General features: G+C 69.4%; 48 protein-coding genes and 2 pseudogenes (2 of these 50 running past the window's edge). 25 read left to right on the top strand and 25 right to left on the bottom strand.

Features of this window, described 5'->3' with window-relative positions; translation table 11 throughout:
* From ACNNMR_RS33000 to ACNNMR_RS32990, 3 genes are all read right to left on the bottom strand, one after another.
* A protein-coding gene (locus ACNNMR_RS33000; RefSeq protein ID WP_419998354.1) for a putative T7SS-secreted protein crosses the window boundary here: on the bottom strand, window positions 1-2,557 show its 5' portion. Its footprint begins 2,192 nt before the window's first position; 2,557 of the gene's 4,749 nt are visible here — the first part of the coding sequence; the start codon lies at window positions 2,555-2,557; the stop codon falls past the left edge of the window.
* Window positions 2,557-3,243 carry a hypothetical protein gene (locus tag ACNNMR_RS32995; RefSeq protein WP_419998353.1) on the bottom strand — a complete coding sequence of 229 codons (687 nt, stop codon included), beginning with the start codon at window positions 3,241-3,243 and terminating at the stop codon, window positions 2,557-2,559. The genes ACNNMR_RS33000 and ACNNMR_RS32995 overlap by 1 nt, the downstream gene beginning before the upstream one ends.
* Window positions 3,244-4,113: 870 nt before the next feature.
* On the bottom strand, window positions 4,114-4,632 hold the full coding sequence (locus ACNNMR_RS32990; RefSeq protein ID WP_419998352.1) for a hypothetical protein: 519 nt from the start codon (window positions 4,630-4,632) through the stop codon (window positions 4,114-4,116).
* 11 nt (window positions 4,633-4,643) lie between these two features.
* Here ACNNMR_RS32990 and ACNNMR_RS32985 point away from each other — a divergent pair, with 11 nt between their 5' ends.
* The 7 genes from ACNNMR_RS32985 to ACNNMR_RS32955 all read left to right on the top strand — a co-directional run bounded on the left by ACNNMR_RS32985 (window position 4,644) and on the right by ACNNMR_RS32955 (window position 9,842).
* Complete coding sequence (locus ACNNMR_RS32985) at window positions 4,644-4,808, top strand: hypothetical protein (protein WP_419998351.1); 165 nt, start codon at window positions 4,644-4,646, stop codon at window positions 4,806-4,808.
* Between the two features lie 269 nt (window positions 4,809-5,077).
* Window positions 5,078-5,593, top strand: coding sequence for a hypothetical protein (locus tag ACNNMR_RS32980; RefSeq protein WP_419998350.1), 516 nt, complete (start codon window positions 5,078-5,080; stop codon window positions 5,591-5,593).
* 60 nt (window positions 5,594-5,653) lie between these two features.
* Window positions 5,654-7,711: a DUF6571 family protein gene (locus ACNNMR_RS32975; RefSeq protein ID WP_419998349.1), complete on the top strand. Its 2,058-nt coding sequence runs from the start codon at window positions 5,654-5,656 to the stop codon at window positions 7,709-7,711.
* Window positions 7,712-7,727: 16 nt separating this feature from the next.
* Window positions 7,728-8,249 carry a hypothetical protein gene (locus ACNNMR_RS32970; protein ID WP_419998348.1) on the top strand — a complete coding sequence of 174 codons (522 nt, stop codon included), beginning with the start codon at window positions 7,728-7,730 and terminating at the stop codon, window positions 8,247-8,249.
* Window positions 8,250-8,422: 173 nt separating this feature from the next.
* Entirely contained in the window at window positions 8,423-8,998 is a 576-nt protein-coding gene (locus ACNNMR_RS32965; RefSeq protein ID WP_420000667.1) for a hypothetical protein, read from the top strand.
* A gap of 81 nt (window positions 8,999-9,079) precedes the next feature.
* Entirely contained in the window at window positions 9,080-9,424 is a 345-nt protein-coding gene (locus ACNNMR_RS32960; RefSeq protein ID WP_419998347.1) for a hypothetical protein, read from the top strand.
* A gap of 88 nt (window positions 9,425-9,512) precedes the next feature.
* A complete protein-coding gene (locus ACNNMR_RS32955) occupies window positions 9,513-9,842 on the top strand; it encodes a WXG100 family type VII secretion target (protein ID WP_419998346.1) in 330 nt (109 codons plus the stop codon).
* 185 nt (window positions 9,843-10,027) lie between these two features.
* On the opposite strand, the gene ACNNMR_RS32950 is transcribed toward ACNNMR_RS32955, so the two are convergent.
* The 4 genes and pseudogenes from ACNNMR_RS32950 to ACNNMR_RS32935 all read right to left on the bottom strand — a co-directional run bounded on the left by ACNNMR_RS32950 (window position 10,028) and on the right by ACNNMR_RS32935 (window position 14,624).
* Window positions 10,028-10,570, bottom strand: a complete 543-nt coding sequence (locus ACNNMR_RS32950) for a hypothetical protein (protein WP_419998345.1) — start codon at window positions 10,568-10,570, stop codon at window positions 10,028-10,030.
* Between the two features lies 1 nt (window position 10,571).
* Window positions 10,572-12,629: a DUF6571 family protein gene (locus tag ACNNMR_RS32945; protein WP_419998344.1), complete on the bottom strand. Its 2,058-nt coding sequence runs from the start codon at window positions 12,627-12,629 to the stop codon at window positions 10,572-10,574.
* Between the two features lie 68 nt (window positions 12,630-12,697).
* A complete protein-coding gene (locus ACNNMR_RS32940) occupies window positions 12,698-13,207 on the bottom strand; it encodes a hypothetical protein (protein WP_419998343.1) in 510 nt (169 codons plus the stop codon).
* A gap of 678 nt (window positions 13,208-13,885) precedes the next feature.
* A pseudogene (locus tag ACNNMR_RS32935) lies at window positions 13,886-14,624 on the bottom strand (transposase family protein).
* 273 nt (window positions 14,625-14,897) lie between these two features.
* Here ACNNMR_RS32935 and ACNNMR_RS32930 point away from each other — a divergent pair.
* From ACNNMR_RS32930 to ACNNMR_RS32920, 3 genes are read left to right on the top strand one after another with little or no spacing between them, the layout of a single operon-like run.
* Window positions 14,898-15,368 carry a WXG100 family type VII secretion target gene (locus tag ACNNMR_RS32930; protein ID WP_419998342.1) on the top strand — a complete coding sequence of 157 codons (471 nt, stop codon included), beginning with the start codon at window positions 14,898-14,900 and terminating at the stop codon, window positions 15,366-15,368.
* A 20-nt stretch (window positions 15,369-15,388) separates the two neighbouring features.
* Complete coding sequence (locus ACNNMR_RS32925) at window positions 15,389-16,549, top strand: toxin glutamine deamidase domain-containing protein (RefSeq protein ID WP_419998341.1); 1,161 nt, start codon at window positions 15,389-15,391, stop codon at window positions 16,547-16,549.
* The gene (locus tag ACNNMR_RS32920) at window positions 16,549-16,821 is read left to right on the top strand and encodes a hypothetical protein (RefSeq protein WP_419998340.1); all 273 of its coding nucleotides are present in this window, start codon (window positions 16,549-16,551) and stop codon (window positions 16,819-16,821) included. Before ACNNMR_RS32925 ends, ACNNMR_RS32920 begins: the two co-directional genes overlap by 1 nt.
* Window positions 16,822-16,853: 32 nt before the next feature.
* Here the strand turns inward: ACNNMR_RS32920 and ACNNMR_RS32915 are convergent.
* Together ACNNMR_RS32915 and ACNNMR_RS32910 are read right to left on the bottom strand one after the other, a co-directional pair.
* Window positions 16,854-17,642, bottom strand: a pseudogene (locus tag ACNNMR_RS32915) (transposase family protein).
* Between the two features lie 146 nt (window positions 17,643-17,788).
* On the bottom strand, window positions 17,789-18,613 hold the full coding sequence (locus tag ACNNMR_RS32910) for an MBL fold metallo-hydrolase (protein ID WP_419998339.1): 825 nt from the start codon (window positions 18,611-18,613) through the stop codon (window positions 17,789-17,791).
* 352 nt (window positions 18,614-18,965) lie between these two features.
* Between ACNNMR_RS32910 and ACNNMR_RS32905 the strand changes: the two genes are divergently transcribed.
* Window positions 18,966-19,283 carry a helix-turn-helix domain-containing protein gene (locus ACNNMR_RS32905; protein ID WP_419998338.1) on the top strand — a complete coding sequence of 106 codons (318 nt, stop codon included), beginning with the start codon at window positions 18,966-18,968 and terminating at the stop codon, window positions 19,281-19,283.
* The gene (locus tag ACNNMR_RS32900; RefSeq protein WP_419998337.1) at window positions 19,235-19,762 is read left to right on the top strand and encodes a transposase family protein; all 528 of its coding nucleotides are present in this window, start codon (window positions 19,235-19,237) and stop codon (window positions 19,760-19,762) included. Before ACNNMR_RS32905 ends, ACNNMR_RS32900 begins: the two co-directional genes overlap by 49 nt.
* Before the next feature lie 178 nt (window positions 19,763-19,940).
* On the opposite strand, the gene ACNNMR_RS32895 is transcribed toward ACNNMR_RS32900, so the two are convergent.
* The 6 genes from ACNNMR_RS32895 to eccB form a co-directional block, all read right to left on the bottom strand.
* Window positions 19,941-20,270 (bottom strand): WXG100 family type VII secretion target, encoded by a 330-nt coding sequence (locus tag ACNNMR_RS32895; protein ID WP_419998336.1) that lies wholly within the window; start codon window positions 20,268-20,270, stop codon window positions 19,941-19,943.
* Window positions 20,271-20,358: 88 nt separating this feature from the next.
* A complete protein-coding gene (locus tag ACNNMR_RS32890) occupies window positions 20,359-20,703 on the bottom strand; it encodes a hypothetical protein (RefSeq protein WP_419998335.1) in 345 nt (114 codons plus the stop codon).
* Window positions 20,704-20,777: 74 nt separating this feature from the next.
* Complete coding sequence (locus tag ACNNMR_RS32885) at window positions 20,778-22,070, bottom strand: S8 family serine peptidase (protein WP_419998334.1); 1,293 nt, start codon at window positions 22,068-22,070, stop codon at window positions 20,778-20,780.
* Window positions 22,071-24,162: 2,092 nt separating this feature from the next.
* The gene (locus ACNNMR_RS32880; protein ID WP_419998333.1) at window positions 24,163-24,576 is read right to left on the bottom strand and encodes a hypothetical protein; all 414 of its coding nucleotides are present in this window, start codon (window positions 24,574-24,576) and stop codon (window positions 24,163-24,165) included.
* 375 nt (window positions 24,577-24,951) lie between these two features.
* Complete coding sequence (gene mycP / locus ACNNMR_RS32875; protein WP_419998332.1) at window positions 24,952-26,262, bottom strand: type VII secretion-associated serine protease mycosin; 1,311 nt, start codon at window positions 26,260-26,262, stop codon at window positions 24,952-24,954.
* A gap of 2 nt (window positions 26,263-26,264) precedes the next feature.
* Entirely contained in the window at window positions 26,265-27,791 is a 1,527-nt protein-coding gene (gene eccB / locus ACNNMR_RS32870) for a type VII secretion protein EccB (RefSeq protein ID WP_419998331.1), read from the bottom strand.
* A gap of 194 nt (window positions 27,792-27,985) precedes the next feature.
* Here eccB and eccE point away from each other — a divergent pair, with 194 nt between their 5' ends.
* The 9 genes from eccE (at window position 27,986) to ACNNMR_RS32825 (ending at window position 41,006) form a co-directional block, all read left to right on the top strand.
* The gene (gene eccE / locus ACNNMR_RS32865) at window positions 27,986-29,326 is read left to right on the top strand and encodes a type VII secretion protein EccE (protein ID WP_419998330.1); all 1,341 of its coding nucleotides are present in this window, start codon (window positions 27,986-27,988) and stop codon (window positions 29,324-29,326) included.
* Between the two features lie 23 nt (window positions 29,327-29,349).
* Window positions 29,350-30,048 (top strand): hypothetical protein, encoded by a 699-nt coding sequence (locus tag ACNNMR_RS32860; protein ID WP_419998329.1) that lies wholly within the window; start codon window positions 29,350-29,352, stop codon window positions 30,046-30,048.
* 267 nt (window positions 30,049-30,315) lie between these two features.
* A complete protein-coding gene (locus tag ACNNMR_RS32855) occupies window positions 30,316-34,563 on the top strand; it encodes an SCO5717 family growth-regulating ATPase (RefSeq protein WP_419998328.1) in 4,248 nt (1,415 codons plus the stop codon).
* Window positions 34,564-34,752: 189 nt separating this feature from the next.
* Window positions 34,753-36,621: an ABC transporter substrate-binding protein gene (locus ACNNMR_RS32850; RefSeq protein ID WP_419998327.1), complete on the top strand. Its 1,869-nt coding sequence runs from the start codon at window positions 34,753-34,755 to the stop codon at window positions 36,619-36,621.
* A 12-nt stretch (window positions 36,622-36,633) separates the two neighbouring features.
* Entirely contained in the window at window positions 36,634-37,680 is a 1,047-nt protein-coding gene (locus ACNNMR_RS32845; RefSeq protein ID WP_419998326.1) for an ABC transporter permease, read from the top strand.
* Window positions 37,677-38,600 (top strand): ABC transporter permease, encoded by a 924-nt coding sequence (locus tag ACNNMR_RS32840; RefSeq protein WP_419998325.1) that lies wholly within the window; start codon window positions 37,677-37,679, stop codon window positions 38,598-38,600. Before ACNNMR_RS32845 ends, ACNNMR_RS32840 begins: the two co-directional genes overlap by 4 nt.
* Window positions 38,597-39,613, top strand: a complete 1,017-nt coding sequence (locus ACNNMR_RS32835) for an ABC transporter ATP-binding protein (protein ID WP_419998324.1) — start codon at window positions 38,597-38,599, stop codon at window positions 39,611-39,613. The genes ACNNMR_RS32840 and ACNNMR_RS32835 overlap by 4 nt, the downstream gene beginning before the upstream one ends.
* Window positions 39,610-40,611: an ABC transporter ATP-binding protein gene (locus ACNNMR_RS32830; RefSeq protein ID WP_419998323.1), complete on the top strand. Its 1,002-nt coding sequence runs from the start codon at window positions 39,610-39,612 to the stop codon at window positions 40,609-40,611. The genes ACNNMR_RS32835 and ACNNMR_RS32830 overlap by 4 nt, the downstream gene beginning before the upstream one ends.
* Complete coding sequence (locus ACNNMR_RS32825; protein ID WP_419998322.1) at window positions 40,608-41,006, top strand: YybH family protein; 399 nt, start codon at window positions 40,608-40,610, stop codon at window positions 41,004-41,006. The genes ACNNMR_RS32830 and ACNNMR_RS32825 overlap by 4 nt, the downstream gene beginning before the upstream one ends.
* 13 nt (window positions 41,007-41,019) lie before the next feature.
* Here the strand turns inward: ACNNMR_RS32825 and ACNNMR_RS32820 are convergent, their stop codons facing one another.
* The 9 genes from ACNNMR_RS32820 to rimP all read right to left on the bottom strand — a co-directional run bounded on the left by ACNNMR_RS32820 (window position 41,020) and on the right by rimP (window position 53,137).
* Window positions 41,020-41,973 (bottom strand): bifunctional riboflavin kinase/FAD synthetase, encoded by a 954-nt coding sequence (locus ACNNMR_RS32820; protein ID WP_419998321.1) that lies wholly within the window; start codon window positions 41,971-41,973, stop codon window positions 41,020-41,022.
* 156 nt (window positions 41,974-42,129) lie between these two features.
* Window positions 42,130-45,687 carry a serine protease gene (locus ACNNMR_RS32815; RefSeq protein ID WP_419998320.1) on the bottom strand — a complete coding sequence of 1,186 codons (3,558 nt, stop codon included), beginning with the start codon at window positions 45,685-45,687 and terminating at the stop codon, window positions 42,130-42,132.
* Between the two features lie 136 nt (window positions 45,688-45,823).
* Window positions 45,824-46,744, bottom strand: coding sequence for a tRNA pseudouridine(55) synthase TruB (gene truB, locus ACNNMR_RS32810; protein WP_419998319.1), 921 nt, complete (start codon window positions 46,742-46,744; stop codon window positions 45,824-45,826).
* Window positions 46,744-47,181: a 30S ribosome-binding factor RbfA gene (rbfA, locus tag ACNNMR_RS32805; protein ID WP_419998318.1), complete on the bottom strand. Its 438-nt coding sequence runs from the start codon at window positions 47,179-47,181 to the stop codon at window positions 46,744-46,746. Before rbfA ends, truB begins: the two co-directional genes overlap by 1 nt.
* Window positions 47,182-47,214: 33 nt before the next feature.
* Window positions 47,215-47,511, bottom strand: a complete 297-nt coding sequence (locus ACNNMR_RS32800; RefSeq protein ID WP_419998317.1) for a DUF503 domain-containing protein — start codon at window positions 47,509-47,511, stop codon at window positions 47,215-47,217.
* Between the two features lie 106 nt (window positions 47,512-47,617).
* On the bottom strand, window positions 47,618-50,713 hold the full coding sequence (infB, locus tag ACNNMR_RS32795) for a translation initiation factor IF-2 (protein WP_419998316.1): 3,096 nt from the start codon (window positions 50,711-50,713) through the stop codon (window positions 47,618-47,620).
* Window positions 50,714-50,860: 147 nt separating this feature from the next.
* A complete protein-coding gene (locus ACNNMR_RS32790) occupies window positions 50,861-51,154 on the bottom strand; it encodes a YlxR family protein (protein ID WP_419998315.1) in 294 nt (97 codons plus the stop codon).
* Between the two features lie 487 nt (window positions 51,155-51,641).
* Entirely contained in the window at window positions 51,642-52,628 is a 987-nt protein-coding gene (gene nusA / locus ACNNMR_RS32785; RefSeq protein ID WP_419998314.1) for a transcription termination factor NusA, read from the bottom strand.
* A gap of 2 nt (window positions 52,629-52,630) precedes the next feature.
* The gene (gene rimP, locus ACNNMR_RS32780) at window positions 52,631-53,137 is read right to left on the bottom strand and encodes a ribosome maturation factor RimP (protein ID WP_419998313.1); all 507 of its coding nucleotides are present in this window, start codon (window positions 53,135-53,137) and stop codon (window positions 52,631-52,633) included.
* Between the two features lie 128 nt (window positions 53,138-53,265).
* On the opposite strand from rimP, the gene ACNNMR_RS32775 reads away from it, so the two are divergent.
* Genes ACNNMR_RS32775 through ACNNMR_RS32760 form a run of 4 tightly spaced genes read left to right on the top strand, consistent with a single transcriptional unit; the run spans window position 53,266 to window position 57,265 of the window.
* Complete coding sequence (locus ACNNMR_RS32775) at window positions 53,266-53,790, top strand: hypothetical protein (RefSeq protein ID WP_419998312.1); 525 nt, start codon at window positions 53,266-53,268, stop codon at window positions 53,788-53,790.
* An 11-nt stretch (window positions 53,791-53,801) separates the two neighbouring features.
* A complete protein-coding gene (locus tag ACNNMR_RS32770; protein ID WP_420000561.1) occupies window positions 53,802-54,377 on the top strand; it encodes a ferritin-like domain-containing protein in 576 nt (191 codons plus the stop codon).
* Window positions 54,378-54,435: 58 nt separating this feature from the next.
* Window positions 54,436-55,395 (top strand): aminoglycoside phosphotransferase family protein, encoded by a 960-nt coding sequence (locus ACNNMR_RS32765; protein WP_419998311.1) that lies wholly within the window; start codon window positions 54,436-54,438, stop codon window positions 55,393-55,395.
* A 25-nt stretch (window positions 55,396-55,420) separates the two neighbouring features.
* Window positions 55,421-57,265 carry a penicillin-binding transpeptidase domain-containing protein gene (locus ACNNMR_RS32760; protein ID WP_419998310.1) on the top strand — a complete coding sequence of 615 codons (1,845 nt, stop codon included), beginning with the start codon at window positions 55,421-55,423 and terminating at the stop codon, window positions 57,263-57,265.
* A 4-nt stretch (window positions 57,266-57,269) separates the two neighbouring features.
* Here the strand turns inward: ACNNMR_RS32760 and ACNNMR_RS32755 are convergent, their stop codons facing one another.
* Window positions 57,270-57,671, bottom strand: partial view of an ATP-dependent Clp protease ATP-binding subunit gene (locus ACNNMR_RS32755; protein ID WP_419998309.1) — the 3' end only. Its footprint extends 2,121 nt past the window's final position; the window shows 402 of its 2,523 coding nt (coding positions 2,122-2,523); its start codon lies beyond the right edge, outside the window — the gene reads right to left on this strand; the stop codon is at window positions 57,270-57,272.

Below are 57,671 nucleotides of genomic sequence, written 5' to 3'. Positions count from 1 at the left end.
GGTCGGTTGCCCTCACCACCCGGCCGAAGGCGTCGCGCTCGTAGCGCGTCGTCGCGCCGAGCGGGTCGGTCACCTCCACCGGGAGCCCTGCGCAGTTGCTGCGCACCGTGGTCGTATGGCCCAGCGCATTCGTCACCGACGCCAGGTGGCCACGGGTGTCGTAGGAGTACTGGGTTATCGCGCCCGCGGGATTGGTCGCCGTGAGCCGGTTTCCGCTGTCGTCGTATTCCTGGCGCCAGACGGCGCCGTCCGCGCCCTGGACCTCCAGCGGTCCGCCCGGCGTGTCCGGATACGTCGCCGCCATGTGTGAGCCGTCGGGCCGGGTTACCGACGTGAGACGGCCCCGCTCGTCGTAGGACAGCCGTGTCGTGCGGCCGAGCTCGTCCGTGCGGGCTGTTGCCGCGCCGGTGGCGTCGTACTCGGTGCGCACCACGTTGCCCAGCGGATCGGTGATGGCGACGATCTGGGCACGTTCGTTGACCTGGTGGCGGGTGATGTGGCCTTCGGGGGTGGTGAGTTTGGTGATCTGGTGGCCTGTGGTCGGGTCGGTTTCGTCGTAGGACAGGCGGAGCTGGAAGTGGCCGCCGGCGCCGCCCTCGGCGATGACCCGGTCTTCGTCGTCGTAGACGTAGTCGTAGCGGCTGTCGTTGGAGTCGATCCAGGCGGTGACGCGGCGGGCATCGTCGTACTCAAAACTCAGGGTGCCGCCTGAGGCCTGGGTAACCGTCGTCAGATCGCCGCGGGTGTAGCCGTACGTCACCAGGGTCAGGTCGCTGCCGTCAGCCGCCGCGCCGGCCAGGACCAGCTCCGTGACCCGGTCGCCGGCCACGTCGAAGCGCAGCCGGTAGCCGCCGGAGTGGGCGATCTCGACCGGGGCGCCGGATGCGTCATCCCAGGTGAAGGTGATCGAATGTCCGGCCCGGTCGTTGATCTCCTCGATGCGTGCGGTGCCGTCGCCGCCCGGCTCAGCCCCGCCGGGGGCGGTGAAGAAGCGCGTGTGGCCGGTGATCGGGTCGTGTACGGCGTACGCGCCGTCGGGATTGCGGGCCAGGAGCTTGCGGGGGCCGGAGACCGGCGTCACCGGCTGGCCCGGGGCTGGGTGGGGGAAGGCCAAGGTGGCGCCGTCGGCGCCGACGAAGCACACGCCTTCCGGGTCGATTTCCAGGCGTTCGTCGAGGGTGGACGTCCATGAAGGGCCGAACCACTGACCCAGGTTCCAGCCGGATTCCACCCGCCGGGTGAACGCCAGCCCCAGGCCGGCCGCCGGAAGGTTCACGTCCGTCTGCGGCAGGAACATTCGTCCCGTGGCCAGGTCGACGGGGTCGGTTCCCTGGTGCGGGCGTTGGCCGTCGGTGCGCGACGGGCCGTCGGGGCCGTGGCGTTTGAGCCCGCCGCGGGCCTTATTGGCCATTTCCGACAGGCGTTTGGCGGTATTGGCGGCCTTGGCGCCGGCTCCGGCGCCGCCGGTGCCGACCGCCAGCAGGCCGTCGCCGATCAGGCGGCCCTTGCCTTCCTCCGGGTCCCGCATGTAGTCGGTGACCATCTGTTTGCCGATGCCGACCGGATCGTTGGCCGCCAGCACCAGACCCGCCGCAGTATCGCTCAGGCCGGTGAGGTACTGCGCCGGATGCGTCGCGTTGTACGGGTCGATCGGGTTGATGCCACGAATGAACTTCACGGCGTCCGCGCCGCTCTTGAGGACGCCTCCCAGGCGGTGCTCGCCCTCGACCATGCCTTGCAGCTGGCCGGCCGCGAGCTGCTGACGGTACGAGGGCATGGGTGGCGCCTCATCGGCCGCCGTCCGAACCTGCGCAGCCACCCGTTCCTGCGCCTCATTACGCTGGCGCCGGGCCTCCGCAAGCATCTGCTCGGCCGCCTCGCGCTGCTCCTTCCCCGGGTCCGTGAAGTCCCCGGGCTGCGCCGGCAGCGGATTCGCGGCCTGCTCTTTGGCGCTCATGCCGTTGAACTTCAACACCGCGAAGTTGTACGCCAGCCGCGAGCTCTCCCAGCCGTCGAAGGCTGAGCTGGTCGCCTTCTGCGCGGCCTTGTACTTCTCGATCGCCTCCCGGGCCTGCCCCTGCGCCCACTTCACCGTGCCGGCAAAGTCGTCCAGCGCCTTCGCAGCCGTCTCACACGCTCCGCCGGCCTTGAACCACCGCGGGGGCTGCAAATTCTTCTTGGTCCGAAATGCCTCCGCCGCCTCCCCCTTCAGCTCTTGCGCGTCCAGCCCTTTGAGCCCGTTACCGACCTGGGAAAGCGCCTTGTCGAACGCGCGCAGCTGCTTGGCTGCCGTGGTCAGTTTCGACGGACTGCCGTAGATCAGCTTCGTCGGGTCGTCGGTCTCGCCCAGCTGCAGCTCGGCCACGTCCGCACCGAGCCGATTCGCCACCGCACCGGACTTCTCCCGGGTCCACTTCGCCCCGGAATCCCAGCCGACGTAATCCATGCCGTCGGCGACCTTGCCGCCGCCCCACTCAATCCCCTCGCCGACGGCCTCCTTGCCTTTGTCGACAGCATCCTCGACCGGATCCGGCACGAAGTCCGACCAGCTGGGCATCAGCCCTCCCCCCGCTCAACAACCTCCACCTGCCGGCCACCAGGCTGTTGTTGCTCCGGGTCAGGCCCGAAACGCTCGTCCACCTCGCGCTCGAACGCCTCCTGATCCACCCCCATGGCGTCGTTCATCTGCTCGGCCTGCCAGCCCCCAAGCCCTTCCGTCAGCCTCTGATGCGCAGCGTCCTTCCAGGTGTCCTTCGCTTCCTGCCCCGCCTTGTCGAACGACTCCCCGGAATAGTCCGGCGCATCCGGCGTGAAGATGTCGCTCCAGGACTGCTTGCCGGCCTCCGCCTCCGTCATGTTCGGATCGGCACCCCACAGCGGCGCGCTCACCACGTACTTGAACGTCGTGGACCGGTACCGGTCCTCTTCCCACACCAGCCCAGCCGCCAGCCCCAGGTCATTCGCCAGATTGTTGGCGGCCATGACCAGCGCGCGTACGCCCCACTCCCAGCGCTCGCAGAAGTCCTCAAAGGCGCCCGCCACACCCGGGTCACCGGCCTCCATGTTCGTCAGCGCCATGTCGGAGAATCCGGCGCCGACCAACGACTCGGTCTCCGTACCGCCGGCGTCCTTCAACTCCTGCATCACCTTTCGCAGGCCCTTGGTCAGCCGGTCGATGGGGTCCTTGCCGACCGCCAGATCATGATTCCCGGCACCACCGGCTCCCCCGCTCTGCTCGACCACCACCTACACCCCCCGTGGCTTCCCGCCCGACACTGCCGCACCGTCCGGCCGATCCACCGCCACCCCGTCCGGAACGATCCCGACCACCGGCGGAAACAACATCGCAGCGTCCTCATCGCCTACATTCACGGCCACACCACAAGGCCCACCCAGCGCCGGAACCACCACATCCACCAGCCGCGCCCCCAACACCGCCTCGAACCGCCACTCCTCGGCACCGGCCCCACGCGCACGAGCGAACCGCGCCAAGAAACCTTCATCACTGAACGCGTAAATCCATCGAACGCCCCCCGCCCAACCGCTCATCCAGCCACCGTCCGTCACCGACACTGGCACCAGCACCACGGACCGCCGAAGCTCCCCCACCAACGCCCCGGGATCACCTACACCAGACCGCGTCGCGACAATCTCCTCAACCAGCGTCACCACAGTCACCCCCACCACGCAATTGCCCCCGCAGCACTGTACGGGAACGGATATTGCCGAGAAAGGTTGTTCGGGCGGAGGCCTGGATTCCCCGGCGCCCGGAGTGTCCTGGCTATCCACGCCGATACCGTATTGGTCTCCGAAGCAACCGGCCCGCCGTGCACGAGCGCTGCCAAGCCGACTCCCACCTCGGCGGAGTGGCCGTTGAAGTGCGTACGGGAAGCGGGGAACCTCGGGTACGCCCAGGTGTGGCAAGGACGACTCGCCTGCAATGATCGTAGACGCCGGGGTGCTCGGGGCGGAGACTGGCGAGGAGTCCGAGCCGCATATTGACCGCGAACTCCTCGGCGGTGCGAGCGCAGCTCCAGGTGCGCAGCGGTGATCGCTCACGCCGCAGGACCCACGCCGACTCGTTGTCCATGGCTATGCCCCCCCCCCAACCCGTCAGAAGTTCTTGGTCAGCAGGCTGCGCCATGCCCATCCGGCGTCCAAGACCGTCTGCTGGATCGGGCCTTTCATGTGGTTGCTGTCGTAGACGAAAGTCTGCCGAAAGCGGCGCCGGCCGTCGTCTCCGCGCTCCAGAACCCACTGCTTGGAAATCGTCCACGCCGGCCCCCTGCCCCACTTGCTGCCGGCCCAGATTCTGGGCGGGTTGCCGACATAGGACACTTCCCGGTGCTCCTCGATGGCCTCGACCTCATGGGCCTGCGGCACCAGGCGCATCCGGATCCTGAGCGTGCGCTTGAGCTGGTGCTGGGTGAAGAAGTTGCGCCCCACCGGCTCCGACAGCCGCCATTCGGCCACGAAGTGGGCTCCCTCCACGGCGCCGTCGCGCACCACCCACGGCACTTCAGGGCCGTTGAGCGCGACCAGCGCGGCCCGGACCTCCACCACGTTACGTGGCTCAATCCCCGGCGGCGGGTGCGTTACGTATCTCCGGCTCAACAGTCGCATCAGACCCATCTGTACAACATATGGTCTACGCACCCCGGGAAGCCACGGACGCTCGATGTACTGCGTCCGAGGCCGAGTTCTACCGTCCTCGCCTCGCCGACATCATGAGCAACATCGAACCGGCCGAGTTGATCGACATGCACTTCACGAGCCGACCAGCGCTGATGCTCGGTCAGCTCTACTAGTGAGGGCGGCGACGGACGGGGGACGCTTCCCGCGTCAGCACCGCGGAACGGCCAGCCACTCGGCCAACCGGACGGACGGTTGGGACCAGCCCGGGCATGCGCGATCAGGTTGGGCCCGGGCACCTCGACGCATACCGCCTGCCACAGCCCGGCCATTCCACAGGGACCGAGGATGATATGGACTGCTGATCGCAGGAGCCTGCTAGATTTGACCCGGCAAATTCGGCTGCGATGACCACCAAAAGACTGTCGAACGGGGAGGACGTCGCGTGGGATTCGACGAGGATTGGGGGCAGGCGCTCTCGGCGGCAAAGAGCGAAGCGGCGACGCGGATGCACCTCGCCCAGACGGACTCTCCCGCCCCCGCATCGGGCGGACACGATCGGCTGGCCACTTCCGCGAGTGACAAGAAGCGCGCTGCCCGGTACATGGAGGAAGAGCTGCTCCCCGACACTCAAGCGGCCGGCCGGATGGCCGACGGCGGAGGCGCGGCGGCCGTCAGGCCTCCGCTGCTCGGGCCACCGCCCACGACGTCGAGCGTAATGAAGCCCGATACCGGACTGACAGGGCTCTCCGACTGGGCTGTCGACAAGGGCCTCGCGGAAGCGATGTCGACCTGGCAGGGCCAGGTGCAACGCCTGATAGGCACCCTTGGGGCGGAGCTCGGCGCGTTGCGCGGCACGAACACTGTCTTCCAGAGCAACGAACTGGCGACCGGTTCGCGCTTCCGCGCGCTGGAGTCCGGGGCGCCGCTCCCTGGCAGCAGTCGCATCGACGGCCTGTAGCCCCAAGGCCCGTAGAAGCCAGCAGCGAACGAAAGCGAAAGCCGAAGGAGCACCGGTTCGATGACGCTCACCTATCAGGACGTCGTCACGGCCGACCTGTATTCGCTGACGGATGCGGCCAAGGCCTGGAAGGGCATGGGTGAACGCTTCGGCGAGCTCAAGCAGAATTACCGCAAGCACATCCCTAATGCCCTCGCCAACGGAAGTTGGCAGGGCCAGGCTTTCGACGCCCACCAGGGCTCAGCTCAGCGCACTTTCTACGAATACGCGGCGGCGAAGAAGGAAGCGCAGGCTGTGGCGACCATCCTCACCGACGCCCACACCGAGCTCACCCGTTTGCAGAAGGCGGTGAAGGATCTGGTCGCCGATGCAGAGTCGAAGGATTACCGCGTCGACTCGCACGGCAAGGCGACCTATGTCGGCTACGACAAGCTCTCCGCGCAGGAGCAGAACGCGGCCCGTCATGACCCGGACTACTGGCCGACGGTACGCAAGCATGAGGCGGAGTTCACTGAGGAGATCGCGAAGGCCGTGCGGGCGGTGGACGATGCCGATCAGGGTGTGAAGCTCGCGCTGACGACGGCCGTCCGGGACACGTCAGGGGACGGCAGCGGCTTCGGTGGCTTCAACGCTCACGCGGAGAGTGATACGGAGAAAGCCGAGGGCCGGCGGGCGGCTGAACTCGGCATGAAGCTCAACTCGGGCGAGGACCTGTCTACCCGGGAAGCCGCGGAGCTGCGCCGGCTGCTGAGGGACAACGAGCACGACCAGACCTTCTCCCGGACCATGCTGACGGAGCTGGGCGGCCCGAGTGGCCTGATCAAGCTGACGAACAAGCTCAACCACGAGATGGAGTACGGCGACTCGGCCGGGCAGCGGAAGGCATACGGGGCGATCGAGGAGGGGCTGGCTACCGCCCTGGACACGGCGACCTCCGGCCCCAAGGACACGTTCTACACCGAGTACGTGGACGGCCTGAAGGAAGCCGGCCGGCGCAACTTCGGCAGCAACGCCGACCCGCACTACGGCTACCAGACCCTGACGGGGCTGATGAGACAGGGCGGCAAGTACGACACGGACCTGCTGACGACGCTGGGCAGCGACATCGTGGCGTACGAGAAGGAGAAGGGCACCGGCATGTGGACCGCCTACAACGGCGGTCACCCGGGCAGCGAGCATGACCCGTTGGACGGGATGCTGGGGGTGATGGGGAAGAACCCGGAGGCGGCGACGGAGTTCCTGGACCCGCGGCGCGGCGACAATCTTGAGTATCTGATGAAGGAACGCGAGTGGCCGGGGTCTGTTATGAATGGGCCCGGCATGGTCAAGGAACTGGACGATCCGTCGCAGTATGCCGGATTCGGGGAAGCGATGGATGCGGCCACGCAGGACATCCCTGGCTCGGACTTCGAGGCGCACGATCGCATCATTAACGAGGCCGTCGGGCATGTCGCCGATCAGGGTGATGACTTCCCGCCGGGGATGCGCGAGCCGATGGCTCAGGCGCTCGCGAATCAGCGGGATGATGTGTATCAGACGTTCGGCACCATCGGGCGGGACGGCGACCCGCTCAGCGAGGACGAGCTATTCGAGACCGCAAAGCAGATCCAGCGGGATCCGGAGGCCGGCAAGGTACTGAACCTGGGCTTGGTGCCGGAGATGGTCGAGGACGTCAACGCAAACCATCCTGATGAGAAAGACAGCAATGCGCTGCTGCGGTCCGGCCGGACCGTGGGGGTGTTGGAGCAAGCGCAGAGCCAGGCCATCAAGCTGGAGAACCCTGCGGCGGAGATCGGGGAGTGGAAGACGGCGCTTGATGTCGGGATCGGGCACATTCCGGTGGTTGGTGGCGAGGTTCAGGCGGGGGTGGATTATGTTGCTGACGGATGGCTGGAAGGAGAAAATCAGCGCATTGCAGAAATGGAACGGGGTAAGCATGAAGACCGGTACACCTACAGGAGTAAGCAGATTGAGGCCGTCGCAAATCAATGGTCTCTTGCGCATAACGGCAAAACTGTCGCTGCGGAGAATATCGTTGAAATCGCTAATAGCGCCGCATCGTCCGGATATATAGACTACGGCTCGCGAACCGGAGCGAGTACGAACCCGGGAGGGTAGCATCAAACGCCGCATCGTGGTGGGCTCGCTGGCAGGTATTCTTGTCTGTACGATCTCGGCATGCACGGACACCGAGCAGTACTCCATCCCTGAGAAATTCTGTAATGTTGCGTTGGATCCCGCGAAGGCGCGCAGTGTCCTACCTACTGGAAGACGACTAACGCAGCGCGACGACTCCACCCAGGCGCGCCTTTTCTGCTACGTAGATGTGGACGAGCGTAAGAACGTACTGAAGATCTACGTCTCCCGGCATCCGGACAAGCTCAATGACCCGATCTGGAAAGATCTGGTGCCGCCGGGTTTCGCCATGAACGACCCGCGCCCGGCGAAGGCTGGTGACAGGGCTGCGGTAGGGCGCGACGGCGCAGTCGCCGATGTTCAATGCCTGGGCGGGCGGAAGGCGCTCGGCAAGTACCTCACGGTGCGACTGTCGCTGCCTTGGCTGGAGGGTGAGAAGCCAGGCGAGATCAGCCGTCCCGAGATCGAGAAGTTTCTCGACGCCTACCTCAAGGGTCAGAGGCGCAATCACTCCTGTTGATGAGCGAGTTGCCCCTGTTCCAGCTCTGGCTTCAGAGATGCGGCCGCGCCGACGGACCCTGGCGACGGCCGCGAGCACAGAGATGCCGCATCCCGCAACTCCCGATCGCTCGCGCGAATAAACCCTGCGCTGCAGGTCGGGACGTCGGCGGTTGATCGCCCAGGATCATCCGTATGGTCAGCGCGTCACATGACGCCCTGCACCGGATCTTCCAAGAGGACACCGGGCTGCTGCTGCGCGTCACCGAGCGGCTGTTGGATGTCGGGATCTCGCCCCTACGCCTCCCCGTCCCACCCCACTTGCACCAGCGGATTCCCCCGTCGACGCGATACGAAGAAGCCCCGCCCCGGCGGCAGCGGCCGTGGGCGGACGTTGCCCAGGATGTCGCCCTCCGAATCGAAACCGCCGGGCGCGAGTCGAAGAGCGATGAGCCGAGCAAGTACATCGGTCACGGTGCTGTCCGCCCGCGCATCAATCTCCTTGAGGGGAAGGGATCCCCGGGGGCGGCCAACGACAATCCGCTAACCAAGAAAAACGAGGACCCCAAGGCCGGCGCCCAGCCCTCCGACAAACCCAGCGAGCGCAACGGCAAGGGCAAAAGCGACGATGATGCGGAACGAACCCAGCCGGCGGGAGCGGCCGAGAAGGATGACGGTGGCGTCGGCTGGCCCATGGCAGCAGTAGCGGCAGGCATCGTCGTTGTTATCGCGGGAGCGGCGTTCGCCATCGTGCGCACGCGCCGCAGCTGATGTCGGCACTCCCGTCGGAGCGAAGGGTGCGGATACATCGCCCCCACGTAATAGCACTACCGCGAGAACGAAAGGGAGAAAATGGCAGACAGGCAGCGGCTAAGTGACAGCGAGATCATGCACCATGAGCAGGTCATCGAGCACAACATCGAGACGCTCAACGGCCGTGCTCGTAAGCTCAACGAGATCATTGAGTTCATCGAGGGAGGCCCCTGGAGGGGTATCGGCGCCTCCGCGTTCAACTCGAAGCAGAACGAGATCAACATCGAGCTCGTCAAGTTGACCAATATCCTCGCCCGGCTGCGTGAGGCCATCAAGGAGACCAGGACGCTCGGCTACGGGAACGAAGACGAGATTCGTGGTGCGCTGGGCGGTGTCGACGTCTCTGGTGCCACCGCGACAAGCTCGTCGCTCGGCTCTCTCTGAGCAGTAGTTCGACCACGACGCAGAGGCCCCCGCGCCCTGCGTCCCCTGGACCGCAGGGCAACCGTCAGCAGGCTACCGAGGAGGCAACATGCCACAGCCGGGATTCAACCTCATGGGATACACCGGGGACAACGACACGTCAGTGCACTACACCAGCCTTACCGAGGCTTCGGAGAAGATCCGACTCGAGGGCAACGGACTGCTGCAGGACCTGCAGGACATCAAGAATGCCGTGAACAAGGTCGCCGCAGGCTGGGAAGGCGAAGCTCATACCGCCTACCAAGCGGTCAGCGTCAAGTGGGACCAGGGTGTTACGGCCATCAAGGACGCGCTAATCAGGATCGCAAACGAGGTCGAGAACGCCAACGGCAACTACAAGACCACCGACAAGAAGGCGGCCGGCCTGTTCGGCGCCTGAAGAGCGCGGCAGGAGAGGATGGGCGCCGGTGTGTGCCCATCCTCTTGTGCTGTAACTGTGGGCTTTTCAAGGCATCTTGAAGCCCGAGCAGCTGCGTCCCGCGGAATGTTCCGGATCGTTTCCCGCTTGACTTGACACTCACCGGGTCCCGGGCACTCGCTGCCGGGACGGGCGCAATGCGCCCATCAGCACGAATGATTGCGCATTTGGCCCTTGAGATAGGCGTCGAGGAACTTCTCGATCTCGGGCCTGCTGACCTTGCCATCGTTCTCATCACGCAGCAGCCAAGGCAGCGACATGCGCACCGTCAGGTACTTGTCTTCCTTCACGCGCCCGCCCATGCAACGTACGTCAGCAATCGCGCTTTCAGATCCAATTGCTGCTCGGTCGCCGAGGTCGGATGGACGCATATCACGGAAGGTGAACTCCGGCGGCACGTTGTCTTCCCAGATCGGATTGCTGAGCCTGTCCGGGTGCCTGGAGACGAGGATCTGCAGATCTTCCTTCTGGTGATTGTTGGTGGTTACATCACAGAAAAAGCGCTTCTGGGGCGGAAACTCGTGCTGAGTGAGGTTGCTTCCTTGCGGGAGAACGGATCGCACGATCGTTGCGTCCATTTCAATACCGCACAGTTTCCCAGGAACCGAGTACTGTTCTTCGTCGGCGCATGCTGACGCAGACCAGCCGAAAGCCGTGAGCGCGACTGCCGCCAAGACGGTGCGGTTCATCTTAGTCCGTGGAGTCTGCACTTGCTCCGCTCCATACGTGAGAATCGGTGTATCCATCCGATGCGGCCCGATTCGCAATTTCCCAGATATCTTCTGTGGCATCCGGATCGCCACGATGCGCGATGGACCATTGGTCCGCAAGGGCGTTGAGCTGTTCATTTCTGTAGGTGTAGCCGTCCTTGAGCTCACCCTTCTCGATATCTGTCACGCGAGCGTTCTCGCCTTGCAGCCACTTATCTGCTACGAGATCCACCCCTGCCTGAACTTCCCCGCCCACTACCGGAATGTGTCCGATTCCGACATCAAGAGCTGTCTTCCACTCCCCGAGCTGCGCCTCGGGATTCTCCAGCTTCATGGCCTGGCTCTGCGCTTGCTCCAACACCCCCACGGTCCGGCCGGACCGCAGCAGCGCATTGCTGTCCTTCTCGTCCGAATGGTTTGCGTTGACGTCTTCGATCATCTCTGGCACCAAGCCGAGGTTCAGCACCTTCCCGGCCTCCGGATCCCGCTGGATCTGCTTTGCGGTCTCGAATAGCTCGTCCTCGCTGAGCGGGTCGCCGTCCCGCCCGATGGTGCCGAGCGTCTGATACACATCATCCCGCTGATTCGCGAGCGCCTGAGCCATCGGCTCGCGCATCCCCGGCGGGAAGTCATCACCCTGATCGGCGACATGCCCGACGGCCTCGTTAATGATGCGATCGTGCGCCTCGAAGTCCGAGCCAGGGATGTCCTGCGTGGCCGCATCCATCGCTTCCCCGAATCCGGCATACTGCGACGGATCGTCCAGTTCCTTGACCATGCCGGGCCCATTCATAACGGACCCCGGCCACTCGCGTTCCTTCATCAGATACTCAAGATTGTCGCCGCGCCGCGGGTCCAGGAACTCCGTCGCCGCCTCCGGGTTCTTCCCCATCACCCCCAGCATCCCGTCCAACGGGTCATGCTCGCTGCCCGGGTGACCGCCGTTGTAGGCGGTCCACATGCCGGTGCCCTTCTCCTTCTCGTACGCCACGATGTCGCTGCCCAGCGTCGTCAGCAGGTCCGTGTCGTACTTGCCGCCCTGTCTCATCAGCCCCGTCAGGGTCTGGTAGCCGTAGTGCGGGTCGGCGTTGCTGCCGAAGTTGCGCCGGCCGGCTTCCTTCAGGCCGTCCACGTACTCGGTGTAGAACGTGTCCTTGGGGCCGGAGGTCGCCGTGTCCAGGGCGGTAGCCAGCCCCTCCTCGATCGCCCCGTATGCCTTCCGCTGCCCGGCCGAGTCGCCGTACTCCATCTCGTGGTTGAGCTTGTTCGTCAGCTTGATCAGGCCACTCGGGCCGCCCAGCTCCGTCAGCATGGTCCGGGAGAAGGTCTGGTCGTGCTCGTTGTCCCTCAGCAGCCGGCGCAGCTCCGCGGCTTCCCGGGTAGACAGGTCCTCGCCCGAGTTGAGCTTCATGCCGAGTTCAGCCGCCCGCCGGCCCTCGGCTTTCTCCGTATCACTCTCCGCGTGAGCGTTGAAGCCACCGAAGCCGCTGCCGTCCCCTGACGTGTCCCGGACGGCCGTCGTCAGCGCGAGCTTCACACCCTGATCGGCATCGTCCACCGCCCGCACGGCCTTCGCGATCTCCTCAGTGAACTCCGCCTCATGCTTGCGTACCGTCGGCCAGTAGTCCGGGTCATGACGGGCCGCGTTCTGCTCCTGCGCGGAGAGCTTGTCGTAGCCGACATAGGTCGCCTTGCCGTGCGAGTCGACGCGGTAATCCTTCGACTCTGCATCGGCGACCAGATCCTTCACCGCCTTCTGCAAACGGGTGAGCTCGGTGTGGGCGTCGGTGAGGATGGTCGCCACAGCCTGCGCTTCCTTCTTCGCCGCCGCGTATTCGTAGATAGTGCGCTGAGCTGAGCCCTGGTGGGCGTCGAAAGCCTGGCCCTGCCAACTTCCGTTGGCGAGGGCATTAGGGATGTGCTTGCGGTAATTCTGCTTGAGCTCGCCGAAGCGTTCACCCATGCCCTTCCAGGCCTTGGCCGCATCCGTCAGCGAATACAGGTCGGCGGTGACGATGTCCTGGTGGGTGAGCGTCATCGATCCGGTGCTCCTTCGCGTGTCGCTTCCGGTACGCCGCTGGTTCTTCGGGCCTCCAGCACTCGGAGCTACAGCCCTTCAATGCGGCTGCTGCCAGGCCGCCTTACCCCGGACTCCAGCGCACCGAAGCGCGAACCCGTAGTCAGCTCGTTGCCCTGAAAGGCCGTATTCGTACCGCGCAACGCGCCAAGCTCCGCCCCCAGCGTGCCCATCAAGCGCTGCACCTGCCCCTGCCAGGTCGACATCGCCTCTGACAGCCCCTTGTCGACAGCCCAGTCGGAGAGCCCCGCCAGGCCCGTGTCGGGCTTCATCACACTCGACGTCGTGGGCGGTGGCCCGAGCAGCGGAGGCCTGACAGCCGCCGCGCCTCCGCCGTCGGCCATCCGGCCGGCCGCTTGAGTGTCGGGGAGCAGCTCTTCCTCCATGTACCGGGCAGCGCGCTTCTTGTCGCTCGCCGAGGTAGCCAGCCGATCGTGACCGCCGGGAGCGGGAGATCCCGTCTGAGCGAGGTTCATCCCCGTCGCCGCATCACTCTTCGCCGACGACAACGCCTGCACCCATTCCTCATCGAACCCCACGCGACACCCCCATTTGGCAGGCTTCCCGCTGTAAATCGCAGCTGAATTGGCCTCGCCGAATCTAGCACGCTCCCGCGACCACAGTCCATATCAGCTGCTGCCAGCTCGAATTGGACACATTTCGACGCGACCGGGCGGCTCACCACATCAGGCGGCGCGAAGGAACTGTTCGACGAACCCGCCGAGCAGGCCGCGGGCCCGCGTCGGGGCCCGGGACGGAGATGGCCGCCGACATCAACCTGACTTAGCTGGAGCTGCACCGGGTCGTCGCTCACCGCCAGCGCTGGCCCCACTGGCGAGACGCCACCATCAAGCCCGCGCCCGCGACAGCCACCATCACCGACAAGCAGGTCAACCAGCATGGAGATCAAGATTTACAGCTGGAGCATTAAGCGCTGCCGGATTTCATCCCACCCACCCCACCTCCCTCTTATACGCAGCAAACCCTAGTTCCGTGGTTGCGAACCACACAGTCACCTCTTCCTCCTCCGGGAACTGTCCAGGAGTGGAAATCGTTAAGGATTGTTTGCAAATCCCCCTGCGAGATAGCCTCCGCATGGGGGCAGGGGCCAGGCCAAGGAGGTCGGTCGTGGCATACCGCCCATGGGCCTCGTCTGTTACGCGCCCCGGCCCGTCACCCGATCAGTGGTCAGGCTGAAGAAGCTCAGTGAACCTCTTTCATCCTGAATAGGTGCAGGTCAGCAAGGTGTGGATGGCGGCGATACGGTGCTGATGCGACGGGTGCTGCAGCGGGCTCGGCGCAGGATGCGCCACTGCGTGAGCAGTGCGAAGGCACGTTCCCCGGGGGTGCGGAGGCGGGCATGGTCGCGGTCGTACTGCTGGTAGCGGGGCGGCTGGTCGCGGCGGCCTTTGTAGGGGGTGCGGACGGTGGCGCCGGCACCCTAGTAGGCCCGGTCGGCGAGGATGAGGATCTGACGGGTCAGGCAGGCGTCGATGTTCCCGTGAGCGCGGCTGCGGTCAGGTCGTGAGTACGGCCCGGGGTAGCCCGCGAGAACCACCGCGGGGTGCCGTCCGCGGTGATCCGGTCGATCGAGATCAGGCTGCCGTCGACGATGACAAAGTCGCCCTCGCCGAGGCCCACCAGGGCTTCGCGCAGGCCCGGCGCCCAGGCGGCCAGCACCTGCAGAGTTTCGTCGACGTAGCGCCAGGCGGTCGCCTCCGAGACCCCGAATCCCGCTCCCACTTGGGCGAACGTCTCGTTCTTGCGCAGGTGGGCCAGGGTGAGCGGGGCCTGCTTGAAGCAGCCCAACTTCCGCCAGGGCGAGCCGATGTCACGCCTTCGGGCGTGGGTGAGCCAGGACACGTGCTCAACGAGCTCGTCCGGGACGTCGACCGAGGCACGATACGCAACCAACAGGGCCCCTCGGGTCGCCGGTGTACTGAGTGGAATCACCACGCCAACGAGGGCCCTGCCTCGTCACCACCCCACCTGACCAGGCCATTTCACCCTTCAGACACAGGACAAAAGAGCTTCAGTGAGCGTTTTCCAACCTCAGTCTCGGCTGTTCGACGAGTGCGCGGGATCGACAGAAGACTTGCCTGGGCCCTGCCCGGCACCCCTCGGAGATTATTTCGCAGAGAAAGCCTCACTCTCGCGAATTCGGGGGTGGGGGGCGATACCGTCGTTGCAGCAGTGACTGGAGACGGGCGAGCGGGAGGGGTCTTTCTGATGGGCGGGGACTCGGACGAGGTTCTCGGGATATCGGTCACTGACGTCAAGGCGGCGGCGCCGGCGTTCAGTGAGCAGTCGCGGGCGCTGTACGAGGCGGCATCGAGACTGCAGACCAAGCTGGCCGGCCTGGGCAAGCCCTGGGGTGGCGATGACAAGGGGCAGGAGTTCGAGCGGGCGCTTGAGCCGCAGGCATTGGAGGTGGATCGGGCGGTGGGGATCCTTATCGAGGGGTTGGCTTCGGTCCATGCCGCGATGAAGGACATGTCCGATGGGCATGTGGACAACGAGGCTGCCATCAAGGGCATGTTCACCATGGTCAAGGCCGATGCGGGGATGAACGACCAGGGCGGGGTGGGCAACGTCCCCTACGGTCCGTACACCCCGGGGCAGGAGCCAGGCGGCGACGGTCAGCCGTCGACCGGTGGGCATCCGTCCACGGGCGGCTATCCGGGGGCCGCGGGGCGCTGAGGGGGAGGGGATCTGCCGCTATGGGGGCGTTCGAGGAGGCCAAGGAGTGGCTGATCGAGGTCCAGGGGATGTGGTGGCCGGACGCGGATGCGCCGGATCTGCGGCTGGCAGCCAAGGCGTGGCGGGAGTTCGGCAACGACGTCTACGACATTCTGCCGAAGGTCAGCAAGCCGGCCGAGTCGATCATTTTGAACAACACCGGCAAGGCCATCGATGCGTTCGAGGTCTTCTGGTATCGCTATGAGGCGTACGGCAAGGGCTGGCTGCGTGACCTGGGTGATGCAGCGGATGCGATAGCGGACGCGCTCGATGAATTCGCCGACGCGATCGACGACTACAAGACGAAGCTGGACAACGTCCTGCTGACCGAGGCGGTGACCATCGCCGCCGGGATCGGCCTGGCCTTCGTGACCGCCGGAGCAGCCTCCGCGGCTGCTAGCGCGGCGACCGCGGAGATCCTGGCATTGGCCAGCACGCTGGGCGTAGGGGTCTCCACGACTGTGGCCACGATCGGCGGAGTGACCCTGGCGGGGGTGGCGTTCGCCAGTCTGGAGTCGATCGCGGTCAACCTGGCCGTCGCCCAGCCGATGAAGATCGCTACCGGCCTGCAGCCCGGTTTCGACCTGGACGAGGCCGGCAAGGCGGGCCGCGACGGCGCCCTGTGGGGCGCCGCGTTCGGGGCCGGCGGTGGGCTGGCGACGGGACTGGCCAGCGGCACTAAGTCGATGGCACGCATCGGCAACGTTAGATGGGGCGAGGGCGGCGGAGGCACAACGCTGAATGGGACCCCCTACAAGACCCCTATCACCAACGACCTCAAGAAGCTGGTCAACCCCGGGGGCGGGCAGGTCAACTGCCGGGCATGCGTGGTCTCCGTTGATCGAACGCTCGCCGGAACCCCAGCATCAGCTATGCCACACATACCTCGTGGCCCTCTCAGTAAGGTCGAAGAGTACTTTCCGGGTCGACACTTTCGGAAGAGGTCTTTCTCAGCGCTGACAAGAGACATGGAAGCGGCGGGCGACGGCGCACGAGGTATCGTGTATGGGGGTGACAAACATGGCGGCCATGTCTTCAACGTCATCAATCGCGACGGGGACGTGATCTTTTTGGACGGCCAGAACGGCCATGCGGCCCATGCAAAGAACTGGAAGAACTACCACTTCATGAGGACTAACTGATGCTCAGCAGGCCAGAGGCGCTCGAAATCGCCGAGCAATCTTTCAGGAGTGAGTTGCGGCCGGACGACCCGGAATTGGTGATCGACGAGCAATGGATTGAGGAGCGTCACGGCTATCTCGTCGTTCCTTACAACTCGCCGGAGTTCATTTCGAGCCGGGATGACATGGACAGAGTGCTGGACTGTTGGCCAATCCTTGTCAACCTGTCTACCGGTGAGGTGAGGGCAACAAGTATCGCCGATAAGGAGTTTCTCGATTCCCTTGATCAGTAGCAGCTGTTCAGCGAGGGTGACGGCTGCATTGGTCAATCATGTGCATACAATGAGCGCTTTCCAACCTCACGCTGATGCGTGGTGAAGACGACTACTGCCTTCACGACGTTGGTGTTGCGGTTGGTGCTGCATCGGAGTTTCCGCAGGAGTCGCCAGCCCTTGAGGGTGGCTATGGCCTGCTCACCAAGGAAACGGATCTTGGCGTGGGTGGTGTTGTGGCGGCGCTTCCACTGCTTGAGGCGACGGCCCCGAAACGGGACCAGGACGTGCCCACCGGCTCCTTGGTACGCCTTGTCCGCCCAGCACCTGAGACCCGCCGCGGCGAGGGCAGCGATGATCCCGTGCTGCCGGGCGGCGGTCAGATCGTGGGTCGAGCCGGGCAGAGCCGGCGAGGCCCACAGCAGCCGTCCGAATGGACCGGTGAGGACTTGTACGTTCATGCCGTGGCGTTTGTGTTTCCCGGAGTAGTACGGGGTGTTGACGGCGATGCGGTCGATGGGCAGCAGGGTGCCGTCGAGGATGACGAACGCCTTGGTCTGGATGGTCTTCATCGCCTCGGTCAAGGTCGGGGCGAGGGTGGCCAGAACCTCGATGGATTCACGTATTTAGCGGTAGACAGTGGCGATCCCGATGCCGAACCCCACTGCGAGCTGGGCGTAGGTGTCACCGCACCGCAGGTGGGCCAGGGCGAGCAGGGCCTGACGTGCCACGGGAAGCCGCCGCCACCGCGTCCCGATGTCCCGGCGCCTGGCCGTCAGTTCTCCGGCCAAGAACCGCAAGGTGCGGGTGGACAAGTCGATAGAGGACGGATAGACAAGCACGCGAAGCTCCTGGCGGACACGGGTGATCTTGGTCGAGAACCCGTCTACCAGGAGCTTCGTAGTTGCGCAGGACAGTCCAACGCGTTCAGCGCTGCCAGCTCTGAAGAGGCTCACTGGCAGGGGAGTCTTGTGACGGAAGCAGTTTGCTAGCCAGGCGTCCCGTCGCGCTTGCTTCGTCGGGCGAGGTTTCGGGCCTGCCCTTCGTGGAAGTTGCTTGCCCACTCCCAGCCGAGTTTGGGCGATACGACCCGTGGGTCGCTGGACACCCGGGCGTCACGTAGGTCCTCCACGTACGCTCGATCCAGTTTGATCCTTGCGCGTACCTCCTCATCCCTGACGAGGGACCCATGTCCGGGGATGAGGACATCCACGTCGTCCGCTACGCCCTCGAGCAGCCTAAGCCCGACCAGGTAGTCCTCAATCGGGTCAACGGTGTCGTCGAGCATGGGAACGAAGACGTCGGAGAGCATGTCGCCGGCGATGAGAACTCGGCGTTCTTCCATCAACAGGGCCGCATGGCCCGGGGCATGCGCTGGATGCTCGATGATCCGCACCTTGGGGCCCTCCCAAGGAAGCTGCGCGGTTTCAGCAGGCAGACCAGTGATCAGGCCGTACAGGTCGAGCGGTGTGTCCTCGGCGATTTCCGGCGGCAGCCCCTCGGCGACGTCGGCCTTCCAGTCCGCGTTCGACAACACATCCTGCATGAAGTCCGCGCAGCGGGCTGTGCCGTAACGAGGCGCTTCGCCGAGTTCGGCGTGCCAGAGCACGTGATCCCAATCAGGATGCGTCGAGAACCCTGCCACCACGGGCCAGCCTAGCTCTCGAAGGTCGTTCGCCAGGCAGGTCATTTCGACACCGGTAATCCCAGCGTCTACGAGTAGCACGCCGTCCCTACCCTGCACGACAACGGTGTTGTTCTCGAGCAACTCACTCTGGTGGATCAGCACACCCTCGGCGACTTGCTTCAGCATGGGTCCCTCCCCGTTTGATGTCCGCACCCTTCCAGAGGGTCTGGCGAACATCAACACAACCGGGCGGGGACGTGTGTGGCGAGTCGGCGGCAAGACCGTCCACGGAGGCTTCTTCAGAGGCCAGCCCGCGTCAGCTGAGGACCCGGAGATGGCACTTCAGGTTGGAAGAGGCTCAATTCCTGAGTCGTTCTTCTGGGTCCCGCATAACGGGCTGGTCTCGCGATGAGTGAGCGGATCTGATCGCGGCCGGTGGGGGTGAACGGGGCGGCAACTGGTCGCCCCGTGCCCGTGACGCGGCGAAGCTCCTCGCGGTTACTGGGAGTGCCAACTTCCAGCCAACGCAGGGAGCGTCGTGGTCACTTATCGTGCCACCCTCGACGTCCCCTCCGACCTGGTTTCCTGGCTGGAGAACCAGATCGCCACCCGACAGGATGACGCAAGGGGCACCTGGCGGGCCCTGACCTCCTGGGACCAGGCCGTCATGTTCCTGGTCTTCCTCGCCAAGGGCGACACATTCGCCCAGCTCGGCGCCCAATTCGGCGTCGCCACCGACACCGCCTGGCGGTACGTCAACGAAGCCATCGACGCCCTGACCGGGCTGGCCCCACCCTGGCCGAGGCGATGGATGCCGCGGGCGAAGACCGCCGGCTCCTGCTGGACGGAACCTTGATCCCCACCTGGCGCTGCGCCGCCCTGGCCACCGAGGACAACGACGATCCGCTGTACAACGCCAAGCACCGCGACCACGGCATGAACCTCCACGGCATCACCACCACCGCAGGTGAGCTGGTATTCCTCGGCGAGGCACGGCCCGGCTCCACCGCCGACATCACCGCCGCCCGCCACGACGGCATCATGGAGACGGTGACCGACGCCGACGTCGAAACCACTGCCGACTCCGGCTACCAGGGTGCCGGCGGTACCGTGCGCACCCCGATCAAGCGGCCTGCCGGGAAAGGCCACAACGGCTGGGAAAAACAGGCCAACACCGCCCTGGCCCGCCTGCGGGCGCCGGTCGAACGCGCCTTCGCCGAGCTCAAACGCTGGCGGGTACTGCAGCGAATTCGGATCAGCCCGAACCGGATCACCGGTCTCGCCCACGCGATCTTCGTCATCCACCACGAACAACGGTCACTCGCCCGAGCGTAGATCGGAAATGCTCACTGGTGAATAGTCTGACCCGCATCTTGAGCGTGAACTACTCGGCGGTGCGGTGCGGGGAGGCGAGAGCTCGCGCGGGTTCTCGGGCTTCAAGCTGCCCTGACAATCCTGCAGTTGCGCAAAGGGGGATGGACGCAGATCGGCGCCCATCCCCTGTTGCACGCCTTCAGGCCCCGAACAGGCCGGCCGCTTTCTTGTCGGTGGTTTTGTAGTTGCCGTTGGCGTTCTCGACCTCGTTTGCGATCCTGATGAGCGCGTCCTTGATGGCCGAAACACCCTGGTCCCACTTGACGCTGACCGCTTGGTAGGCGGTATGAGCTTCGCCTTCCCAGCCTGCGGCGACCTTGTTCACGGCATTCTTGATGTCCTGCAGGTCCTGCAGCAGTCCGTTGCCCTCGAGTCGGATCTTCTCCGAAGCCTCGGTAAGGCTGGTGTAGTGCACTGACGTGTCGTTGTCCCCGGTGTATCCCATGGGGTTGAATCCCGGCTGTGGCATGTTGCCTCCTCGGTAGCCTGCTGACGGTTGCCCTGCGGTCCAGGGGACGCAGGGCGCGGGGGCCTCTGCGTCGTGGTCGAACTACTGCTCAGAGAGAGCCGAGCGACGAGCTTGTCGCGGTGGCGCCAGAGACGTCGACGCCGCCCAGCGCGCCACGAATCTCGTCTTCGTTCCCGTAGCCGAGCGTCCTGGTCTCCTTGATGGCCTCACGCAGCCGGGCGAGGATATTGGTCAACTTGACGAGCTCGATGTTGATTTCGTTCTGCTTCGAGTTGAACGCGGAGGCGCCGATACCCCTCCAGGGGCCTCCCTCGATGAACTCAATGATCTCGTTGAGCTTACGAGCACGGCCGTTGAGGGTCTCGATGTTGTGCTCGATGATCTGCTCATGGTGCATGATCTCGGCGTCACTTAGCCGCTGCCTGTCTGCCATTTTCTCCCTCTCGTTCTCGCGGTAGTGCTCTTACGTGCGGGGGATGCTCCCTTGCTCCCACGGGAGTGCCGACATCAACTGCGGCGCGTGCGCACGATGGCGAACGCCCCTCCCGCGATAACAACGACGATGGCTGCGGCTACGCCTGCCAAGGGCCAGTTGACCCCACCGTCGTCCTTCTCGGTTGCTCCGGCCGGCTCGGTTCGCTCCGTCGCCTCGTCGTCCTTGCCCTTGCTGTTGCCCTCGCTGGGTTTGTCGGAGGGCTTGGCGCTGGCCTTGAGATCTTCGTTCTTCTTGGTCAGCGGATTGTCGTTCGCCGACCCTGGGGAACCCTTCCCCTCAAGGAGATTGATGCGCGGACGGACAGCACCGTGACCGATGTACTTACTCGGCACGTCGCTCTTTGCCTCCCGTCCCGCAGTTTCGATCAGTACCCGCAGGACCTGATCAGCCGTCCAGTCCGGGTGCTTGGACCAGATCAGAGCTGCGGAAGCTGAGGCAAGGGCTGTTGCGCTGCTGGTGCCGCCCGGCCCGGTACAATACCGAGACAGAGTCTTGTCGCAGTACGTGGGAAGGTCGCCAGCTGGGCTGACAAGGTCGACGTGAAAGCCTCCATTTGAGTACTTCTCGACAACGCCTTCGCGGTCGATGGCACCGACCCCCACAACTTCCGGAAACGCCGCTGGATAGTTGACTGCCCCATCGTTTCCGTCGTTGCCTGTGGCGGCGAACAGCAACTTCCCTTCACTGCGCGCATACTCGATCGCCGACTTCCCTTCAGGGCTGTACCCTAGCCCGCCAAAGGACATACTGATGATCTGGGCATCCGAATCCGCTGCGGCCCGGACAGCACGTGAAAGCCTCTTTGGGTCCATTGCATCCCGTTTGGAAGCTGCCCCCTTCAGCGCAAACCGCACAGGGATGATCTTTGCACCGGGAGCGAGGCCCTGCACAGCGCCACCACGGCCAGTGCCAGCGATTAGCTCCGCCATCGATGTCCCGTGACCAGACCGGTCATCATTTTCGTCGCCGCGAGTATGCCTCGTGGAATCTGCGCCGGGCAACACCTGACCGCGCAATGCCGGCGTGGTGCCACGAACACCGCTATCGATCACGGCAACCTTAATTCCCTTACCAGTACTGACCTTCCACATCTCGTCAGCCTGCATGTCATCGAGATACCACTGGTAATCCCGGGCATCAGCACCGGTAGCCGTCGGCGCTACACCAAGAAGGACCGCAGACATGCTGACGACAAGGACACCGAGCACGGTTCCAAATCGACGGATTTGCGGCAGGTCAGTTGGGAGATCCATCGTCTCCGTAATCATCCGTTCCATATCGAGGGATTTACTCTTCCACGACACGCGGCGCAGCCTCACGCTGTCCCGAGTGCCACGTCACTTCCTCCTCGACCAAATAGTTCGGACGGTCTCGATCGTCGCGCTTGCTTTCGCTGCCCGCCGAAGGACGACCGCCTACGAGCCCTGTACCACCCTCGGTGAAGGTGCGGGGCAGCCCCATACGTCCGCTGTCATTGGGATTGCGGGAACCGACCACGCCACCCCTGTCGCCGACAGCACGCCGGGCCGAGGCTCCATTTGGTTCCCCACCGCGTGGCACAACTCCGTGCGGGGAATTCGCCTCAGTTCCACGGCCGATGACTGCTCCGCGCGGCGCTGCCGTGGCCTTGCCGGGAGTGCCTGGCGGATTGTTGGCGCTGCCTACCCCGGCTCCCGGACGGCTGCTGATGCCCCTTGCGTTGGCGTTGCCGCGCCCCGTTCCACCCGTCTCAGTGCCTACGACGCCCGGCCTTGTCGTGCCTCGTGTTCCCTCTGGCGGGGCCACGCGGCCTCCTGGCTGACTGCCGCGCACTCCGGAGCGAGGGGCTGTTGTTCCCGCATCGCCCCCGATCACTCCTGGCCGATTCGTCGTCATCGGGCGGCGAGGCGCATCTGCCCTGCCTGCGGGCGGAACCTGACGTCCGATGCCGCGTCCCTGCGACCGACCGTTACCCCCTGCGGGGTCACCGATGGGTCGGGCTCCGGGGCCCGCGGTTCGGGGCGTGCCAATAGTCTCTCCCGGTCCGGTGGCCGGTCGTCCAGTTGGTCCACGGACGCCGGAACGCTGGGGGTTCGCGGGCCCGTCGACGCCGGGTGCTCGTCCGGTGCCGCGTGGCCCGTATGCCTCACCCATACCCGGCCCCGGGCGGCCGGGAAGGCCGCGGCCAGTGGAACGCGGGGGTGTCCCGGCTCCCTCACGCAGCGTCCCAGGACGACCGATGGCCGTGGGGCCACGTCCGATGGGCGGCCGGCTTGCGCCGGGCACCTGGGGGTTTCCGAAACCACGCGGACCAACCGGGCGCCCCTGGCCAGGACGTGCCGGCGGCTCGGTGATGCCACGGCCGGGCGTGGGAGGGACGCCTGGAACCTTGCCCGTTCCGGGACCGACGGGCATTGGCCCCGGCATAGCCGGAGGGTTGGCCGGTGTTACTGGCGGGGCGTTTCCTGGCTGGGGCCCTGCCGGAGGTGCAACGGGCTGCGGAGGAGCTACCGGCGGAGCGCTATCGATGTCTGTCCCAACCCGATGATCGGGCATCGGCGTGATCGTCGCGGCATTGCCTGGCGACGCCGAACCGGCCTCGCCAGCAGCGCCAATATCAGCCGACACTCCCGCATTGGCCGCATCGCCCGCGCGGCCAGGTGCAACACCGCCCGGTGTAGCACCGCCTGCGCCCTCATCCATCGCGCCTCCGCGGGGAGGCCTCTTTCCATGCTCCAGGGGCGGCGGCACATCCGCCTCCAACGGCTTCATAGGCGGCGGCGGCTCGCCCATCCCCTCTGATGCCACCTGATAGTGGGAAGCCAGCTTGTTCATCTGGATGACGGCTTCCTGGCGCTTCTGCCGTTCCTTCTCGAGGGCCTCCTCGGCCACCTTGGTGCCTTGCTGGCGGTCGGAGCGGTGGAGGTTCTGGACCCCGTAATCCTTCTCGGGCATGGCGTTCTTCACGGAAGCCAAGCCCTCACCCGCCGCCTTGAGTTGGGTGCCAGCGGCGGAGGCGAAGTTGGCGATCTTCTCGGTGTGTGCGATGAGCTTTTCGGTGTACGTTCGCGCCGACTCCGCGCCCAGCCCGGCCCAAGTCGCCTCGCCGCCAATGGGCTTCTTGCTCCGGTAGAGCTCGATCGCGGCGTCCTGGATCTTCCGGGCCGCCTGATAGAGCCTCTCCCCCGCGGCCTCCAGATCAGCAGGGTTGGCGTTCTCGACCATTTCGACCATCTCGTTGAGCCCGTATTGCTCAAAGTCAGTCTGCCCGCCCCGCTGCGGCGTGCCGAACCAGGGGATACCGAACGGCACGTCCCGCAGCGCCACGGAGGCGTGCGGGAGGGCCGTGGGAGCTTCTTTCTGAAGCGGCTCGGGCGGCTGCGGGTCGTTGCTCTTGGCCATGCTCCGAATCCTCCGTTAGAGATTGGCCCGCTTGTCGGACTGCCGCTTGGCCTGGGCCTCATCCCACAGGTTCTGCTGCTTGGCATGAATGGCCCAGAAGCGCTGCCGGGTCTCCTCGTCAATCGCGTCATAGTTGCCGTCAGCGGCCAGGATCGCGATGCTCAGCATCGCGATCTGGTCGGACAGCCCTTGAGACAGGTTCGCCAGCGCCGAATGCACTTCTCGGTACGTGCTGAACAGCGCGTCCGCCTCGGCAAACGTCGCGTTCTGCGCGCTCAGGGAGGCGCGGGCAATATCCTGGCTCTCGATCTTGGACTTGGACGCCGCCGAGCCCTCAAGGTCCGTAACGATGTCCATGATCGCGCCCCGAAAGGTCTCGAGCGCCTTCTTCGATCGCGCGAGGTCCGCCGCCGAAGCCGCCACGGTCACCCCCTCCCACTCCGCGTCTCAACTATCCCCCTGCAGCACACTAGTTGCGTGCGGTGACACTGTAGCCACAGCGTGTCGAATTTCCAACTGCGAATTCGAGACAGGTGCGTTGGCATCATGTCACCGAACTGCAACAGCCCTGGCCGTGCCGCGGTCAAGTCGCTAGGGGAGATCTTCGAACCTTAACCGGAGCCAACTCTTCCAGCCCGATCGCCTTCGCTTGCCCTGCTCTACCTTGGTGTTGCTCGCGTGCCAAAACCTATAAGGGGTGACGGTGTTGGCCACTGAGCAAAAGTACTCAGATTGACGGTTCCCTCTCAGGCGATGCCGGAGCACGGCCATATCGATCTCGGGAAGGTACGGGAAGGGCTCACCTCAGTTCCCCGCTCCCTGCCTCCGCCTCCGGTCCCGCTGGACCACCGCCGCGCCCGCGATCACTGCCACCAATACGCCGCCGCCTACGACCGCGTACGTGCCCAGCCGCTCATTGCGCTCCTGTGTCGTCTCGCCGAAGCGAAGGGTGGCCGCTCGTGGGCGTTCGGCCTGTTCCAGCCCGCCGCGCTCCGAGGGAGCCTGCGGGCGTTCGTCGTCTTCCGTCAGGGCTCGTATCGGGTCCACCACGCCCCACCCGACCCGCTCGTCATGGCCGGCGATGGTGCGTTCCGCCGTCTGTTGCAGTTGGGCGATGACCTCATGGGGTTTCCAGTCCGGGTGCTTGGCGCGGAGCAGAGCCGCGACGCCTGCCACGTACGGGGCCGAGAAGCTGGTGCCGTTGTCGGCGCAGTGGCCCTTGCGGGGGACCGTGGAGATCATGTCGACGCCGGGGGCCGCTATGCCCACGAAGTCGCCGGACTGCGAGAAGGGTGCACGCTCGTTGTTGCGGTCCGATGCGGCTACTGCCAGTACGCCCTCGTACGAGGCCGGGTAGGTGATCTTTTCGTTGCCTGCCACGCCGTCGTTTCCGGCCGAGGCGACGATGACCACGTTCCGGCGGATCGCGTTCGATACGGCCTGCTGCAGCGCCGAGTTGGGACCCAGGGCCTGTGCCGTGTCCTGGGAGATGTTGATGACCTTCGCACCCTTTGCCACCGCACTGGTGATCGCTTCGGCGAGTGTCAGAGCCGTGCCGCTGCCGTTGGAGTCGTTCTGTTTGATCGGGATGATCGTGGCGCGAGGGGCCAGACCCACAAAACCCGTGCCCTTCAGCGGGCGGGCCGCGATGATGCCGGCGACCTTGGTGCCGTGGCCGACGGTGTCCGTCGTGCCGCGGGCGTTGCCGCGCGGGTCGGCGCCGCCGTTCTCGTTCTTCTCCGGCTTCTTCGGGATGAGATTTTCGCCCAGCTTCGCCTCCACCGCGTCCGTCAGCTGGGGGTTCTGGGTGTTCACGCCGGTGTCGATGACCGCGACTTTGATGCCGGCGCCCTCACGGGTCCCCGTCTTCGGGTTCTCCGAGGCGTCCCAGAGTTCGTCGAGCAGGACGCGCTGCAGCGACCAGGGGCGGCCCTCGTAGGGCTTAGACGGGAAGCTGCAGTTGCCGGTGCCCGGGTCCTGGTCCGGAGACTGGGCGTGGGCTGGTGGCGGTCCTGGCACCGGTCCGGATAGCGGCCCTGATACCGGTCCCGGTACCACCAGGACCGCCAGTGCCGCGGTCGCGACGGCCGCCCGTGAAAACACCCTCGCCGCCATCGTCACGACCCCTGCGGCTGCCGGGCGTCGGATGTCGACAGACGTGGGCCCGTCGGGAGGAACTCCGACCACGCGAGCGGGACGATGGCCGGCTTCACGTCTCCGTAGCCGAGGCGGGTCTGGGCGTCCCTCGTCTCCCGCATGGCCTGCTCCTGCTCCTTCTCGCTGGTGCCCGCACCGGGGTCGGCGCCGGTGCTGTCGCCGTTGGACTGCAGGGCGTAGCGCAGGCCGGTGTCCGTGACCAGGAAGGTCGCTCCCGCCTTGGCGGAGGTGCCGGTGACCTGGCGATAGAGGAGGCCGGTGCCGGGGGTGACGTAGGCGCTCGTGGAGCCGGCCGGGAGGCTGATCGGGTAGCGCTCGCCCACCCAGGTGCTGAGGGTCGTACGGCGGGGGTCCGACTCGTCCACATTGCGCAGGACATTGCAGACGGTGTTGCGGCTGCCCGCGGCCACCTCGGCGGAGTTCGCGCCCTCGGTGATGGCCTTCGGCCAGTCGAAGCCCGCGTCGAAGTCGGACCCGGTCGGGGTGAAAGCGCCCGGTGTGACCTTCTCCGGCTCGCCGCTGGGCTGGACTTCGTCGTCGGCGCTCAGGATGAGGTTCGAGGCGAAGTCGGAGATGGGGGCGACTCGGTCGCGCAGGACGATGTAGCGCTCGTTGTGGCCACCCGCCCGGGCCTCCAGGATGGTACCGATGGTGTTCAGGGACAGGTCCAGGTCGTCGATCCTGGCCGGCCTGCCGAGGCCCGGCACCTCCGGGAAGCCGATCTCGTCGCCGGTGTGGAGGGTGTTCAGCCACTGCGCGGAGACCCGCTGCGGCTTTGCGCCCGCGTTGACGACGCTGCGGATGAGCAGTTCGTGGGAGCCGTCGACGGGGTACTTCGTGCCGCGGTGGTCGACCACATAGTCCTTGTCGTCCGGGCCCTGGACGTAGAGGACATCCTTGGCACGGAGCCTGCCCTTGCCGTCCACCTCGGCGCGGTCGCGTTCGGCGAGGACGAATGCGGCCTTCTGTACGGAGCGATTGCCCTGGGCCGGACGTTCACACACTGCCCAGCGCTTCGCCTCGCCCGCGTCGTCCGCCTCCGGAAGCCGGTCGGGGGCATACGGGATGCCGATCGTCGCGCCGTGGGGCAGGTCGCTCCCGTCGATGACGGATTCCTTGACCTTCACCACCTCGCCCTTGTCAGGAGTGAGGAGGAGTTTGGCGGAGGCGAGGTTGAGGACGGGGTGCAGCACGGGTTTGCCGCCCTTGCGCTCCGGCTTCAGGACGACATAGCGAGTCGTCGACTTGTCGGCGACGATCACTTTCTCCTCGGCCGTGTCCCAGTCCTTGGGCGCCGTCGGCTTGAACATTCCCCACGCGCCGAAGGCCGCGAGGATTACGATGGCCATCACCGCGCCCGGCCAGACGGCCCGCAGCGGCTGGGGCGCGCCTTCCTCGGTGCCCGTCGAAGTCGGCTGCAGGAACTGGCTGATGAGCCGACGCTTGGCGAACGTATAGGCGTTGAGCTCGTCCCGCCGAGATGCCATGACTGCGAAAAGCCCTTCCCCGTACTGACCATGTGCGTGCGTGAGATTGACGGTTCCCGCGGCGCGATTGTCGGACCGGCCCCCTACTATGCCTGTTGCCGGTCGACTTCGTCGCTCGGCTAGGGTTATCGATCCGGTCAACGCCGTTGCCCGCAGGCATTATTACGGGCCGGCCCAAGGGGGGCAGCCACGCGATGAATGCCGTGAATACGGGGGTCACCGCCGCACCCGGCCGTGCAGGCCGCGGAGCGCGAGGGCCTGTGGCCGCGCCTCGCCCGGCTTCGACCCCCGCGCCCGCTTCCACCACGCTCCGCGTGGTATCGCGTGGGAATCGGCTCGGGCCGCTGCGGTTGCCGCAGTTGGTGCTTATTGAGCTTGCGCTGGCCGTGCTGGTGCTGGCGGCTTCCGTTGATGAGTTGTGGCTGGTGCCAGCGGCCGTTGTGGCCATCGGGCTCGGGTTGCTGGCCCTGCTGCGGAGGCGGCAGCGGTCGATACTCGACTGGGTTTCGACCGTTCTGGCCTTTCGGGCGCGGCGGCGGGTGGCGGCGGCGCCGTTGACGCGGCCCGTCGATCCGCGGCTGGCGCCGGTGGCGGAGAGCGCTCCGGGCGTTGTGTCGTACGCCTATGTGGACAAGAAGCGGCGGACCGTCGGGATGGTCGGGGATGGGTCCTTCCTCACCGCCGTGGTGCGGGTAGAGGCCGGCGCGGATGCGTTGCGGCCGGCCTATGGGGCGCGGGCGCTACCGCTCGACGCGCTGGCCGACGCACTGGACGTGGACGGGATAGTGCTTGAGTCGGTGCAGGTTGTGCAGCATGTGCAGGCTGCGCCCGCGTCCTATCTGCCCGAGCACTCCGCGGCGCGGAACAGCTATGGCCCGTTGCAGGCCCAGGCCGGGTCTGCGCCGGGGCTGCGGGTGACCTGGGTGGCGCTGAAGCTCGATCCCGAGCTGTGCCGGGAGGCTGTGAAGGCGCGGGGTGGTGGGCTTGAAGGGGCGCAGAAGTGTCTGGTGCGGGCGGCTGATCATGTCGCCAGTCGGGTGACCGGGGCCGGGTTCAGGGCGACGGTGCTCGATGAGGAAGAGTTGCTCAATTCATTGTCCGCGTCGGCCGGTGCGCATCCGGAGGCTGCGGCCACGCCCGTGCGGCCGGGGCCGCAGGGGCAGTTGCCACCGCGGCGTACGCAGGAGCGGGCGCGGGCCTGGCTGTGTGACGACCGGTGGCATGCCTCGTATGCGGTGGGGCGGTGGCCTGCGCTGGGGCGCGGGGCGGCGCCGCTGCCGCGGGTGGTGTCCCAGCTGACCGCCATCCCGACGCTCACGACGACGGTGAGCCTGACCATGGGACGGACACGGCATCACCGGTCCGTATCCATACATGGGCATCTGCGGGTGACGGCGCTGGGCGAGCGGGAGCTCAGCGGGGCGCGGCAGCTGCTGGAGCGGGCTGCGCGCGGCGCCAAGGTTTCCTTGGTGCGGCTGGACCGTGAGCAGCTCATGGGTGTGCTCGCCACGCTTCCCATGGGAGGTACGCGCTGATGGCCGGTGGAGGGAGCGGCGGCATGGGCGTCATGCAGGGACTGCGTGGGCCGCGGCGCGCGGGACATTCGCTGCCTGTGGAGCACCTGTCCGCGTTGTCGCTGCCCATGGGCGATGACGGCGTGGTCGTCGGGAGCGACGCGGAAGGGCGCCCGCAGTTGGTATCCCTGTGTCATCCGTCGCCCTATGAGGTGCTGCTGATCGGCAGTCTGTGGACGGCGGAGGTGCTGGCGCTGCGCGCGGCTGCGACGGGGATGCGGGTGGCCGTGGAGACCGGGCGTGCCGATCAGTGGACGAATCTCATCCGGGCGGCCGGCGTCGGGCAGCAGGGCATGACGCTGCATGAGGTCGGCCGGGTGCCCGCGCTGGGGCCCACGGCCGTCAGTCCGGTGCTTGTCGTACGGGACTGTGGCACGCGCCCGCCGCGTGGCCAGGTTGCCGCGGGCAGCTGGCAGTCGTTGCTCACGCTCGTGCCCTATCTGAGTCCGGCGGCGGCGCGGCTGCTGCGCCGGGCCTCGCTGGTGGGGGTGCAGCGGGTGGCGCCCGAGGAGGCTCAGGAGCTCGGCCGGACCATGCAGCTGGCCCCGCGGGATGTGGAGGCGCTGCCCACGCTGGGCGATGGCGTGACACTGTGGTGCACGCGGCGGGGCGGGCGGTATGCGGCCACGTATCCGACGGATGCGGAGTCCGGGCTGCTGGGGAACCCGCGGCGGCTGGACTGAGGCGGTGCCGCCGCCACGAGGTGTACGACTGACCTCGATAGGGCTGAGATCGAACCGCGGAGCGGTGATCCCGCGTCCATGAGGAGAGATGCGCGGCGCGGGGTGCGATGGGTGCAGGGGGTGGCCGCCCTGTCGGTGCCCACGTTCGGCCGTTTAGGGTGAGTACGCGCGTGGCACCGCAGCATGCCCGATGCCTTGGTGCGGAAGCGCCGCGGGGGCGCGACGGGGCGCGGTATCGGGCTGACGGTACGTAACACGGGAGGCACAGTGAACAGCGATCGGGACCAAATCGGCGCGGGCCGGACCAGCCCCGACGAGGAGGAGTCGGAGCGGAACGCCCCTTCGGGCGAGTTCAGCACCGACTACGCGCCTGCCGCCTGGTACACACGCGACGACGCGGCCGCCGTCGACCCCGGCCCGGCCCCCGCGGCGTCCCCGCCGCCCAGCGAGACCCCGTCCTCACCCTCCGGCATCCCGCCGCTCCCGAACGGCTTTACGGCGGCGGGGCCTCCCGGCCTGTCCTTCGACCCGCTGGCGCTGCCGGGGCAGCGGGGGGCTGAGTCTTGGGCGGTGGAGACTGGGGACGAGGCGGCGGAGGCCGGAGAGGCTGCGGGTTTGGCGGTGGACGGGCCGGAGGGGCCGGACGGGCTGGACGCGCCGGACGCGCCGGACGCGCAGAGCGAGGTCGATGCGGAGGCTTCGGCGGGCGCGGAGGATGCGGACGATGAGTCCTTCGTCGGCCGCACGGTGCTGCGCGAGCTTGCTGAGGCGGACGCGAAGGACGAGGGCGCTGACGACGACGAGGGCGTCGTCGACGCGAGTGACTCGGACGCTGAGGACGTAGACGAAGCGGAGTCCTGGACGGAGCCGGTCGCGGGTTCGGAGAGCGACGCCGGCGAGGACGACGCCGAGGGTGTCGAGGGGGATGCAGACGCTGGCCCGGATGCCGAGATGGATGCCGAGACCGGCGCGGACGTCGAGACCGGCGCGGACGTCGAGACCGGCGCGGACGTCGAGACCGGCGCGGACGTCGAGGCGGACGCGTACGACGACGGCGCGGACGTCGAGACGGACGCGTACGACCGGGACAGCACGGGCGATGAGACCGGCGCGGACGACGACGCGGGTGCGGAAGGCGACGCTGACGTGATCCAGTTCGCGGCCGCCGCGGACGAGGAGGACGACGGGGCCGACGACGCCTCCGCCGACCACGCCTCCGCCGACGACCGCCCGCTCGAGATGGGCACGATGCTGCTGGGTGGCACGCTGCCCACCGGGCTGGAGGCCGGCTCCGACGCGGACACCGACGCCGCCGATCCCACTGCTGCTGCCCCGGACGACGACACCGACGCCGCGGAGGTCAACTCGCTAGTCCGCGACGACGCGTACGGAACAGATGACGCTGTCGAGGAGGACGACACCGACGCCGCCGCAGGCGACGCGTACAGCGTCGACGACGCAAACAACGCGTTCGGTGACGACAGCGCAGCCGACCCGTATCGCACCGACAGCGTGGACGCGACATACGGAACCGGCAGCACGAACGACGACGCGGGCACCGCGTATCGCACCGACGACGAAGACGACGAAGACATCCCCGACGGCGGCCTCGTGAGCGCCGCGACCATGCGCTTCTCGCCCGCCGCCCTCCGCCAGGAGATCGCGGACGCCGCGGATGGCGACCAGGACGTGGATGACGCGCCCGCCGCAGGCGCAGGCACCGGCGCTCCCGACCCCCGGGACACCATGGCCGCCGCCGAGGTGAACGACGCCGTGCCCAGCGCGTACGTCGACGACGAGCCCGCCGACGCGGTGCCGTCGCTCGACGTGCAGGACACGCCTCCCGCCGCCGGCACCCCTTACGACTCCGCCGCCGGAGGCGGCACGCCGTGGCACACGCCCTCGCCCGCGCCCGCGCAGGACTCCGGACTGCCGCCGCTGCCGCCGCAGTTCCCGGCGTCGGGTACGCCGTGGCAGTCGCCCACCGCGCCGCAATCGCCGCCTGAGCAGCGCACGGAGCAGGGGGCGGCCACGCCTCCGACTGCGCCGCCCGCCGCTGGGCCGCCGGGAAGCGCACCGCCCGCAGGCGGACCGTCGTCGCTGCCGTGGGCACCGCCGCCCGTGCCGCCCGCCGTTCCGCCCGTGCCCCCGATGGCCCCGCCGCCCGGAGTCACCGGCGCAGCGGGCAGCGGTGACGCGAGCCCCGGCGCCGGGGATCCCTCAGGCAGCGCCGGGCACCCGTACCCGGGCACTGCCGCTGGCGCGTCCGGCGACGCGGGCCCGTACTCCCCGAGCGGAGCTGCTGGCGCGCCCAGCCAGGCCAGCCCGTACCCCGGACCCGGCGCCGCCGATCCGTCCGGCCAGGCCAGCCCGTACCCCGGGAGCGGAAGCGCTGGTGCGTCCGGCAACGCCGGTCCGTACTCCGGAGCCGGTTCCCCGGAAGCGTCCGGCCAGGCCAGCCCGTACCCAGGCCCCGCTGCCCCATCCGGCCAGGCCAGCCCGTATCCCGGCCCCGGAGCCGCTGACCCGTCTGGCCAGGCCAGTCCGTACCCCGGCGCCACCGACTCGTCCGGCCAGCCCAGCCCGTACCCCGCGAGCGGAAGCGCCGGTGCGCCCGGCAACGCCGGTCCATACTCCGGAGCCGGTTCCCCGAGTGCGTCCGGCAGCGCCGGTCCGTACTCCGGAGCCGCCACCCCGCCCTCGCCCGCCGCCGCCCCGCCGGGCTGGACGCTCGCCGACGGTGGCAGCCCCGCGGCGCCGCCGGCCGGTCCCGGCGACCCGTCGGACAGCAACGGGCCCGCGGCCACGCCGCCGTCGGCCGCCGCGCCGCCGCCCGGCTGGACGCTCGCCGCACCCAGCGCACCCGCTGCGGGGCCCGGCGCGCCGTTCGCGCCCGGCGCGCAGGTACCCGGAGCCCAGACTCCCGGATCGCCGGCGGCCGGATCGCCCACGGCCGGACCCGGCTCGGACGAGCAGCAGCAGAGCCTGCCGCAGCAGAACTTCCCGCAGTCGCCGCACTCGCCGCACTCGACCCCGTCGGCCCCACCCGCGTCCGGCCCTCAGCCGCCCGCACGCCCCGAGCTCCCCGGCGCCCCGGCCCAGCCCGGCACACCTGGCGCGCCCGGCGCCCCTGTCCCGCCCACCGGTCGGGCCGCGCCCGCCGGCGGCTCGGCGTACGGCTACCCGCAGACGCCCACGCCGCCGCCCCCGGCCGCCCCTGGAGCACCCGCGCCCTACGGGACTCCCGGTGCACCTGGCGTCCCGGGCACGCCCGGAGCCCCCGGCACGCCCAGCAGCCCCGGAGCACCCGGCGCCGAAGGCGCCGGCGCCGCCACCGGCTGGCCCGACACCACACCCCCCTCCCAGCAGCAGCACCCAGCCCCACCCCAAGCCCCCCAAATGAACACCCCCCTGGGCTACACCGCCGCCGTCGAGCTCTCCTCCGACCAGCTCCTCCAGGACAAGCACAAGGCCGGCAAGAAGCAGCAGAAGGCCGGTCTCTCTCGCTTCAAGATCGGAGGGAAGGCGGCCGAGGAAGAGCGGCAGCGCAAGCTCGCGCTCGTGCGTACGCCCGTCCTGTCCTGCTACCGGATCGCGGTCATCTCGCTCAAGGGCGGCGTCGGCAAGACCACGACGACCACCGCGCTCGGCGCGACACTCGCGACCGAGCGGCAGGACAAGGTCATCGCCATCGACGCCAACCCGGACGCCGGCACGCTCGGGCGCCGGGTGCGCCGCGAGACGGGGGCGACGATCCGCGACCTGGTCACGGCGATCCCGTACCTGAGCAGCTACATGGACATCCGGCGCTTCACCTCGCAGGCGCCGTCGGGGCTGGAGATCCTCGCCAACGACGTCGACCCGGCGATCTCCACCACCTTCAATGACGAGGACTACCGACGCGTCATCGACATGCTCGGCCAGCAGTACCCGATCATCCTCACCGACTCGGGTACGGGCCTGCTCTACAGCGCGATGCGCGGCGTGCTCGACCTCGCCGACCAGCTGATCATCGTCGCCACCCCCTCCGTCGACGGCGCGTCCAGCGCCTCCACCACCCTCGACTGGCTGTCCGCCCACGGGTACGGGGATCTGGTCTCGCGGTCGATCACCGTCATCTCCGGCGTACGCGACACCTCCAAGATGATCAAGATCGATGACATCGTGGCGCACTTCCAGACGCGCTGCCGCGGGGTGCAGGTGGTGCCGTTCGACGAGCATCTGTCCGCGGGTGCGGAGCTGGATCTCGACATGATGCGGCCGAAGGCGCGGGAGGCGTACTTCGAGCTCGCCGCGATGATCGCGGAGGACTTCGCGCGGGCGCAGCAGATGCAGGGCCTGTGGACGGGCGATGGCCGCCAGCCGCCGCCGCAGGTGGCCCCGCCGATGCCGGGCCAGCAGATGCCGCAGCCCGGCGGCGCCCAGCCCGGCGGCTACCCGGCGCAGCCCGGTCAGCCAGGCCAGCCCGGCCCCGGCTACGGCTACCCCGGCCCACCCGGACAGCAGCCCCGCTGACGCCCCGCCATTGGCACAACCAATGAGGCCCGCCGCCTCCCCTGAAGCGGCGGGCCTCATTCCTGTTTCGGGTACGGACAAGCCGGGCGGGAGTCGTTGACAGCGCACCCACAGCAGAAGTAGACACAGGCGATCACCACACGTCACGTGAGCTACGTCACGCCTGTCGACCCCACTCTGCGAGGTGCCATGCAGCATCCGGAAACCGGCCGCCCGACCCGCCTCACCCGCGGGCTCGCGGCCGCCGCGGCCGCGATCGGCCTCCTGCTCATCGGGCTCATCGCCATCCCCGCATCCGCCGCCGCGACCGGCGCGGACGGCACCGACGCCACCCCCGACGGCAAGGGCGGCAAAGACACCCTCACCGTCGCCATCGCGCAGAGCGTCGACACGCTCAACCCGTTCACCGCCACCCGGCTCTCGGCGACGAACATGATGCGGCTGATGTACGAGTTCCCCACCAACTACGACCCGAAGGACCCCTCCAAGGTCCTTCCGGCCCTCGCCACCAAGTGGAAGTCCTCGCCCGACAAGCTCACCTGGACGTACACCATCCGCGACAACTCGGAGTGGAGTGACGGCAAGCCCGTCACCGCCGAGGACGCGGCCTGGACGTTCAACAAGATGATGACCGACGACGGCGCGAAGACCGCCAACGGCAGCTTCGTCACCAACTTCGACAAGGTGACAGCCCCCGATGACGAGACCCTCGTCATCAAGCTGAAGAAGCCGCAGGCGACCATGCTCGCCCTCGACGTGCCGATCGTGCCCAAGCACATCTGGTCGAAGGTGAAGAACATCGCCGAGTTCACCAACGACAAGGACTTCCCCATCGTCGGCAACGGGCCCTTCGTCCTGACCGACTACAAGACCGACGAGTACGTGAAGTTCAAGCCGAACAAGAAGTTCTGGCGCGGCGCCCCGGCCTTCGACGAGCTCGTCTTCCGCTTCTACAAGGACAACGACGCCGCCGTCTCCGCCCTGAAGAAGGGCGAGGTCTCCTTCGTACCCGACCTCACCCCGGCCCAGGCGACCGCCCTCGAAGGCGCCGACAACATCAAGGTGAACGACGCCGCCGGCAAGCGCTTCTGGGCCCTGGCCACCAACCCGGGCGCGAAGGCCAAGAACGGCAAGAAGTTCGGCAACGGCAACAAGGCGCTCCTCGACGCCGACTTCCGCAAGGCGCTCTTCCACGCCGTCGACCGCAAGACGATCGTCGACAAGGTGCTCCAGGGGCACGGCGTCGAGGGCGAGGGCTATCTGCCGCCCCGGTACGAGGACTACTTCTGGAAGCCGGCCGCAGACCAGAAGATCGATTACGACAAGAAGCAGGCCGCGAGCCTCCTCACCAAGGCCGGCTACAAGGAGAAGGGCGGCCAGCGCCTCGGCAAGGACGGCAAGCCGATCACCCTCCGGCTGATGTGCCACGCCACCGACCCGAAGGACAAGGCCGCGTCGAAGTACCTCGAGGAGTGGTGGGGCGAGCTCGGCATCAAGACCAAGACGACCTGCCTCGACAATGTCGGCGACCCCTGGGTGGCCGGCGAGTACGACATCGCCTTCGACGGCTGGTCGGTCAACCCCGACCCGGACCTCGTCCTCGCCCTGCACACGTGCGACGCGCTGCCGAACACGCCGAAGGACGTCGGGCTCACCGACAACTTCATCTGCAGCAAGAAGTTCGACGGCCTCTACAACCAGCAGATCCGCGAGTACGACCCGGCCAAGCGCACGGCCATCGTCAAGGACATGCAGTCCTGGCTGTACGACTCCGGCTACATGAACGTCCTCGCGTACCCGAACTCGGTCGAGGCCTACCGCACCGACCAGATCAAGTCGATCACGGCCATGCCCGCCTCGAACGGGAACATCTGGGGCCAGGACGGCTACTGGAGCTGGTGGTCGGCCAAGCCCGCCACCGGCGAGACCAAGGCGTCCAGCGGCGGCTCCAGCTCCACCGGAGTGATCATCGGCATCGCGGCGGCCGTCGTGGTGGCGGCGGGAATCGGCGGACTTGTCCTGGTGCGCCGCCGTTCCACCGCCCAAGATCGCGAATAGGCTGATTCGCCTATGTCAGTCACAGCCACCGCAGGCAAAGTCGCCACCCCGGCCGCCGCCAAGGAGCGGCGGTCGGGTGCGGCCCGCGCGTACCTCGCCTATCTCGGGGGGAAGCTGGCCGGCGCCGCCGTCTCGCTCTTCGCCGTCCTCGTGACCAGCTTCTTCCTCTTCCGGATCATCCCCGGCGACCCGGTGAAGTCCATGACCCAGGGCCGGGCCGTATCGGAGGATCAGCTGGCCGCGCTGCGCGACCAGTTCGGCCTCGACCTGCCGCTGTGGCAGCAGTTCACGGACTACTGCGGCAAGGCGGTCACCGGAGACTTCGGGACCTCGTACCAGTTCCACGCCCCGGTCAGCGAGCTGATCTGGGAGAAGGTGCCGAACACGCTGCTGCTCACCGGCGTCGCCGTCATCTTCTACACGATGCTCGGCCTGTGGCTGGGCACCCGCGCCGCCTGGCGGCACGGCGGCCTCGGCGACCGGCTCAACACCGGCGTCGCGCTGACCCTGTGGTCCGTGCCCGGCTTCTGGCTCGGCCTGCTCCTCATCATCGTCTTCTCGGTGGGCATCGGCCCGATCCCGGGCCTGTTCCCGACCGGCGGCATGGAGGAGGGCGGCAAGGAGGGCATCGCGTACGTCGTGGACGTGGCGCATCACATGGTGCTGCCCGTCCTCACCCTCGTGGCCGTCGGGTACGCGCAGACGCTCCTGGTGATGCGCTCCTCGCTGCTGGACGAGATGGGCAGCGACTACCTCACCACCGCCCGCGCCAAGGGCCTGCGCGACGATCTCGTACGCCGCCGGCACGCGGTCCCGAACGCGCTGCTGCCGACCGTCACGCTCATCTTCGTCAACCTCGGCCATGTCGCCGCCGGCTCGATCCTCGTCGAGACCGTCTTCTCCTGGCCGGGCATCGGCAGCCTCTTCTACCAGGCGCTCAGCGTGCCCGACCTGCCGCTCGTCCAGGGCCTGTTCGTGGTCTTCGCGGGCGCGATGATCCTCATGAACGTACTCGCAGACATCCTCTATCCGCTGCTCGACCCGAGGGTGGGCCGATGACCGCCGCCTCCGAAGCCGCCGCCTCCGCCGCGGGGCCCCGCGCCCTCGCCCGCGCCCGCCGCCGCGCCTCCGCCGCCCGCTTCTGGGCCGCGTACCGCAAGCAGCGGGCCGGGGTCTTCGGGCTGGCCGCGCTGCTCGTCATCGCGCTGGTCGCGATCTTCGCGCCGCTGATCGTCGGCAGCGACGTGGACAACGTCACCGACGCGCCCGGGAAGGCCCTGGAGGATCCGAGCGGCGAATTCCCGCTCGGCACCGACCAGTTCGGGCGGAGCGTGCTCGGGCTCGTCGTGTACGGGTCCCGGATCTCGCTCACGGTCGGGCTGCTGTCCGCGTTCCTGTGCGTGGCGATCGGGACGGTCGTCGGGATCGTTGCCGGGCACTTCGGCGGCTGGTTCTCGACCGTGCTGATGCGGATCACGGACTGGTTCCTGGTGATGCCGGCGCTCGTCCTCGCGATCGTGCTGGCCACGGTGATGTCCCGCTCGGTGACCACGATCATCATCGCGATCGGCGTCACCGCCTGGCCGACGACGGCTCGTCTCGTACGGGCCCAGACCCTGGCCATCGAGGCCCGCCCGTACATTGAGCGCGCCAAGGCGCTCGGCGCGGGTCATCTGCACATCACGACCCGGCACGTCCTGCCGAACGTGATGCCGCTGGTCCTCGCCCAGACCACCCTCGCCATCTCCACGTCGATCCTCACCGAGGCCACCCTGGCGTTCCTCGGCCTCGGCGACCCGCAGGTGGTGTCCTGGGGCGGCATGCTGCAGGACGCCCGGGAGGCGGGCGCGGTGAGCTCGGGCCACTGGTCGTATCTGGTGCCGCCCGGGCTCGCGATCGCCGCGGTCGCCCTCGCCTTCACGCTCGCCGGGCGGGCGCTGGAGACCGTACTGAACCCGAAGCTGGGGGTCACGAAGTGACGCTGCTCGAAGTCAGGGACCTCCACGTCACGTACGGTTCCGGCGACGCCGCGGTCCCTGCCGTACGCGGGGTGTCGCTGGAGCTGGCCGCCGGGCAGAAGCTCGGCCTCGCGGGCGAGTCCGGGTGCGGGAAGTCGACGATGGCCCTCGCCCTGCTCCGGCTGCTGCCGAAGAACGCGACGATGACCGGCGAGATCCTCCTCGACGGCGAGGACGTGCTGTCGATGCGCTGGGGCCGGCTGCGCGCGGTCCGCTGGGCGGGCGCGTCGATCGTCTTCCAGGGCGCGATGCACTCCTTGAACGCCGTGCACCGCATCGGCGACCAGATCACCGAGCCGATGCTGCTGCACCGCACGGCCAAGTCGCAGGCGGAGGCGCGGAAGCGGGCCGGGGAGCTGCTGGAGCAGGTCGGCCTGCCGGTGTCGCGGCTGTCCGCGTATCCGCACGAGCTGTCCGGCGGCCAGCGGCAGCGGGTGATGATCGCGATGGCGCTGGCCTGCGATCCGCGGCTGATCGTGGCGGACGAGCCGACCACCGCGCTCGACGTGATGATCCAGGCGCAGATCCTGCGGCTGATCGAGCAGCTGGTCGCGGAGAAGGACATCAGCCTGCTGATGATCAGCCATGACCTGGCGGTGCTCGCGGACACCTGCGACCGGCTCGCGGTGATGTACGCCGGCCGGGTGGTCGAGGAGGGGCCGGCGCGGGACGTGTACGCGGCCGCGCAGCACCCGTACAGCAAGGCGCTGTCCGCCGCGTTCCCGTCCGTCGGCGACGCGGCGTCGCGGCTGGCGCCGCGCGGCCTCGCCGGGGATCCGCCGGACCCGGCGAAGCTGCCGGGCGGCTGCACCTTCCACCCGCGCTGCGAGGTGGCGCTGGAGTCGTGCGCGTCCGACGACCAGGCGCTGCGCGCCATCGACGACTCCCGCAGGGCGGCGTGCGTGCATGTCGGCGGCGGGCTGGCGGAGGCGGTGCCGGAACAGGGCGCGGCACATGCGGAGGAGACGCGATGACGACGGTGGCTTCTGGTACGGACACGGGGTCGCTGCTGGCGGCCTCCGCGCTGCACGTCACCTTTCCGGGGCGGCACGGGGCGCCTGCGGCGAGGGCGGTGGACGGGGTCGAGCTGGCGATCGGCGCCGGCGAGATCGTGGCGCTGGTCGGCGAGTCCGGCTGCGGCAAGACCACGCTGGCGCGATCGCTGCTCGGACTGGTCCGGCCGACGGCGGGGCGGGTGACGTACGAGGGCACGCCGCTCGCGTACGACGGCCGGGCGCTGAAGGCGTACCGCAAGCGGGTCCAGCTGGTCCTGCAGGACCCGAGCGGCTCACTGAACCCCCGCCACACCGTCTACGACGCGGTGGCCGAGGGCCTGCGCATCCACGGGGCCGCGGGCGACGAACAGGCGGCGGTGGCAGAGGCCCTGTCCCGGGCCGGCCTCCGCCCCCCGGAGCGCTTCTTCCTCAAATACCCGCACGAACTCTCCGGCGGCCAGCGCCAGCGCGTGGTGATCGCCGGCGCCCTGGTGCTGCAGCCGGAACTGATCGTCGCGGACGAGCCGGTGGCGTCCCTCGACGCATCGGTGCGCGGCGAGATCCTGGCGCTGCTGCTGAAGCTACGCGACGAACTGGGCCTCTCCGCCCTGGTGGTGACCCACGACCTGGGCCTGGCCTGGAACATCGCCGACCGGGTCGCGGTCATGTACCTCGGCCGCATCGTCGAATCGGGCCCGGTGGAGGAGGTCCTGACCGCCCCCCGCCACCCGTACACCCAGGCCCTGATGTCCGTACTCCCGGAGGCAGAAGGCGACGAGGTCATCCTCTCCGGCGAGCCCCCGGACCCCACCCGCATCCCAGGCGGCTGCCGCTTCCACGCCCGCTGCCAGGTGCTGGCCTCGGGCGAGGCCGAGCGCGCGGGGGTCGCGGAGGCGTGCCGGGGCACGGACCTGCCGGTGCTGGGGGCACGGGAGCCGGGCGTGGCCTGCCATTACGCGCTGCGGACGCGGTCATGAGCGACGACGAGCAGCAGATCCGCGCCTTGGTGGAGCGCTGGGCCGCGGCCGTGCATGCCGGGGAGCTGGAGGCGGTGCTCGACGGGCATGCGGCGGACATCGTGATGTTCGATGTGCCGCCGCCGTACGAGGGTGTGCGCGGCATCGACGCCTACCGCGACGTATGGCCGGGCTTCTTTGTCTGGCAGGCCCAGGGCGCCGTCTTCGAGATCGACTCCTTGGACGTCACCGCCGGGGCGGACGTCGCCTTCGCGCACGCCCTGCTGCGCTGCGGCACCCCGGAAGAGCTGGCGGAGCGCCCCGAGATGCGACTGCGGCTCACCCTCGGTCTGCGCAAGGAGGCCGGGCGCTGGCTGGTGACGCACGAGCACCACTCGTTCCCCGACCTCTCCTGAGCCGGGCGGGGTGCTAGCCGCGGTCGTACGCCGCCGTCAGGTCGCGGCAGCGGTCGACGTCCGCGCGCATTTGGGTCAGCAGGCCTTCGAGGTCGTCGAATTTTTCCTGGCCGCGGACGTAGGCCAGGAAGTCGACGGCCACGTGGAGGCCGTAGAGGTCGAGGTCGACGCGGTCGATGGCGTAGGCCTCGACCGTGCGGTCGGTGCCGTCGAACTGGGGGTTCGTGCCTACGGAGATGGCTGCCGGCATGCGTTCGCCGTTTGCCGTGAGCCAGCCCGCGTAGACGCCGTCCGCCGGGATCGCGGTGTGCGGCAGCGTCTCCACGTTCGCCGTGGGGAAGCCCAGCTCGCGGCCGCGCTGGGCGCCGCGGACCACCACGCCCTCCACCCGGTGCGGGCGGCCGAGGATCTCCATGGCGCCGGTCAGGTCGCCCTCGGCGACCAGGCGGCGGGTCAGCGTGGACGAGAAAGGCTGGCCGCCGCCCGCCTCGCCGGATACGTACAGGTCGATGACCTCGACCTCGTAGTCATACGTCTCCCCGAGCTCGGCCAGGAAGGCGACGTCGCCCGCCGCCTTGTGGCCGAAGCGGAAGTTCGGGCCCTCGACGACGAGCTTCGCCTTCAGCTTGTCGACCAGGACCTTCACCACGAACTCGGCCGGCGGCAGCTTCGAGAACTCCGCCGTGAAGGGGAGGATCAGCAGCGCGTCCACGCCCAGGTCCGCCATCAGCTCCGCGCGGAAGTGGTGCGGGGCGAGCAGCGGCGGGTGGCTGCCGGGGCGTACGACCTCCATCGGGTGCGGGTCGAAGGTGACGACCACGGACGGGACGCCGAGCTCGCGCGCTCGTTCCACGGCCCGGCCGATGATCAGCTGGTGGCCGCGGTGCACGCCGTCGAACGAGCCGATGGTGACGACCGAGCGCCCCCACCCCTCGGGGATGTCCTCCAAGCCACGCCAGCGCTGCACTACGCCTGCTCCGTCCTCGACCGTGTGTTCCGCGATGCATGTCCATCATGCAATGCCGGACTAAGCCTCCCATGCCCCGGGCCCAACCAGCGCCCCGAGAGGCGGAGCTCACGCGGCCCGGTCAGGGGTCCAGTCAGCCCACGTGCCGCGGTCCAGTCACCCCGCCTGCCGCGGCTCCGCCCCCAGCGACACCTGCGCGCTCGGCCCGATCACCGCCGACCAGTCCTCCGGTGCCTCGTCCAGCCACGAACGCAGCAGCCGGCCGAAGCCCGGATGTTCCCGCGCCAGGCTCACCAGCCGCAGGTCGAAGGCGGCCGCCCCCTCCGCCGCCGAGGCGCCGGAGGCTCCCGAGGCCCCCAGCAGCCCGAGCCGGTGCACCAGGTCCCGGGTCCGCCAGTCGGCCCGCCGCGCGCTGCCGCTGGCCGCGGCCACCAGCAGCGCGTCGAGCACCCCCGGGTCGCGCTCCCGGTCCAGCAGCACGGCGAGCAGCTCCCGCCGCAGCGGCCGCGACTCCCGGCTGCCGGGCGCGGCGACGACGGCCGCGAGCGCGCGGCGGACGGCCGGCGGGTGGGTGGTGATGAGTTCCACACCGAGCGGGTGCAGGATCGAGCGCGCGGCCGCGCCGTCCTCGAGCCGCCGGTCGAAGTAGCGGGCGACGGCGCCGGCTCCCTCGGGGTGGTGGGTGGCGTACTCCCGTACCAGCGCCGCCGCCCGCCGCGCGAGCGCCGCCGGGGTACGCACCCGGGCGAGCGCGTCGAGCACCTCCCCGGCGCCGAGGCCCGGCTCGTGCAGCCGCGCCCGGAAGGCCCGCAGCACCTCCTCCGGGTGGCTGGCCAGCGCGGGCACGAAAGACGCGGCGGGCAGCCGCACGTCCCCGGCCGCGAAGAGGGTGAGGGCGTGCGCCAGATATTCGGCGCGGGTGTCCTTGTTCCGTACGAGAATGACCAGCGCGGGCCCGTACAGCTCCCACTCCTCCGGCAGCGCGAGCAGCGCCTGCGCGGCGTACCGCAGCAGCTCCCGGTCGGCGGCGGTGCGGGCGTGCGGCGCGGTCTTCATCCCGTACGCCGCCGCGGCCGTGTGCCGCTCCGGACGCCGGTCGTGCGACCAGCGGTCCACGGCCCGGCACATGGCGGGCGTCTCGTCCTCGCACAGGGCGGCGAGGAGCTGCTCGGCGCGCGGGTGGCCGCAGTCCAGCAGCGCGTCCGCGAGGTCGTCGACGGCGTGCCCGCGCAGGGTGTGCAGCAGCGCCTGCGCGGCATCGGCGACAGTGGCCCCCTCGGCGCCCGGCAGCTGCCGGTCGTCGTCGAACCACTTGAGGAGCAGCGGCTGTACGACCCCGGGCTCGGCCCGCAGCAGGTCCCCGGCCGCGGTCAGGAAGGCGGAGGGCCGCGCCGGGTCGGCGGGCACCAGCCGCCGCAGCAGCGCCAGCCGGTGCTCCACCCCGACGGGCAGCCGCGCCCAGAACCCCGGCCCGAACGGCGCCAGCACCGCCCCCGCCGCGGCCAGCCCGCCCTCGGCCGCCGCCCGCGCCAGGATCCGCTCGGCGAGCAGCCGCAGCACCGGCAGGTACGCCTCGGCGTCCGGCAGCTTCCGGAGCGTCCCGGCCAGCAGCCGCGAGGCCCACCATTCGCCGGGCTCCACCGGCTCGGCGGTGAAGTCCTCGCCGTACTCCTCCCGCACCTCCTGATCCCGCCGCGCGAAGGTGTCCACGGCCTGCACCAGGTCTTCGAGCCGCGCCGCCAGCTCGCTCGCCCCCTTGCGCCGCTCGACCGCGAGCAGCGCCTCGATCACCGGCCCGATCCGGTGCGCGGGCACGGGCCGGCTCCGCTGCCCCCGGCCGCCCGCGCCCCCGCCGCGGGCCGGCAGCGCCTCGGGCCCTGCCCAGCGGTGTACGAGCCCGCGCAGCGCGGCATCCGCATCAACATGCCCGCCCTGCAGCCACTCGGCGAACTCCTCCTCGGCGAACCGGTATCCGCCCCCCGCGGGCACCAGCAGCCCCTCCCCCAGCACGGCCCGCGCCCACCCCGTCTGCCAGGGGAACAGCTCCTCGAAGTCCTCCCGCTCCAGCGCCCCCTGCCCGGGCCCCAGACACCGCCGCGCCGCCTCGTGCACCCGCCCCGCCACCCGCGCCGCCAGCCGCCGCAGCCAGTCCGGCTGATCGGGCGCCCGCCCCTCCGCCGCGAGCCGCTCGGCGACCCGCAGGCAGACCAGGTCCAGATAGGCGGAGAAGACCTCCCGCCGGGTCGCCCGCCCCTCGGGCTCCCCGCCGACGGCCGCGCGCACCTCCCCCGCCAGCCGGATCGCCAGCGGATGCCGCGCGTCCCGCGGCGCGAGCGCACTATCCGGCACCCCGCAGCGGCGCCGCAGCGCGGCGGCCTCGGTGGCGTCGAGGTCATCGAGCTCGATGCTGGGCAGCTGATGCCGTACCTGCGGCGGAAAGAGCGCCCCGAGCCGCTCCCAGAACTCCGGCCGGCACCCCACGACCAGCCGGGCCCCATAGTCCCGCAGCCACGTCACCGTGTCCGCGACCCAGCCGACGAGGTCATCCGCGAGCACGGGCGGCATGTCCTCAGGGGCGTCGAGGAGTACGAGCAGGGGGCGGCCCGCGTCCCGGGCCACGGCGGCGGCCGCATCCGCACCGGCATCCGCGGCCACGTCCACCTCCCCGCCCTGGCCCGCGCCCGCCTCCGCGCTCACGCCCGCGCCCAGCCACCCGCCTGCCTCCGCGCTCAAGCGCACGCCGAAGCCGGCGCCGGCCTCCGCTCCCGCCCCCACGACCTCCACCGCGCTCGCCGCGAACTCCCGCTCCACCGCCTCCCGCAGCCCCCCGTCCGCCACCCGCAGCTCGGCCCCCCGCACCCACACCGCGGGCTGCTGCTCCCGGCCCAGCGCCGCGAGCTCATGCGTACGCCCCGTACCGGGCTCGCCGACGACCCCCATCACCTGCCCGGCCGCCCCGGCAAAGCCGTCGAAGGCGTCCGTCACCCGCTCCCGCCGCACCCCGCGCGCGGCCGTCCGCGAGGCCCGCGCCACCGACTCCCGCCCCAGCCGCAGCACTCCGGCGAGATTGAGATCGCCGCCGTACGCCGCGACCGCCGCCCCGTTCGCCGCCAGCGCCTCCCGCAGCGCCTCGGCCCGCCCGCTCGCGACCAGCGCCGGCATCGTCACGGCGGCCCGCGGCGGCACCGCGAACGACACCCCGCTCCGCCCCGCGTGCAGCGCCGCCCCGAGCACCCCGACGACCGCTCCGGTACGGGCGTCCACCACCGGCGCCCCCGCCGGATGCCCGCAGTGTCCGAGCTCCTCATCGGGCGGCAGCGTGAGCGCCAGCGCGGGCTCCAGCAGGTGGAAGGCGTCGGTGGCGGTGTAGGTGGCGGCCCCCGCACCCACCACCTCGCCGTCGAGCGTGCCCCGCGGCAGGTGCACCCGTACGGCCGTCCCCTCCACGGCCACGGGGTGTGCACCCACCACGAACGGCTCGGCCACCGGCTGCCCGGCCCGCACCAGCGCGAGCCCCGCCTCCGGCAGCTCGGTCACCGCGTCGGCGTCGACCAGCCAGGTCTGCTCGGCCCCCGCCGGGTGCAGCACCAGGCAGGCGAGCCCGTCCACGGCCTCGTGCGAAGTGAGCAGCGTGCCCCGGTCGTCGACGGCGAAGGCGACGCCCCGCGGCCGCCCGGCGAGGTCACGAATCCGCACGACCGTGCCATCGCCCATCCAGCTGCCCTCCGTTCGCCCAGGGCATGGCTAGCCCCGGGCGCACGCCAAGAAACGACGTTTGGAGCGGTGCGCCCCCGTATCACTCCAACGGGCTACCGCGCGCTGGGTTGGGGGTTTCAAAGCCGGGCAACGGCTATGCGAAAACCGCCAGGCTCTTCACCTTTTCGCCCTGGCGCTCCAGCAGCGCGAGCAGCGCGCCGTCCGGGCCGAAGGCGGCCACCGGGCCGTCGCTCTCCAGCCCCGCCGGCCAGGCGATGCGCACGCCGTGCGACAGCAGCCGGGCCTGCTCCGGGTCCACGTCCCACCGCGGGAAGGCGGCGGCTGCGGCGTCGGCCAGCGGCAGCACGGGCAGCTCGCCCAGCTCGGCGGCCTCCTCCAACTGCGCCAGCGTGTGCGCCCCTTCGAGGTCGTACGGGCCGACCCGGGTCCGCCGCAGCGCGGTGAGGTGCCCGCCGACGCCGAGCGCGGTGCCGAGGTCGCGGGCGAGGGCGCGGATGTACGTACCGGAGGAGCACTCGACGGTGACGTCGAGATCGGTCACGGGGGTGCCGTCCGCGGCCTGCGCCTCGCGCGTCTCGTGCAGCGCGAAGGAGTACACGGTCACCGGCCGGGCCGGCAACTCGACGTCCTCCCCCTCCAGCACCCGCTTGTACGCGCGCTTGCCGTCGATCTTGATCGCGCTGACCTTCGACGGGACCTGCATGATGTCCCCGGTCAGCTCCGCGATCTCCGCGTCCACCGCGCCGGGCGGCAGGTCCGAGCAGCCCGCCGACTCGACGACATCGCCCTCGGCGTCATCGGTCACGGTCGTCTGCCCGAGCCGGATGGTCGCCGCGTACTCCTTCTCGGTGAGCGCGAGATGCCCGAGCAGCCGGGTCGCCTTCTCCACCCCGACCACGAGCACCCCCGTGGCCATGGGGTCCAACGTCCCCGCGTGCCCCACCCGCCGGGTCCGCGCCAGCCGGCGCAGCCGCCCGACCACATCATGCGAAGTAAGACCCGACGGCTTGTCCACGATGACAAGACCGTCGGGTCCTTTGCGCCGCTCTGCCATTACGCTTCGGCGTCCTCGTCGTCCTTCTTGTACGGGTCCGCGTCGCCGGCATACTGGGCGCCGGTGGAGGCGGAGCGTACCTGCTCGTCCTTCGCGCGGGCCCGTGCGAGGGCGTCGTCGATGGACTTGGCGTTCTCCGGGACCGCGTCCGCCACGAACTCCAGCGACGGGGTGTGCTTCACCCCGGCCGCCGCGCCGACCGCGGAGCGGAGCACGCCCTTGGCGCTCTCCAGGCCCGCGGCGGCGGCCGCGCGCTCCTCGTCGTCGCCGTACACGGTGTAGAAGACCGTCGCCTCGCGCAGGTCGCCCGTGACACGGGTGTCGGTGATGGTCACGCGACTGCCGAGCCGCGGGTCCTTGATCCCGCGCATCAGCTTCTCGGCGACCACCTCGCGGATGAGGTCGGCGAGCCTCTTCGCCCTGGGGTTGTCGGCCACGGTGGTCTCCTTGTGTCGCGCGCTGTGCTTCTTTTAGTCGTCTTCGTCGTTGTGCAGCCGCCGCCGTACGGACAGCAGCTCCACCTCCGGACGCCCCGCGAGCAGCCGCTCGCAGTGGTCCAGCACATCGGTGAGGTGCCCGACGTCCCCGGAGACCACCGCCAGGCCGATCTCGGCCCGGCGGTAGAGGTCCTGGTCGCCGACCTCGGCGACGCTGACCGCGTACTTGCGGTGCAGCTCGGCGACGATCGGGCGGACGACGGATCGCTTCTCCTTCAGCGACCGTACGTCGCCGAGGAGGAGGTCGCAGGACAAGGTGCCTGTGAACAAATGAGTCCGGATGACCCGCCGGTGCGGGATAGGGGCAGCAAAACAAGAGGAGTGGGGCCGGACCCCGGGACGTATGCCCGGAGCCCGGCCCGATCAGCCGGCAGGGTCAGCCGCGCGGCTTCTCCCGCATCTCGTACGTCGCGATGACATCGTCGATCTTGATGTCGTTGAAGTTTCCGAGGTTGATACCACCCTCGAAACCGTCGCGAATCTCGGTGACGTCGTCCTTGAAGCGGCGCAGGCCGGTGATGGTGAGGTTCTCCGCCACCACCTTGCCGTCGCGGACGATCCGGGCCTTGGAGTTCCGCTTGACCTCGCCCGAGCGGACGAGGACACCGGCGATGTTGCCGAGCTTGGACGAGCGGAAGATCTCGCGGATCTCCGCGGTGCCGAGCTCGACCTCCTCGTACTCCGGCTTCAGCATGCCCTTCAGGGCCGCCTCGATCTCCTCGATTACCTGGTAGATCACCGAGTAGTAGCGGACGTCGACACCCTCGCGCTCGGCCATCTGCGTCGCGCGGCCTTCGGCGCGGACGTTGAAGCCGATGACGATGGCGTCGGAACCCGTCGCCAGGTCGATGTCGGTCTCGGTGACCGCACCCACGCCGCGGTGCAGGACGCGCAGGTCGACCTCTTCACCGACGTCCAGCTGCATGAGCGAGGACTCGAGCGCTTCGACCGAACCGGACGCGTCGCCCTTGATGATGAGGTTGAGCTGCTGCACCTCGCCGGCCTTGAGCACCTTGTCCAGGTCCTCCAGGGAGACGCGACGCGTGCGCTTGGCGAAGGCCGCGTTCCGCTCGCGGGCGGCGCGCTTCTCGGCGATCTGACGGGCCGTACGGTCCTCGTCGACCACCAGGAAGTTGTCGCCGGCGCCCGGGACGTTGGTCAGACCAAGCACCAGAGCAGGCGTCGAAGGACCGGCCTCCTCCAGGTTGTTGCCCTTGTCGTCGAGCATCGCGCGGACACGGCCGTGGGCGTCGCCGACCACCATCGTGTCGCCGACCTTCAGCGTGCCTCGCTGGACCAGGACGGTCGCCACGGCGCCGCGGCCGCGGTCGAGGTGCGCCTCGATGGAGATGCCCTCGGCGTTCTGGTGCGGGTTGGCGCGCAGGTCGAGCGACGCGTCGGCGGTGAGGACGACGGCCTCCAGCAGGGAGTCGATGTGCAGACCCTGCTTGGCGGAGATGTCGACGAACATGGTGTCGCCGCCGTACTCCTCGGCGATCAGCCCGTACTCGGTCAGCTGGCCGCGGACCTTGGTCGGGTCCGCACCCTCGACGTCGATCTTGTTGACCGCGACCACGATCGGCACCTCGGCCGCCTTGGCGTGGTTCAGCGCCTCGATCGTCTGCGGCATCACACCGTCGTTCGCCGCCACCACGAGGATCGCGATGTCGGTGGACTTCGCACCGCGGGCACGCATGGCGGTGAACGCCTCGTGACCCGGGGTGTCGATGAAGGTGATCTTCCGCTCTTCGCCGTTGACCTCGGTCGCCGCCTGGTAGGCGCCGATGTGCTGGGTGATGCCGCCGGCCTCACCCTCGATGACGTTGGTCTTCCGGATCGCGTCCAGAAGGCGCGTCTTACCGTGGTCGACGTGACCCATGACGGTCACTACCGGCGGCCGGGCGGTCAGCTCTTCCTCGCCGCCCTCGTTCTCACCGAACTCGATCTTGAAGGACTCGAGCAGCTCGCGGTCCTCCTCCTCCGGGCTGACGATCTGAACCGTGTAGTTCATCTCTTCGCCGAGGAGGGCAAGGGTTTCGTCGGAGACAGACTGCGTGGCGGTGACCATCTCGCCCAGGTTGAACATCACCTGGACCAGCGACGCCGGGTTGGCGTTGATCTTCTCTGCGAAGTCGGTGAGCGACGCGCCACGGGAGAGACGCACGGTCTCGCCCTTGCCGCGCGGAAGCATCACGCCGCCGATGGACGGCGCCTGCATCTGCTCGTACTCCTGACGCCTCTGGCGCTTGCTCTTACGGCCACGACGCGCGGGACCGCCGGGACGCCCGAAGGCACCCTGCGTACCGCCACGGCCACCCGGACCACCGGGACGACCGCCGAAGCCGGGACGGCCGCCGAAGCCGCCGCCACCACCGGGACGACCCGGGGCACCGCCGCCGCCACCGCCGCCGGGACGACCGGCGAAGCCGCCGCCGCCACCGGGACGACCGCCGCCACCGGCGCCGCCCGGACGGCCACCGCCGCCGGGACCACGCCCGCCGCCGGGACCGCCACGGCCGCCACCCGGGCCACCGCCCGGACGCGGGCTGGGCGCGGGACGCTGCGGCATCATGCCGGGGTTCGGACGCGGGCCGCCGGGACGCGGACCTGCCGCACCCTGGCCGCCGCCCTGACCGCCCTGCGGCCGGGGCATGCCGCCCGGGCTCGGACGGCCGCCGCCCTGACCCTGCGGACGCGGGCCGCCGCCACCCTGGCGCTCACCAGGAGCACCGGGGGCGGGACGGGCGCCGCCGCCGGGACGGGGCGCCTGCGGGCGCGCCATGCCGGTGGAGCCGCCGGAAGTGAAGGGGTTGTTGCCCGGACGCGGACCGGCCGGACGGCCGCCCGGACGCGGAGCCTGACCACCGGGACGCGGCGCGCCGGGGCGCGGGGCGCCGCCTTGACCGCGCTCGCCCTGGCCGCGCTCGCCCTGACCGGGGCGGGCGGCGGGGCGCTGGCCCTGCTGGCCGCTCGGCCGCGGCGCCTGGCTGCCGGGCTTAGGGCCCGCCTGGCCGGAAGCGGCCGGGGCCGCCGGCGGGGCGGTGAACTCCGGGGAGGCCGGCGCGGCGGGCGCCGGCTTCGGTGCTGCCTTGGGGCCCGGACGCGGGCCGGGCGCGGGGGCGCTCGGCGCGGCGGGCGTTACGGGACCGCCCTCGGCGGCCGGCGGCTTCGGAGCCGCCTTCTTCTCGGCCGAAGGCTCCTCGGCGGGCGGCTTGGGGGCCGCCGGCGCGGGCGCGGCGGGCTTGGCGCCGCCGGGCGCTGCCTTCGTCTTTGCCGCCGGCTTCCCCGCGGGCTTGGCGCCACCGGCGCCATTGCCCGTCTGGAAAGCATCGGTCAGCTTGCGTACTACCGGCGCCTCGATGGTCGAGGACGCCGAACGGACGAATTCGCCAAGTTCGTTGAGCTTGGCCATGACGACCTTGCTCTCAACTCCGAACTCCTTGGCGAGCTCGTATACCCGGACCTTAGCCACTTTGCTCCTTCTGGTCCGGGTGGTGTCCGCCGGACCGTCGCTACTTATGCATGCGCGTACTCATCGCGTACTCATCGAGTGCTCATCGCAATCTCGACCTACTTCCGACTCGCGAGGTACCTCACCGGACGGGGATCCGTCCGGCTGTTAACGGTCTTGCTTCTCCTGCTGCTGCCTGCCTACGTGCTCGGTCAGCCCGTCAGTACCGAGCGGCCCCCGGCCACGGAAGGCCCGGGTGAACGCCCGGCGGCGGACCGCCAGGTCGAGGCATGCCTTTGCGGGGTGCAGATAGGCACCCCGGCCGGGCAGCGTACCGCGATCGTCAGGGACGACTTCGTCCCCGACCACCACCACACGCAGCAGATCGCTCTTGGCCGCTCGCTCCCGGCAGCCCACGCAGGTGCGCTCTGGGCACGCCCGGGCGTGCGTCCGGCCAGACACGATGTTAAGTCTACCTCCCCGGTGCGGGCTCACCCCATTGGGGCAGTGATCGAACCGTTGTCTTGGACTCTACGGGGGCGGCCGCGGCCGCGCCCGGGGTTTTTTGGGCCCCACCCACCCGCCCGTTGCTCGGTGCGACAGGGGTGGGACGGGCGGGCACAGCCCGGCGCCCTGCTGCCGCGAGCAGGACACGGCCGACCGTGGCTGCACCACGACGGCGCTAGGACGCGGCCGACCGTACCCGTGCGCCACGAGGGCGCGGGGCGAGTCGCGGGGGACCGCACCCGGGTGCGTAACGAGGGCGCGGGGCGGGGGTGCGCCCGCAGCGCGGGGATGAGCAGCACGCGCCAGCCAAAGATGTCGGTGCCGCGTGAGGACGTACCCCCGCCCCGCGCCCGCCCCACGACCCGGACGGCCCCGTCCCGCCCCCGCACCCCGGACGGCTCCGCCGTCACCGCACACAGCAACGGGCGGGCGGGTGGGTCGATCAGCCGGCAGGCTGCTCCGTGTCGGGGCGGATGTCGATCCGCCACCCCGTCAGCCGCGCCGCGAGCCTCGCGTTCTGGCCTTCCTTGCCGATCGCCAGCGACAGCTGGTAGTCCGGCACCGTCACTCGCGCCGAGCGCGCCGCCAGGTCCACCACCTCGACCTTGCTCACCCGCGCCGGGGACAGCGCGTTAGCGACAAGGTCCGCCGGGTCGTCCGACCAGTCGACGATGTCGATCTTCTCGCCGCCCAGCTCCGCCATCACATTCCGCACCCGGCCGCCCATCGGCCCGATGCACGCGCCCTTCGCGTTCAGCCCCGACCGCGTCGACCGCACCGCGATCTTCGTACGGTGCCCGGCCTCCCGCGCGATCGCCGCGATCTCCACGGACCCGTCCGCGATCTCCGGCACCTCAAGCGCGAAGAGCTTCTTCACCAGATTGGGATGCGTCCGCGACAGCGTCACCGACGGACCCCGCACACCCTTCGCCACCCGCACCACATAGGTGCGGATCCGCGTCCCGTGCTTGTAGTCCTCCTCCGGCACCTGCTCCTGCACCGGCAGGATGGCCTCCAGCTTGCCGATGTCGACGAGGACGTTGTTCGGGTCCTTGCCCTGCTGGACGACGCCCATGACGACGTCGCCCTCGCGGCCCGCGTACTCGCCGAAGGTGACCTCCTCCTCGGCGTCCCGCAGCCGCTGCAGGATGACCTGCTTCGCGGTCGTCGCGGCGATCCGGCCGAAGCCCGACGGGGTGTCGTCGAACGCCTGGGCCTCCTGCCCCTCCTCCAGGTCGTCCGCGTCCTCCTTCGCCCACACGGTCACGTGACCCGTGTCGCGGTTCAGCTCCACCCGCGCCTGCTGGCGGCTGCCTTCCGTGCGGTGGTAGGCGATCAGCAGCGCGGACTCGATGGCCTCGACGAGCAGGTCGAAGGAGATCTCCTTCTCCCGCACCAGACCGCGCAGCGCGCTCATGTCGATGTCCACGGCTACGCCCCTTCTTCCTCGGTGTCCTTCGGGGACTTGCGGTTGAACTCCAGCTCGACACGCGCCTTCGCGATCTCGTCGAAACCCACCCGGCGGGCCTTGGGCTTGCGCCCCTTCACGCCGGGGATCTCCAGGTCGAGACCGTCCTCGTCCACCGCGGTGATACGGGCCACCAGCTCCTCGCCCGCCTCCAGCTGCAGCTTGACCAGCCGGCCAACGGCCCGGCGGTAGTGGCGGAGCTCGGTGAGCGGCCGCTCGGCTCCTGGCGACGTCACCTCGAGCACGTAGGGCTGGTCGCCCAGCGGCTCCTTCGCGTCCAGCACCTCGGAGATCGCCCGGCTCAGCTCGGCGCAGGCGTCCAGCTCCACCCCGTCGTCGGAGTCGACCACGACGCGCAGGACCCGGCGCTTGCCGGCGGGTGTCACCTCGATCTCCTCTAGATCGAGGGAGCGCTCGTGCACGAGCGGTTCAAGCAGTTCGCGCAGCCTCTCGCTCTGGGTGGTGCTCATCCGGGTGACTCCTCGGCCGCGTGTGCTGTTGTCGTGGGCGGTGTGCGGCTTTGGTGCCGCAGGGTGCGTGTCCTGTCAAAGGGTATCCGCTCCACGACCTGGGCGGCGCCCACAGGTACGCTCGGGTCGTGCTGATCAAGGTTTCCCCCCGCAGGAGCGTTCTCAAGGCCGCGCTGGCCGCGGGCGCGGTCGGGGTCACGGGCTGTTCGACGGCCGGTGAGGGCGAGGATGCGCCCAGTCCTTCCGAGGAGCTGCGGATGCGGCGGCAGGCCGCGCGGGCGTCCGGCGAGCTGATGCGGCGCTACGACGCGACGGTCGCCGCGCACCCGGACCTGGCCGAGCCGCTCATGCCGCTGCGTAACGATGTGGCGTCGCATGTGACGGCGTTCAGCGGCAGGCGCGACCCCGGCAAGACGTCCCCGTCTCCCAAGCCGTCGACATCGACGTCCAAGGCGCCGAAAGCGCCCGAGGCGCCGCCCGTACCCGACGATCCCAAGCAGGCCCTCGCCCGCCTGGTCGAGGCCGAGCGGCGCACCGCCGACACTCACACCGAGGCCCTCTCCGGCGCCCCCGGCGAGCTGGCCCGGCTGCTGGCCGCCGTGGCCGCGGCGGGCGCGGGGCACGCATACCTGCTGGCGGAGGTGGACGCGTGAGCGACGACGAGCTGACGGCACGCGATGCGGCGGAGGCCGCGCTGCGCGGGGAGCACGCCGCGGTGTACGGGTACGGCGTCGTCGGCGCCCGGATCGACGCCGGCCGGCGCCAGGAGGCCGACACCGCCTACGACGCGCACCGCGCGCGCCGCGACGCGATGGCCCGGGTCGTACGCGACCTCGGCGGCGCCCCGAAGCCCTCCGCGGCGGCGTACGCGCTGCCGTTCGCGGTGCCCGACTCCGCGGCCGCGGTGCGGCTCGCCGCCCAGCTGGAGGACCGTCTTGCCGGGGTCTACGCCGATCTGGTGCGGGCCGGCGAGGGCAAGGTGCGTACGGATGCGGCCGCGGCGCTGCGCGAAGCGGCGGTCCGGGCGGTGCGCTGGCGCGGGACGGGCGTAGCCTTCCCGGGTCTGGCCGAACGGGCACACGGCGCCACGGCGGAGCCCTCGCGCGGTTCGCGGGAGGGGGCCGGGAGCGACGGCGGGTCAGGATCGGGTACCGACGAGGGCTCCGAGTACGACCCGAGCGGGTCCGAGTCGCAGCCAGGCACTGATCCGGGTACCGAACCCGGTACGGGCCCGGTGTGATCGCCGGCACCAGCACGCTGACCAGCACAAACGGCGGGATCGTAAGGAAGTGTCGTCCATGGCATCCGCAGGGCGCCCGACGCCCGGTCTGCAGCCACCGCAGCGGCTCGAGCGCGCCGTCGCGGGGGCGGCGGGGCCCGGCGCCGCGGCCGCGCAGGAGTGGCTCAGCGGGCTGCCGGAGCTGGCGTCCGCGTACCTCCAGCGCTGGGAGCTCACCCCGGAGCGGGTGCAGGCGCCCGGCGGCCGCAGCTCGCTGGTGGTGCTGGTGCGGCAGGCCGGCGGCGAGCCCGCGGCGCTGAAGCTCGCCAGGCCCGGCGCCGGGCACGAGCAGGAGCCCGCCGCCCTCGCCCGCTGGGACGGCCGCGCGGCGGTGCAGCTGCTGCGGGCGGCGCCCGAGGACGGCGTGCTGCTGCTGGAGCGGCTGCGGCCGGATGTGAGCCTGCGGTCGCTGCCGGAGGCCAAGGCGATGCTGGAGGCGGCGAATACGCTGCAGCGGCTGTGGCTGGAGCCCTCGCCGGAGGACGACGGCTTCCCGACGGTGGGCGCGTATACGGACGTCCAGGCGGAGTCGCTGGAAGCCCGGCGCGACAATCCGTACGCGATCGTCGCCGCGGCCCTCATCGACGAGGCGCTGGCGGCCCGCGCCGACCTGCTCGCCTCGGACGGCGAGGCGGTGGCCGGGCCCGTATCGCTGCTGCACGGGGACTATCACCAGGGGCAGGTGCTGGCCGGTGAGCGGGCGCCGTGGCTGGCCATCGATCCGCAGCCGGTGGTGGGCGAGCGGGCGTACGACCTGGCGTGGCTGGTCCGCGACCGCCTCGACACCCTGATCGGGTCCCCTGGCGCGGCGGCCGCGACGCGGCGGCGGATCGGGCGGCTGTCCGATCTGCTGGAGGTGGACCGGGAGCGGCTGCGGGCGTGGACCCTGTTCCGGTGTGTGTCCACAGGCGTGGCGGCGCTCGCGGACGGGGACCGGCGGAGCGGGGAGCTTTTGCTGGAGTTCGCCGGGTTGCTGTAACCGTGGTCAACTACGCTGCGGAGCTATGCGTTTGCCCCGGTGGGTCGTGATCGTCCTCGCACTTGTGCTGGTGGGTGCCGGGACGGGTGCCGTCCTGCTCTTCACCGGCGGTGAGGATCACAAGGGCGCCCGGGACGAGGTGCGGGCCTTCCTCGACGCCTGGGGCGACAAGAAGGACGCACAGGCCGCCCGGCGCACCGACAATCCCAAGGCCGCGGCCGATCTCCTGGAGTCCGTACGCCGCAATCTGGCGCCCGAGAAGGCGGAGTTCGAGCTGTCCGGGGACGCCCGCGAGCTGAAGGGCGGGGCGGTGGCGGTGCCGTACCGCGCCGATCTGGAGCTCGACACGATCGGGCCGTGGGAGTACGCGGGCGAGGCCGTCGCCGAGCCGCGCGGGGACGGCTGGCGGGTGCGCTGGGAGCCGCGGCTGCTGCATCCGAAGCTCAAGGCGCATCAGACGCTCGTGCTCAGCAAGAAGCGGGCCGAGCGGGCGCCGATCCTCGGCTCCGGCGGGGCGCCGCTGGCGGCGGACGGGAAGGTGTGGGAGGTCGGCATCTGGCCCGCGCGGCTCAGCGACCCCGACGAGGCGTACGAGGCGCTGGACGACCTGGACGCCGGGATCGACATCCCGGAGCTGAAGAAGCGGGTGAAGGCGGGCAAGGAGAAGAACCCGGACCGGTCCATCCCTGTCGTGACGCTGCGCGACGCCGCGTACCAGAAGGCGAAGGGCAGGCTGCTCGACATCTCCGGGCTGCAGTTCCGCGACGCCAAGCAGCCCGTCGCGTACCGCGCCCGCGCACTCGTCGGCTCGGTGACGCCCGGCAGCGACAAGGGCGCCTCCGGGCTGCAGGCCCGCTATGACAAGCAGCTGCGCGCCGCCCCTGCCGCCCAGGTGGTCATCGCCGACCGCGACACCGGGCAGCCGAAGCGGACGCTCGCCAAGCGGGCGGCGGGCCACGGGAAGCCGGTACGGACGACCATCGACCCCGCGCTGCAGGCGGCCGCGGAGGGCGCGGTGGGGAAGGTCAAGAAGAGCGCGTCGCTGGTGGCGGTGCGGCCGACCGACGGGCGGATCCTCGCCGTCGCCGACAACTCCGGGGCGGAGCGCGCGCTGAGCGGGCGCTATCCGCCGGGCTCGACCTTCAAGGTGGTGACGACGGCCGCGCTGCTCGACAAGGGCGTGCGCGGCGGCACGCGGGTGGACTGCCCGAAGTACGAGCGGGTAGCCGGGCAGCGGTTCGAGAACCAGGACGAGTTCGACCTGCCCAAGGGCACCACCTTCGAGCAGTCCTTCGCCAAGTCCTGCAATACGGCCTTCATCGGCCTGCGCGACAAGCTCGGCGACGGCAGCCTCACCGACGCGGCGAAGGCCTTCGGCATCGGCGGCGAATGGCAGGTCGGCGCGACCACCTTCGACGGCAGCGTGCCGGCGCCGAAGAGCGAGAACGAGAAGGCGGCGTCGATGATCGGCCAGGGGCGGGTGGAGGCGAGCCCGCTGGTGATGGCGTCGGTGGCGGCCACGGTCAAGGAGGGCGGCTTCCATCAGCCCGTGCTCGTACCGGACGCGGCGAAGAAGCGCTATCAGGCGCCCGCGAACCTGGACGGCAAGCGGGCGGACGAGCTGCGCACGCTGATGCGCAAGGTCGTCACCGACGGGTCGGGGTGGGCGCTGAAAGGGCTGCCGGGGCAGCCGCACGCGAAGTCCGGCACCGCCGAGTTCGGTACGGCGAAGCCGCCGAAGACGCATGCCTGGATGATCGGCTTCCTGGGCGACCAGGATCTGGCGTTCGCGGTGCTGATCGAGGACGGCGGGTCGGGCGGGAAGGACGCGGGGCCGGTGCTGGCGGACTTTCTGAAGCGGACGAGCTGAGGGCTCAGGCCGCTTCGGGGAGCTCCTCGTCGAGGGTCGAGGCCTCCTCGTGCCGTACGGACAGCCGCAACTCGTTGTCGACGATGTCGGCCACGATCGTGTCCCCCGGCTCCGCCTCGCCGCCGAGCAGGATGGACGCGATCCGGTTGTCCAGCTCCGTCTGCAGCGTGCGGCGCAGCGGGCGGGCGCCGAACTCGGGCTGGTGCCCGAGCGCGACCAGGCGCTTCTTCGCGGCCTCGGTGACCTCCAGCTCCATGCCCTGGGCCCGTACGCGGCGGCGGCTCTTCTCCAGCAGCAGATTGATGATGGTCGACAACTCGCCCTCCCCGAGGCCGTGGAAGATGATGATCTCGTCGATGCGGTTGAGGAATTCAGGGAGGAAGCGCCCGCGCAGGTCCTCCATCAG

Source organism: Streptomyces boninensis, assembly GCF_048572725.1.
GTDB classification, from domain to species: Bacteria; Actinomycetota; Actinomycetes; order Streptomycetales; family Streptomycetaceae; genus Streptomyces; species Streptomyces boninensis.
This window is presented reverse-complemented; position numbering and strand designations above follow the sequence as displayed.

Coding starts and splice junctions, on each gene's coding strand:
- ACNNMR_RS32990 (WP_419998352.1), bottom strand. CDS start 4,632: ATGGGTCTGATGCGACTGTTGAGCCGGAGATACGTAACGCACCCGCCG.
- ACNNMR_RS32985 (WP_419998351.1), top strand. CDS start 4,644: ATGGTCTACGCACCCCGGGAAGCCACGGACGCTCGATGTACTGCGTCC.
- ACNNMR_RS32975 (WP_419998349.1), top strand. CDS start 5,654: ATGACGCTCACCTATCAGGACGTCGTCACGGCCGACCTGTATTCGCTG.
- ACNNMR_RS32965 (WP_420000667.1), top strand. CDS start 8,423: ATGGTCAGCGCGTCACATGACGCCCTGCACCGGATCTTCCAAGAGGAC.
- ACNNMR_RS32960 (WP_419998347.1), top strand. CDS start 9,080: ATGGCAGACAGGCAGCGGCTAAGTGACAGCGAGATCATGCACCATGAG.
- ACNNMR_RS32955 (WP_419998346.1), top strand. CDS start 9,513: ATGCCACAGCCGGGATTCAACCTCATGGGATACACCGGGGACAACGAC.
- ACNNMR_RS32950 (WP_419998345.1), bottom strand. CDS start 10,570: ATGAACCGCACCGTCTTGGCGGCAGTCGCGCTCACGGCTTTCGGCTGG.
- ACNNMR_RS32945 (WP_419998344.1), bottom strand. CDS start 12,629: ATGACGCTCACCCACCAGGACATCGTCACCGCCGACCTGTATTCGCTG.
- ACNNMR_RS32930 (WP_419998342.1), top strand. CDS start 14,898: ATGGGCGGGGACTCGGACGAGGTTCTCGGGATATCGGTCACTGACGTC.
- ACNNMR_RS32925 (WP_419998341.1), top strand. CDS start 15,389: ATGGGGGCGTTCGAGGAGGCCAAGGAGTGGCTGATCGAGGTCCAGGGG.
- ACNNMR_RS32920 (WP_419998340.1), top strand. CDS start 16,549: ATGCTCAGCAGGCCAGAGGCGCTCGAAATCGCCGAGCAATCTTTCAGG.
- ACNNMR_RS32910 (WP_419998339.1), bottom strand. CDS start 18,613: ATGCTGAAGCAAGTCGCCGAGGGTGTGCTGATCCACCAGAGTGAGTTG.
- ACNNMR_RS32900 (WP_419998337.1), top strand. CDS start 19,235: ATGGATGCCGCGGGCGAAGACCGCCGGCTCCTGCTGGACGGAACCTTG.
- ACNNMR_RS32895 (WP_419998336.1), bottom strand. CDS start 20,270: ATGCCACAGCCGGGATTCAACCCCATGGGATACACCGGGGACAACGAC.
- ACNNMR_RS32890 (WP_419998335.1), bottom strand. CDS start 20,703: ATGGCAGACAGGCAGCGGCTAAGTGACGCCGAGATCATGCACCATGAG.
- mycP (WP_419998332.1), bottom strand. CDS start 26,262: ATGGCGGCGAGGGTGTTTTCACGGGCGGCCGTCGCGACCGCGGCACTG.
- eccB (WP_419998331.1), bottom strand. CDS start 27,791: ATGGCATCTCGGCGGGACGAGCTCAACGCCTATACGTTCGCCAAGCGT.
- eccE (WP_419998330.1), top strand. CDS start 27,986: ATGAATGCCGTGAATACGGGGGTCACCGCCGCACCCGGCCGTGCAGGC.
- ACNNMR_RS32860 (WP_419998329.1), top strand. CDS start 29,350: ATGGGCGTCATGCAGGGACTGCGTGGGCCGCGGCGCGCGGGACATTCG.
- ACNNMR_RS32850 (WP_419998327.1), top strand. CDS start 34,753: ATGCAGCATCCGGAAACCGGCCGCCCGACCCGCCTCACCCGCGGGCTC.
- ACNNMR_RS32845 (WP_419998326.1), top strand. CDS start 36,634: ATGTCAGTCACAGCCACCGCAGGCAAAGTCGCCACCCCGGCCGCCGCC.
- ACNNMR_RS32840 (WP_419998325.1), top strand. CDS start 37,677: ATGACCGCCGCCTCCGAAGCCGCCGCCTCCGCCGCGGGGCCCCGCGCC.
- ACNNMR_RS32830 (WP_419998323.1), top strand. CDS start 39,610: ATGACGACGGTGGCTTCTGGTACGGACACGGGGTCGCTGCTGGCGGCC.
- ACNNMR_RS32825 (WP_419998322.1), top strand. CDS start 40,608: ATGAGCGACGACGAGCAGCAGATCCGCGCCTTGGTGGAGCGCTGGGCC.
- ACNNMR_RS32815 (WP_419998320.1), bottom strand. CDS start 45,687: ATGGGCGATGGCACGGTCGTGCGGATTCGTGACCTCGCCGGGCGGCCG.
- truB (WP_419998319.1), bottom strand. CDS start 46,744: ATGGCAGAGCGGCGCAAAGGACCCGACGGTCTTGTCATCGTGGACAAG.
- rimP (WP_419998313.1), bottom strand. CDS start 53,137: ATGAGCACCACCCAGAGCGAGAGGCTGCGCGAACTGCTTGAACCGCTC.
- ACNNMR_RS32765 (WP_419998311.1), top strand. CDS start 54,436: ATGGCATCCGCAGGGCGCCCGACGCCCGGTCTGCAGCCACCGCAGCGG.
- ACNNMR_RS32760 (WP_419998310.1), top strand. CDS start 55,421: ATGCGTTTGCCCCGGTGGGTCGTGATCGTCCTCGCACTTGTGCTGGTG.